The organism is Pedobacter ghigonis, assembly GCF_903166585.1.
Lineage (GTDB): Bacteria > Bacteroidota > Bacteroidia > Sphingobacteriales > Sphingobacteriaceae > Pedobacter > Pedobacter ghigonis.
This window is the reverse complement of record NZ_CAESCM010000012.1, coordinates 115343-173013: the sequence shown is the minus strand read 5'-3', so window position 1 is coordinate 173013 and position 57671 is coordinate 115343. Positions and strand designations below refer to the sequence as shown.

46 protein-coding genes (2 of these 46 running past the window's edge) are annotated in these 57671 nt (G+C 40.2%); 11 read left to right on the top strand and 35 right to left on the bottom strand.

The window, feature by feature from the left end:
* The 8 genes from HWV58_RS17680 to HWV58_RS17645 all read left to right on the top strand — a co-directional run.
* Positions 1 to 1082: the end of a ribonucleoside-diphosphate reductase subunit alpha gene (locus HWV58_RS17680; RefSeq protein WP_175635358.1), read on the top strand. 1303 nt of this gene lie to the left of the window's left edge; the window shows 1082 of its 2385 coding nt (coding positions 1304–2385); its start codon lies beyond the left edge, outside the window; its stop codon occupies positions 1080 to 1082.
* Between the two features lie 261 nt (positions 1083 to 1343).
* On the top strand, positions 1344 to 1565 hold the full coding sequence (locus HWV58_RS17675) for a cysteine-rich CWC family protein (protein ID WP_175635357.1): 222 nt from the start codon (positions 1344 to 1346) through the stop codon (positions 1563 to 1565).
* Between the two features lie 387 nt (positions 1566 to 1952).
* Positions 1953 to 3917 (top strand): SPFH domain-containing protein, encoded by a 1965-nt coding sequence (locus tag HWV58_RS17670; RefSeq protein ID WP_166207114.1) that lies wholly within the window; start codon positions 1953 to 1955, stop codon positions 3915 to 3917.
* Between the two features lie 394 nt (positions 3918 to 4311).
* Entirely contained in the window at positions 4312 to 5187 is an 876-nt protein-coding gene (locus HWV58_RS17665; RefSeq protein ID WP_175635356.1) for a carbon-nitrogen hydrolase, read from the top strand.
* A 123-nt stretch (positions 5188 to 5310) separates the two neighbouring features.
* Positions 5311 to 6387 (top strand): agmatine deiminase family protein, encoded by a 1077-nt coding sequence (locus HWV58_RS17660; RefSeq protein WP_175635355.1) that lies wholly within the window; start codon positions 5311 to 5313, stop codon positions 6385 to 6387.
* 223 nt (positions 6388 to 6610) lie between these two features.
* The gene (locus HWV58_RS24305) at positions 6611 to 6826 is read left to right on the top strand and encodes a GIY-YIG nuclease family protein (protein WP_394354256.1); all 216 of its coding nucleotides are present in this window, start codon (positions 6611 to 6613) and stop codon (positions 6824 to 6826) included.
* 47 nt (positions 6827 to 6873) lie between these two features.
* On the top strand, positions 6874 to 7617 hold the full coding sequence (fabG, locus tag HWV58_RS17650; protein WP_175635354.1) for a 3-oxoacyl-[acyl-carrier-protein] reductase: 744 nt from the start codon (positions 6874 to 6876) through the stop codon (positions 7615 to 7617).
* A gap of 47 nt (positions 7618 to 7664) precedes the next feature.
* Positions 7665 to 7970 (top strand): hypothetical protein, encoded by a 306-nt coding sequence (locus tag HWV58_RS17645; protein ID WP_175635353.1) that lies wholly within the window; start codon positions 7665 to 7667, stop codon positions 7968 to 7970.
* 117 nt (positions 7971 to 8087) lie between these two features.
* On the opposite strand, the gene HWV58_RS17640 is transcribed toward HWV58_RS17645, so the two are convergent.
* Positions 8088 to 8774: a L,D-transpeptidase family protein gene (locus tag HWV58_RS17640; protein ID WP_235972758.1), complete on the bottom strand. Its 687-nt coding sequence runs from the start codon at positions 8772 to 8774 to the stop codon at positions 8088 to 8090.
* 262 nt (positions 8775 to 9036) lie between these two features.
* Between HWV58_RS17640 and HWV58_RS17635 the strand changes: the two genes are divergently transcribed.
* On the top strand, positions 9037 to 11121 hold the full coding sequence (locus HWV58_RS17635) for an ABC transporter permease (protein ID WP_175635351.1): 2085 nt from the start codon (positions 9037 to 9039) through the stop codon (positions 11119 to 11121).
* Between the two features lie 198 nt (positions 11122 to 11319).
* On the opposite strand, the gene HWV58_RS17630 is transcribed toward HWV58_RS17635, so the two are convergent.
* The 23 genes from HWV58_RS17630 to HWV58_RS17520 form a co-directional block, all read right to left on the bottom strand.
* Entirely contained in the window at positions 11320 to 11934 is a 615-nt protein-coding gene (locus tag HWV58_RS17630; RefSeq protein WP_175635350.1) for a trimeric intracellular cation channel family protein, read from the bottom strand.
* 112 nt (positions 11935 to 12046) lie between these two features.
* On the bottom strand, positions 12047 to 12346 hold the full coding sequence (locus HWV58_RS17625) for an FtsB family cell division protein (protein WP_025145767.1): 300 nt from the start codon (positions 12344 to 12346) through the stop codon (positions 12047 to 12049).
* Positions 12347 to 12536: 190 nt separating this feature from the next.
* Positions 12537 to 13832 carry a phosphopyruvate hydratase gene (gene eno / locus HWV58_RS17620; RefSeq protein WP_175635349.1) on the bottom strand — a complete coding sequence of 432 codons (1296 nt, stop codon included), beginning with the start codon at positions 13830 to 13832 and terminating at the stop codon, positions 12537 to 12539.
* Positions 13833 to 14099: 267 nt separating this feature from the next.
* The gene (locus tag HWV58_RS17615) at positions 14100 to 14948 is read right to left on the bottom strand and encodes a DUF2911 domain-containing protein (RefSeq protein WP_175635348.1); all 849 of its coding nucleotides are present in this window, start codon (positions 14946 to 14948) and stop codon (positions 14100 to 14102) included.
* A gap of 61 nt (positions 14949 to 15009) precedes the next feature.
* On the bottom strand, positions 15010 to 15531 hold the full coding sequence (locus tag HWV58_RS17610) for a GNAT family N-acetyltransferase (protein ID WP_175635347.1): 522 nt from the start codon (positions 15529 to 15531) through the stop codon (positions 15010 to 15012).
* Between the two features lie 100 nt (positions 15532 to 15631).
* Positions 15632 to 17041, bottom strand: a complete 1410-nt coding sequence (dacB, locus tag HWV58_RS17605; RefSeq protein WP_175635346.1) for a D-alanyl-D-alanine carboxypeptidase/D-alanyl-D-alanine endopeptidase — start codon at positions 17039 to 17041, stop codon at positions 15632 to 15634.
* An 81-nt stretch (positions 17042 to 17122) separates the two neighbouring features.
* On the bottom strand, positions 17123 to 17740 hold the full coding sequence (locus HWV58_RS17600; protein ID WP_235972757.1) for a CDP-alcohol phosphatidyltransferase family protein: 618 nt from the start codon (positions 17738 to 17740) through the stop codon (positions 17123 to 17125).
* A gap of 39 nt (positions 17741 to 17779) precedes the next feature.
* On the bottom strand, positions 17780 to 18769 hold the full coding sequence (locus HWV58_RS17595) for an aspartate-semialdehyde dehydrogenase (RefSeq protein ID WP_175635345.1): 990 nt from the start codon (positions 18767 to 18769) through the stop codon (positions 17780 to 17782).
* Between the two features lie 233 nt (positions 18770 to 19002).
* Positions 19003 to 19872, bottom strand: coding sequence for a sugar phosphate isomerase/epimerase family protein (locus HWV58_RS17590; RefSeq protein WP_175635344.1), 870 nt, complete (start codon positions 19870 to 19872; stop codon positions 19003 to 19005).
* Between the two features lie 10 nt (positions 19873 to 19882).
* On the bottom strand, positions 19883 to 20722 hold the full coding sequence (locus HWV58_RS17585) for a sugar phosphate isomerase/epimerase family protein (RefSeq protein ID WP_235972756.1): 840 nt from the start codon (positions 20720 to 20722) through the stop codon (positions 19883 to 19885).
* Between the two features lie 45 nt (positions 20723 to 20767).
* On the bottom strand, positions 20768 to 21658 hold the full coding sequence (locus tag HWV58_RS17580; protein ID WP_175635342.1) for a hydroxypyruvate isomerase family protein: 891 nt from the start codon (positions 21656 to 21658) through the stop codon (positions 20768 to 20770).
* Position 21659: 1 nt separating this feature from the next.
* Positions 21660 to 22901: a nucleoside permease gene (locus HWV58_RS17575; protein WP_175635341.1), complete on the bottom strand. Its 1242-nt coding sequence runs from the start codon at positions 22899 to 22901 to the stop codon at positions 21660 to 21662.
* Between the two features lie 153 nt (positions 22902 to 23054).
* Positions 23055 to 23735, bottom strand: a complete 681-nt coding sequence (locus HWV58_RS17570; RefSeq protein WP_175635340.1) for a 3-keto-disaccharide hydrolase — start codon at positions 23733 to 23735, stop codon at positions 23055 to 23057.
* A 53-nt stretch (positions 23736 to 23788) separates the two neighbouring features.
* Positions 23789 to 25246, bottom strand: a complete 1458-nt coding sequence (locus HWV58_RS17565) for a Gfo/Idh/MocA family protein (protein WP_175635339.1) — start codon at positions 25244 to 25246, stop codon at positions 23789 to 23791.
* 32 nt (positions 25247 to 25278) lie between these two features.
* Complete coding sequence (locus HWV58_RS17560) at positions 25279 to 25662, bottom strand: c-type cytochrome (protein ID WP_090771714.1); 384 nt, start codon at positions 25660 to 25662, stop codon at positions 25279 to 25281.
* 91 nt (positions 25663 to 25753) lie between these two features.
* Positions 25754 to 26806 (bottom strand): sugar phosphate isomerase/epimerase family protein, encoded by a 1053-nt coding sequence (locus HWV58_RS17555; RefSeq protein ID WP_175635338.1) that lies wholly within the window; start codon positions 26804 to 26806, stop codon positions 25754 to 25756.
* A 9-nt stretch (positions 26807 to 26815) separates the two neighbouring features.
* Positions 26816 to 27973, bottom strand: coding sequence for a Gfo/Idh/MocA family protein (locus tag HWV58_RS17550; RefSeq protein WP_175635337.1), 1158 nt, complete (start codon positions 27971 to 27973; stop codon positions 26816 to 26818).
* 81 nt (positions 27974 to 28054) lie between these two features.
* On the bottom strand, positions 28055 to 29755 hold the full coding sequence (locus HWV58_RS17545; protein ID WP_175635336.1) for a GMC oxidoreductase: 1701 nt from the start codon (positions 29753 to 29755) through the stop codon (positions 28055 to 28057).
* A 23-nt stretch (positions 29756 to 29778) separates the two neighbouring features.
* The gene (locus HWV58_RS17540; RefSeq protein ID WP_175635335.1) at positions 29779 to 30363 is read right to left on the bottom strand and encodes a gluconate 2-dehydrogenase subunit 3 family protein; all 585 of its coding nucleotides are present in this window, start codon (positions 30361 to 30363) and stop codon (positions 29779 to 29781) included.
* 281 nt (positions 30364 to 30644) lie between these two features.
* The gene (locus HWV58_RS17535) at positions 30645 to 31550 is read right to left on the bottom strand and encodes a sugar phosphate isomerase/epimerase family protein (protein WP_175635334.1); all 906 of its coding nucleotides are present in this window, start codon (positions 31548 to 31550) and stop codon (positions 30645 to 30647) included.
* Positions 31551 to 31598: 48 nt separating this feature from the next.
* Positions 31599 to 34529, bottom strand: a complete 2931-nt coding sequence (locus tag HWV58_RS17530) for a TonB-dependent receptor (protein WP_175635333.1) — start codon at positions 34527 to 34529, stop codon at positions 31599 to 31601.
* A gap of 194 nt (positions 34530 to 34723) precedes the next feature.
* A complete protein-coding gene (locus HWV58_RS17525) occupies positions 34724 to 35746 on the bottom strand; it encodes a FecR family protein (RefSeq protein WP_175635332.1) in 1023 nt (340 codons plus the stop codon).
* Between the two features lie 105 nt (positions 35747 to 35851).
* Positions 35852 to 36412, bottom strand: a complete 561-nt coding sequence (locus HWV58_RS17520) for a sigma-70 family RNA polymerase sigma factor (protein WP_175635331.1) — start codon at positions 36410 to 36412, stop codon at positions 35852 to 35854.
* A 252-nt stretch (positions 36413 to 36664) separates the two neighbouring features.
* On the opposite strand from HWV58_RS17520, the gene HWV58_RS17515 reads away from it, so the two are divergent.
* Both HWV58_RS17515 and HWV58_RS17510 read left to right on the top strand, forming a co-directional pair.
* Positions 36665 to 37609 (top strand): NAD-dependent epimerase/dehydratase family protein, encoded by a 945-nt coding sequence (locus HWV58_RS17515; protein ID WP_175635330.1) that lies wholly within the window; start codon positions 36665 to 36667, stop codon positions 37607 to 37609.
* A 101-nt stretch (positions 37610 to 37710) separates the two neighbouring features.
* Positions 37711 to 38439 carry a YebC/PmpR family DNA-binding transcriptional regulator gene (locus tag HWV58_RS17510; RefSeq protein ID WP_124559498.1) on the top strand — a complete coding sequence of 243 codons (729 nt, stop codon included), beginning with the start codon at positions 37711 to 37713 and terminating at the stop codon, positions 38437 to 38439.
* A gap of 97 nt (positions 38440 to 38536) precedes the next feature.
* Here the strand turns inward: HWV58_RS17510 and HWV58_RS17505 are convergent, their stop codons facing one another.
* From HWV58_RS17505 to HWV58_RS17455, 11 genes are all read right to left on the bottom strand, one after another.
* Complete coding sequence (locus tag HWV58_RS17505; RefSeq protein WP_175635329.1) at positions 38537 to 39316, bottom strand: carboxylesterase family protein; 780 nt, start codon at positions 39314 to 39316, stop codon at positions 38537 to 38539.
* Positions 39317 to 39514: 198 nt separating this feature from the next.
* Positions 39515 to 41812 carry a beta-glucosidase BglX gene (gene bglX / locus HWV58_RS17500; protein ID WP_175635328.1) on the bottom strand — a complete coding sequence of 766 codons (2298 nt, stop codon included), beginning with the start codon at positions 41810 to 41812 and terminating at the stop codon, positions 39515 to 39517.
* 154 nt (positions 41813 to 41966) lie between these two features.
* On the bottom strand, positions 41967 to 43706 hold the full coding sequence (locus HWV58_RS17495; protein WP_175635327.1) for a family 43 glycosylhydrolase: 1740 nt from the start codon (positions 43704 to 43706) through the stop codon (positions 41967 to 41969).
* Positions 43707 to 43734: 28 nt separating this feature from the next.
* Positions 43735 to 45099: a glucoamylase family protein gene (locus HWV58_RS17490; protein WP_175635326.1), complete on the bottom strand. Its 1365-nt coding sequence runs from the start codon at positions 45097 to 45099 to the stop codon at positions 43735 to 43737.
* Positions 45100 to 45111: 12 nt separating this feature from the next.
* The gene (locus HWV58_RS17485; protein WP_175635325.1) at positions 45112 to 46779 is read right to left on the bottom strand and encodes a glucoamylase family protein; all 1668 of its coding nucleotides are present in this window, start codon (positions 46777 to 46779) and stop codon (positions 45112 to 45114) included.
* Positions 46780 to 46849: 70 nt separating this feature from the next.
* Positions 46850 to 47674, bottom strand: coding sequence for a LamG domain-containing protein (locus HWV58_RS17480; protein ID WP_175635324.1), 825 nt, complete (start codon positions 47672 to 47674; stop codon positions 46850 to 46852).
* A 20-nt stretch (positions 47675 to 47694) separates the two neighbouring features.
* Positions 47695 to 49185 (bottom strand): RagB/SusD family nutrient uptake outer membrane protein, encoded by a 1491-nt coding sequence (locus tag HWV58_RS17475; protein WP_175635323.1) that lies wholly within the window; start codon positions 49183 to 49185, stop codon positions 47695 to 47697.
* An 11-nt stretch (positions 49186 to 49196) separates the two neighbouring features.
* Positions 49197 to 52223 (bottom strand): SusC/RagA family TonB-linked outer membrane protein, encoded by a 3027-nt coding sequence (locus HWV58_RS17470; RefSeq protein WP_175635322.1) that lies wholly within the window; start codon positions 52221 to 52223, stop codon positions 49197 to 49199.
* Positions 52224 to 52595: 372 nt separating this feature from the next.
* Complete coding sequence (locus HWV58_RS17465) at positions 52596 to 55478, bottom strand: ligand-binding sensor domain-containing protein (protein WP_175635321.1); 2883 nt, start codon at positions 55476 to 55478, stop codon at positions 52596 to 52598.
* Positions 55479 to 55625: 147 nt separating this feature from the next.
* Positions 55626 to 56567, bottom strand: a complete 942-nt coding sequence (gene trhO, locus HWV58_RS17460) for an oxygen-dependent tRNA uridine(34) hydroxylase TrhO (protein ID WP_175635320.1) — start codon at positions 56565 to 56567, stop codon at positions 55626 to 55628.
* Positions 56568 to 56735: 168 nt separating this feature from the next.
* A protein-coding gene (locus tag HWV58_RS17455; protein WP_175635319.1) for a DUF5686 and carboxypeptidase regulatory-like domain-containing protein crosses the window boundary here: on the bottom strand, positions 56736 to 57671 show its final stretch. 1512 nt of this gene lie beyond the right edge of the window; the window shows 936 of its 2448 coding nt (coding positions 1513–2448); its start codon lies beyond the right edge, outside the window; its stop codon occupies positions 56736 to 56738.

The window sequence follows — 57671 nt, the reverse complement described above, 5'->3', positions numbered from 1 at the left end:
ATACGTCTAAAGATGAAGTTGCAGTTTGTAACCTAGCTTCACTGGCATTGCCTCGTTTCGTAATCAACGGTGCTTTCGATCACCAAAAATTATACGATGTAACTTATCAGGCTACTTTAAACCTGAACAAGATCATCGATCATAACTATTACCCTGTTCAGGAAGCTGAAAACTCTAACATGCGCCATCGTCCCGTTGGTTTAGGTGTACAAGGGTTAGCTGATGCCTTTATCTTATTGCGTTTACCTTTCGAAAGTGATGAGGCTAAACGTTTGAATAAAGATATCTTCGAAACGATTTATTTTGCTTCGATGTCGGCTTCGCACGATTTAGCTGTGAAACACGGTCCTTACCAAACATTTAAAGGTTCGCCATTATCAAAAGGTAAATTCCAGTTCGATTTGTGGAATGTAACACCAGATAGCGGCCGTTGGGATTGGGATGCATTGCGCAAAAAAGTAGTTAAAGATGGTGTGTACAACTCTTTATTGGTTGCTCCAATGCCAACTGCATCTACTTCGCAGATTTTAGGTAACAACGAGTGTTTTGAACCATATACTTCAAACATTTACACCCGTCGTGTATTGAGTGGAGAGTTCGTGGTAGTAAACAAACACTTATTGAAGGATTTAGTAGCATTAGGTTTGTGGAATAATGATATGAAAAATCAGATCATTTTGGCCAACGGTTCAATCCAGGCAATTCCATCAATTCCTGATTACATTAAAGAACTATACAAAACTGTTTGGGAAATTAAGATGCGTAACATCATCGATATGGCTGCCGACCGTGGTGCCTATATCTGCCAGTCGCAATCGTTAAACCTGTTCGTAAATGCACCGAACACTTCAAAATTAACTTCAATGCACTTCTATGCATGGGAGAAAGGTTTGAAAACCGGTATGTACTATCTACGTACTCAGGCTGCTTCTCAAGCTGTTAAGTTCACGGTAGAGAATCAGGGTGGTAAAGCTATCGAAGCGGTTATCCCTGCTGAAATGACACAAGATCAGGTTGCAGAAGAAATCATCGACGGACCAGTTTGTTCGATGGAAGAAGGTTGCATTAGCTGTTCAGGTTAAGCCTCTCTCAGTCGTCATGCTGAATTTATTTCAGCATCTCTACAATGATGTAGATCCTGAAACAAGTTCAGTATGACGAATCTAATAATATCGTAAGGTTTTGGGCAAATGCTCAAAACCTTATTTTTTGTCCTTACTTTTGCTTTTAGTTCAAGAGTACATTTGGGCCTTGGTTCATTGGTTTTGCAAAATGCCTATAGCGATTTCACTAATGACTAATGACCAGTGAACAATGAACTAACAACCAATGAACCCTTAAAAATGTCTGCACACATCCATAACGCCAAACACGAAATCATTCCCTGCGAAAGATGCGGATCGGCTATTGAGTGTAAGGCCAATGCTTACACCAAATGTCAGTGTAGCGTAGTACAACTCAGCATAAACGAAGTGCAGCATATCTCTGAGCTGTATGATGGTTGTTTATGTGCCAAATGCCTGTTTGAATTACAACAGGAATACCGTGAAGAAATAGGCGCTTAATCTATTGCTTTCCTGCCCTTCGTACAGAAATAAACAAATCTGATATGGGTATACTCCAATCTGGTCAATTCAGATAGGTCAAAAAAAGGACGGCTGTGTTTCATTAATTGTAAGTAGTACAATTAAAATTTTCGCGAATATTCAGTCAAACAAAAATACCTGTTTTTAACCGTTTATAAACATTCAGGTGCAAGAATCCTAAAAATGTCATCTGCAGTTTGTGCTTCTGAGATCGTGTTCCTGAAGGCTTCTTTGAGGCCTTAAAAGCAATTAAAAATTTCTTAAAAATAAGTGTTAAATCTGGTAACAATGCACATGATTTGTTGTCAATAGCATGCTTAATAAATGGTTTATTAGGCATAAAAAACAATAAAAATCATATAAATTATGGAATCGCTCATTTCAAATTACTGGTGGGTTTTAGTGGCACTGTTGTGCTTAGTTTTATACAAATATATTTTACGTTTCCTATTCGGGATGGTCATCGTACCCGAAGACAGAATCGGGTTAATTACCAAAAAATTCGTGCTCTTTGGATCGGATCGGGAGCTGCCCGATGGGCGCATTATCGCCATTAAAGGCGAAGCTGGTTTTCAGGGAAAAACCCTGGCACCGGGATTATATTTCGGGATGTGGTTTTGGCAATACAGCGTAACCATGGAGCAGTTTACCGTTATCCCCGAAGGTAAAATCGGACTTATTATGGCCAAAGATGGGGCTGAGATCCCAACAGGGAATATCCTGGGGCAGAAAGTAGAGTCTGATAATTTTCAGGATGCGGTTAAGTTTCTCGAAAATGGCGGTCAGCGAGGCCGGCAAACATCCTATATCACTTCTGGTTCGTACCGTATCAATACCATGTTGTTTCAGGTTTCGGTTACTGATATGATTCGCATTCAGGAAAGTATGGTAGGCATTGTAACTACACTGGATGGTTTACCGATCGAAGCCAACCAGATTGCGGGTAAACTGGTAGAAGGACACAATAATTTCCAGGATTTTGATGCCTTTATTAAACAGGGCGGTAATCGTGGTTTGCAGCCGCAGGTAATTTTAGCAGGTTCTTATAACCTCAATCCCTGGGCTATTCAGCTGGAAGAAATCCCAATGACCGAAATTGCCATAGGTTATGTTGGCGTAGTTATTTCGTTTATTGGTACCGATGGGAACGATTTAACCGGAGCAGACTTTAAACACGGTAATATTGTGGGCAAGGGATCGAAAGGAGTTTGGTTAGAACCGCTTGGCCCGGGAAAATACCCGATTAACAAATACATTATGAAGGTAGAACTGGTGCCAACTACCAATTTGGTGTTAAACTGGGCATCGGCACGCAGTGAGGCGCATAACCTTGATAAAAATCTGTCAACCATTACTGTGCGTTCGAGAGATGGTTTCCCTTTTAACCTGGATGTGGCGCAGATTATCCACGTACCAACAACAGAAGCCCCAAAAGTAATTGCCCGTTTTGGTAATATGGTTAACCTGGTTTCGCAGGTATTGGAACCTACTATTGGTAACTATTTCCGCAACTCGGCGCAGGGAAGTGATGTAATTGCTTTCCTAAGTACGCGTAAGGAACGTCAGGAATCGGCCAAAGAACATATCCGCAAGGTGCTTGATGAGTACAATGTAAACGCGGTTGATACTTTGATTGGTGACATTGTGCCACCAGAGTCGTTAATGAAAACCTTAACCGACCGTAAAATTGCAGAAGAGCAAAAAGTGACTTACGAAACGCAAAAGCAGGCACAGGAAACACGTCAGGGGATGGAAAAAGAAACCGCTATTGCCGATATGCAGAAGGATATTGTAAAAGCACAGCAAAGTGTTGAAATTGCCGAGCGTACTGCAAGTGCTACGGTTAAAAAATCGGAAGGTGATGCAGCAGGGGTAAAACTGGCAGTAGGCGCCGAGGCTGAGGCGACCAAAATGCGCGCACATGCTGAAGCCGAAGCCACGAAAGCAAGGGCTCAGGCCGATTCGGAAGCGATTAAGTTGCGTGCATCGGCAGAAGCAGAACAAATTTCGTTAACCGGTAGTGCCGAAGCAGGTAAAATTTTAGCCGTGGGTAAATCAACAGCGGAGGCTTATGAGCTTGCGGTTAAGGCTTTGGGCGGAGAAAACTTCACCCGTTACAAAATTACCGAAGAGCTATCAAAAGGTAATGTAAAACTGATCCCTGATGTATTAATTGGTGGAAATGCAAATGCCGGAGGTTCGGCCATGGATGGTCTATTAGGGCTTAAACTGATGGAGTTAATGGACCCAGAAAAACGCAAGGAAGTGGTTGCGGTTGCCGAAATTGTGGAAACCAAGACGAAACCTAAAAGGGATAATATTAATCCTTAAGTGGTTGTAAATTAGAATGGAAGGCCTCAGCGTAAGTTGGGGCTTTTTTATTTTGTTGTTGGTTATTCTTATCCTGTATTATCGCCATTTCGAGCGAAGTGCAACGCAGCCGAGAACCATGAAGTGCTCAGCGAAGCTAAATCCATCTCGAGGCACATCTCTCTGCTCTACTGCGTTTCGGTCGAGACGGATTTCTTTTGATAGTTAACTAACGATCATTCGAAATACAACCTTTGCTTTTCTCGTAATTTTATACAAACCTTACATGCGCTACCTGTATACCTTAAACCTTTTTAGTAACTTTGCAGCCGATTTAGAATGATAGAATTTTGAATGACTGAATGAGACTGCGAAGTATTCATTCAATCATTCTCTCATCCAATAATTTTAAAAAATGAAGAAGGTAAAAGTTGGTCTGGTGCAGATGACCTGTACTAAAGATAAGCAGGAAAATTTAGATAAAGCAATTACGAAAGTAAGGGAAGCCGCTGCAAAAGGTGCACAAATTGTGTGTTTGCAAGAGCTTTTCACTTCGTTGTATTTCTGCGATGTTGAAGACTATGATAATTTTGATCTGGCAGAAACCATTCCGGGTCCATCAACAGATGCCTTACAGGTAGTTGCAAAAGAACTGGGTGTAGTAATTATTGCTTCCCTGTTCGAAAAACGTGCTGAAGGCTTGTATCATAACACTACTGCAGTTTTAGATGCCGACGGTTCGTATTTAGGTAAATACCGTAAAATGCACATTCCTGATGATCCGGCTTATTACGAGAAATTTTACTTTACCCCTGGTGATTTAGGTTACAAGGTTTTCCAAACCAAATTTGCTAAAATCGGAATTTTAATCTGTTGGGATCAGTGGTATCCGGAAGCATCGCGTATCACAGCATTAATGGGAGCCGATATCATGTTTTATCCAACTGCAATTGGTTGGGCTACTGATCAGGATGAAGAAACCAACAAGGACCAATACAATGCATGGCAAACTATTCAGCGCTCTCATGCGGTGGCCAATGGTGTTCCGGTAGTGAGTGTAAACCGTGTAGGTTTTGAGCAGGATGGTGCCATGAAATTCTGGGGTGGTAGTTTTGCTACTAATGCACAAGGTCGTTTACTTTATCTAGCTTCTCACGATCAGGAAGAAACCGAGGTCGTGGAACTGGATTTAACGCAATCAGACTTTTTCCGTAAACACTGGCCTTTTTTAAGAGACAGAAGAATCGATTCGTATCAACCGATTACGAAGAGATATCTTGATGGGGATTAAGCTGAAAGCTTAAAGACCAAAGCATAAAGCCAGGAAATCTATTAAAGATCTCTCCATTCCGCTATGCTTCAGTCGAGATGACGACCATCTAATGCAATACCTTTAAATTATAAGACTACACGAATGTCAAACTTTCCGCCAAGAAAAGAACTAAATATTAATCAATTCGATTATTCACCAAAGCAGCAAGGTTATTCATTCCCTGCCGAATGGGCTAAACATGAGGCTACCTGGTTAAGCTGGCCGCATAAAGAGGCTTCATGGCCCGGAAAAATCGAAACCATTTATGCACCTTATTGCCAGTTTATTAAAGCTGTTGCCGAAGGCGAAAAGGTTCGGATCAATGTAAAAGATGAAGAAATGAAAGCTTTTGCGACCGCTGAACTTAAAAAAGTGGATGCCGATTTAACACAGATAGAATTTTATTTTAACGAAACTAACGATGCCTGGTGCCGTGATCATGGCCCTGCATTTGTGTTGAAAGGAAATGAAAAGGCTGTGGTAGATTGGGGCTACAATGCCTGGGGTGGTAAATACCCACCATTTGATATGGATGATGTAGTACCTACTAAAATTGCCAAACATTTCGAGTTACCCTTATTTCTTCCGGATATTGTAATGGAAGGTGGTTCGGTAGAATTTAATGGCGCAGGTACGGTTTTAACCACTACAGCCTGCCTGCTCAACGAAAACCGCAATCCACACCTAACTATGGAGCAGATAGAACAATATTTGCTGGAATATTATGGTCAGGAGCAGGTTTTATGGTTAGGAGATGGCATTGTAGGCGATGATACCGATGGCCACATTGACGACATAACCCGTTTCGTAAACGAGGATACGGTTTTAACCGTTGTGGAAAGTAATCCTTTGGATGAAAACTACGTGCTTTTACAGGAAAACCTGGAGGCTTTAAAAGCAATGAAACTGAAAGATGGTCGCGCATTAAACATTGTTGAACTGCCAATGCCGTCACCGGTGATTTATGACGATACCCGCTTACCGGCATCTTATGCAAACTTTTACATTGCCAATGCAGCGGTAGTTGTTCCGGTTTTTGACGATGTGAATGACCAAAAAGCTTTGGATATTATTCAGGGTTGTTTTCCTGACCGCAAGGTGATTGGTATCAACTCGGTAGATATTATTTGGGGTTTGGGTAGTTTCCATTGCCTCAGCCAGCAGGAACCGGCTGTTTAAGCCTGGAGTTGGTAGTTCGGAGTTTTTATTCTTGCGATTGTCATCCTGAGCCTGTCGAAGGATTTCGCTATGTTTGACTAAACTCAAAATGACAACTTTAGTGAGGAATATTTTAGTAACTTTATTTTGTAAAGTTCTTTTATGGCGACAGTACGCAATTATTTTGTCTACATTTTGGAATGCGCAGATAAAAGTTATTATGTTGGCGTAACAAAATTTAGAGATTAGACTGGCACAGCATAACGATGGCGAAAATGTGCTTGCCTATATCTTTTCAAGAACACCGGTAGTTTTAAAATATTACCACAGGTTTGATCGGATTGAAGATGCTATAGATTTTGAAAAGCAGGTGAAAGGATGGAGTAGAAAGAAAAAAGAAGCCTTGTTTAGCGAAAACTGGGAAGAGATTGTTAGGCTGTCAAACAACAAAAATAAATAACAGATTGAGTCTTCGACAGGCTCAGACTGACAAACTATAAATAATAAATGAAATTACTAGAAGGAAAAACAGCATTAATTACCGGCGCATCAAAAGGAATTGGCCGTAAAATAGCGGAAAAATTTGCAGGGCAAGGTGCTAATGTAGCATTCACCTATTTATCATCAGTAGAAAAGGGTCAGGCTTTAGAGCAGGAATTGCAAAGCTTTGGCACCAAAGTTAAAGGTTACCGCTCTGATGCTTCTAAATTTAATGAGGCTGAGCAGTTGATCAATGATATCGTGGCTGAATTTGGTACAATCGATATTGTAGTAAACAATGCTGGTATTACCAAAGATGGCTTGTTAATGCGCATGAGTGAAGAGAACTGGGATGATGTAATCAACATCAACTTAAAATCGATCTTCAACGTAACTAAAGCGGCTTCTAAAGTGATGATGAAAGCGCGTAAAGGTGTTTTCATTAATATGAGTTCGGTTGTTGGTGTAACAGGTAATGCTGGTCAGGCCAATTATGCGGCTTCTAAAGCTGGTATTATTGGTTTTACCAAATCAGTAGCTAAAGAATTGGGCTCAAGAAATATCCGCGCCAATGTAGTAGCTCCGGGTTTTATCCGTACCGAAATGACTGAGGTTTTAGACCCTAAAGTAGTCGAAGGCTGGGAAAAAGATATTCCTTTGAAACGTGCCGGCGAAACTGAAGATATTGCCAATGTTTGCGTATTCCTGGCTTCTGATATGAGTGCTTACGTAACCGGACAAACTCTATCGGTTTGCGGAGGGATGTTGTAATTAAGCTGAAAGCATAAAGATAAAAGTAAAAATCTGCCAGCGACTGAATGTTCTGGCAGATTTTTTTATTTAAAATGGTGATGATGTTTAGGAAAATAATTGTACTCAGTACCTGTGTTTTGATCTTAGTACTTGGCATTACAGCATCATTCAACAGTGCAGCCGATGGAAATATTGTGATTGGTTTTCCTTTTGCTTTTTATCAGTATTTAGGTGGAAAGCGATTTCCTGAGCCAGCAACTCGTCATAGCTTCAATTTTTTTAGCTGTGTTATCGACATCATAATTCTTTTTGCTGTTCCTCTCGCAGGCTTGCTTTTTTATCAAAGAAAACAGTCTGCTAAAAAGAAATAACATTCAAATTTTTAGTGGCAGAATGAGTAAGGGGGTAGCTAAGGGGGCTTTCGAGTGCCATAACATTAAAGAAGTCAGGTTTTATAGCACACTAGCAATTAAACTTGACTTCTTTTGTTATTTTAAGAGATATTCACCTTTAACCTCATTAACATTTGGCTGGGTTTTATTTTGTTCGAAAGCTAGAAAAACCGGTTGTAATGATTTCCAGAAGGTAACCTGCGTCGGAAATTCGGCTGAATATTTTTTCATGTTTTGGTCTGTCATTTTGAAAGGATAGATATTAACTGGAACCTTTTTGCTTTTTAAATCCGATGAGAACATGGCCAATAGGTAAACTTCTTTGATCTTTTCATCGGTTAAGGGTATGCAGCCAACCGTTACACAACTGCCGTGGATGTAAATATCGCCACCTGTTTTCCTGTCTTTCCCGGTTCTGAAATTATCTACACTGTTGGGGTAATTTATGCCCAAAGACAAATGAAAATTGCTCATTGGGTTGAAAACATTGATGTAATAAAAACCTTCAGGGGTTTGCCCGTCACCCTCAATTACTTTTGGTCCAAGCGTTCCCGAATGTTCACAGAAGTCGTAAGTTTTAAACAATTGATAAACTTTATCGCTACCATTTTTTAACCAGATTTCCAGCTTACCTTCAGCTTTGTAGGCGTTAATAATCATAAATGGACTATGACCAATTTTTTTGGCTACAAGGTCTGTTCTTAAGCCAGTCCATTTTTCATTGTAGGCTTTTTTTACACGTTCGAAAGTTAACTGCTTACTAGCCAGGGTTTGTGCTTGCATATTTGTAACTATAAACAAGAGAAGGGTAAAATAGATTAATCTCATAAATTTTGATTGCTGGATAAAGCTAATGAATTAACTAAAGGATACATAGAAAAATACGAGATGGATGTAAAGGCAATGAATTAACTTTGTTTGCTTAGTGTCTTAGTGGTTTTATTGTTGTTAAGCTAATAAGCTTTGCTGTTATAGCGTAATTTCTTCGTTGGCTTTGCAGTTAAAACACTTGAAAATTTCATCAAATTTACCATCTTTATGCAATATGAATAGCTTTTTTTCCGGTACTTCTGTTTTATCCTTTCTCGGTTGTTTGGCATTAGGCATCTTGTATGCCTGGTTACTGTATAGAAACAATAAAAACCTGGATAAAAAGCTTCAATACCTGCTATCAGTATTAAGGATTTTGGTGGTTACGGCTATTGCCTGGCTTTTGTTTGCTCCATTAATTAAAACCTTGAATTATACGCTCGATAAACCCGTAATCATCATCGGACAAGATAATTCGCTATCGGTAGGGCAGGTTAAAGCTGCCGGTTTTGATGAAAAACAGTATGAGCAAAACCTGAAAGCATTGCAGGATAAACTATCGGATAAGTATGAAGTAAAAAGCTATCACTTTTCAGATCAGGCTGCCGATGGTTTAGATTTCAAAAATCAGGGCAAATTAACCGATGCTGCAGCGTTTTTTCGTAAGGTGCAAGACGAGTATACCAACCGTAACATAGGTGCTGTTATTTTGGCTACAGATGGTATTTTTAACCATGGTGGCAATCCACTGTATAGCATTAACCAAATCAATGCGCCGGTTTATACGGTTGCACTGGGCGATAGCGTTCCGAAACGCGATGTGTTGATCTCAAATGTGAATTACAACAATATTGTTTATCTGGATGATGATTTTACGGTCGAAGTTCAGGTGCAGGCTTTTCAGAGCAATGGCGAAAACACCAGCTTAACGGTAGCTCAGAATGGAAGCAAAATAGAGCAGCAAAACCTCGCGATCAGCGGAAATTCCTTTGTGAAAACGATTCCGGTTAAATTACATGCGGGTAAAATCGGGGTGCAAAAATATACTGTGCAGCTGGCAAGCTTGCCTAACGAAATGACTACCCGGAATAACAGTCAGAGTTTTTATGTGGAGGTGATTGATGGCAGGCAAAAAGTATTGCTGGCAGCCGCTGCCCCACATCCCGACCTGGGTGTTTTAAAGGAGGCTATTTCGCTCAATAAACACTATGAGGCTAAACTGGCGCTTGCCGACGATTTAAGTGCCACAGACCCTTCTAAATTCGATTTAATCGTACTGTATCAGTTGCCCGATGTACAGAACCTGTCAACAGGCTTTTTACAAAAGCTCAAACTGGTAAAGAAACCCATTTGGTATATCTTAGGCGGGCAAAGTAATATCACTGCGTTTAACCAGCTTCAAAGTCAGGTTAACCTGGGCTCGGCCAATGGTTCGGTGCAGGAAGTTTATCCCGATTTTGCCAATGGTTTTACAAGTTTTAACCTAACAGCAGCCGATCAGAAACAATTCTCTACTTTCGATCCATTGCTTAGTCCATTTGGCCGGCTAACTGTTAATGCAGGTGCCACATCCGTATTTAACCAGCGAATTGGTAAAGTAAGTACGCAGCAGCCTTTGTTGTTTTTTACAAACGAGAACGGATTAAAAGCTGGTTATTTGATGGGAGAGGGGCTATGGCGCTGGAAACTTTCGGAAGCCGAAAATGAAGCCCCGCAGTCGGTTTTAAATGACTTGATCTCCAAAACCGTTCAATACCTTTCGGTTAAAGATGATAAACGCAGGTTTAAAGTGTTCACCTCTAAAGCCGCTTATGATGAGAACGAAAGTATCCAGTTTAATGCCACACTTTATAACGACAGTTACCAGGCCGTGAACGAGCCTGAAGTGAATTTGCAGGTTAAGAACGAAACAGGTAAAGTTTTCAATTATGCCTTTTCTAAAACTGAAAATGCATATCAGCTCGATGCTGGTACCATGCCCGCCGGAAACTATTCGTATGTGGCCAATACAACACTAGGCGGAAAGAAATTCAATGCTACAGGTAGTTTTTATGTCAATGCGTTAATAGCCGAATATCAGCAAACTACGGCCAACCACCAGCTATTGAATACCATAGCTAAGCAAAGTAACGGGAAACTATTTATGCCTGCCAATCTGCTGAAAATAGCTGATGAAATTCTTAAAAATGAAAATATCAAAACCATTAGTTACGAAGACCGTAAGTACAACGAACTGATTAACATGAAATGGTTGTTCGGCCTGGTTTTAATCTTACTGGGCACCGAGTGGTTTTTGAGAAAACGTAATGGGGAGCTGTGAGGTAAACTTGTAAAATGGATGATGTAAGGATGTAAAATGGAAGATGTGGGTTTTCTCGTGAAGTCAGATGTTACCATCTGACTGATAGTTTATTTTAATGAATCACTGAAGCATTAGGATATAGTGGAAGGTGCTGGGGTAACCCATCCGACTCAACCGATGTCCATCTTCCATAATACCTCGTCCATTTTCCATTACCTAGTGCCACTCATCGCGGTAAACGAATTTAGGCATGTGCCATTCGTAGCGAATTGATAGCAGCCTCAACGTTAAACCAACAAGTGCAGCTAAAATGGTAGCCAGCATTTCAGAACCATGAAAATGTTCAACACCGATATACACGGCACCGGTAACAATGGCTGCGCTAGCGTAAATCTCTTTACGGAAAAGGAAAGGAACTTCATTACAAAGCACATCGCGGAGCACGCCACCTGCGCAACCGGTTATCATACCGCTAAATAATACAATTAAATAAGGTAGGTGAATTTCTTGTGCTACCTGACAGCCTATGATGGTAAATACCACCAATCCCAAAGCATCGAGATAGAGGAATAACTTTTTAAGTTTAGTCATGATCGAAGCGATAAAAGCTGCCAGTAAAGCTGCGGCTGCAGTAATCACTAAATATTCGGGATGCTCAACCCAGCTCATTGGGTAATGGCCAAATAATACATTTCTAACGGTACCGCCACCTAAAGCAGTAACCCAGGCAATAATACAAACACCAACCCAATCCATATCGCGTCTGCCGGCAGAAAGTGCCGCTGTCATGGCTTCGGCTGTAATGGCAATGATGTAGAGGATGTGGAGCATGACCTAAGTTGAAACGTTACCAGTTGTAATTTGGAAGATTGGTTATTGAGGAATTGTTTTATGGCTATATTGCTGAACTGTTAACTGTGAATTGACAACTGTCAACTGCAAACTAATCCTTCTTTTCTTCCTGGATAATCACAAAAACATCTTCATTGTCTTTTTTCATGAAGTATTTTTCGCGGGCAAATTTTTCGGCGGTATTTAAATTGGTGTTCAGCTCGTTTAAATCCTTTTTAACCTGGGCGGTTTCTTTCTCGAAATATTCTTTTTCTTCCTGTAATTTATTGGCCTGGCTGCGGTATTCGTATTGAGACATCATGTCGTTCTTGTCGAAAAACAGCATCCACATCGCAAAGGCAACCGTTGCAAGGAAATATTTATTGCGGAAAAGGTCTATTAAACGTTTCATAATTTTCTCGAAAACCGTTATTTAAACCTTGCAGGTTTCAAAAACCTGTAAGGTTTGCAAAGCAAATATAGTATTAAAATAAAAACATCCGAAGATTTAAAATCTCCGGATGTTTCACAAATAAGTTTTTCAACTTATTAACATCGTTACATCCTTGCGGCGGGTTTAAACCTGCCGCAAGGATAATGGATTATTTTTTAGCGTATTTGAATTTTGAACCGATGAAACGTGCGTTTTCACCTAATTCTTCTTCAATACGTAATAATTGATTGTATTTTGCAATCCTGTCCGAACGTGAAGCCGAACCGGTTTTAATCTGTCCGCAGTTTAATGCAACAGCTAAATCAGCAATTGTAACATCTTCAGTTTCGCCAGAACGGTGACTCATTACCGAAGTATAACCACTGTTTTGTGCTAAAGTTACTGCGTTGATGGTTTCAGTTAAAGAACCAATTTGGTTAACTTTTACTAAGATAGAGTTAGCAGTAGCTTCGTCGATACCACGTTGTAAACGGGTTACGTTAGTTACAAATAAATCATCACCAACCAATTGAACGCGGTCGCCAACTTTATCAGTTAAGCTTTTCCAGCCAGTCCAGTCGTTTTCGTCCATACCATCTTCGATAGAGATAATTGGATATTTAGCCGATAAATCTGCTAAGTATTGTGCCTGCTCTTCGCTGGTACGAATCACACCGGTAGCACCTTCAAATTTAGTATAGTCGTATTTACCATCTTTGTAAAACTCAGATGAAGCACAATCTAAAGCTAAACAAATTTGTGAACCTGGTTTGTAACCTGCAGTTTCGATTGCTTTTAATACTGTTTCAATTGCATCTTCAGTACCATCGAAAGTTGGTGCAAAACCACCTTCATCACCTACAGCAGTAGATAAACCTCTATCGTGAAGAATTTTTTTCAAGCTATGGAAAACTTCAGTTCCCCAACGTAATGCTTCAGAGAAAGATGGAGCACCAACAGGCATAATCATAAACTCCTGGAATGCGATAGGCGCATCAGAGTGAGAACCGCCATTGATGATGTTCATCATCGGGATAGGTAAAGTGTTTGCATTTACACCGCCAATATAACGGTATAAAGGTTGGCCAATTTCATCAGCAGCAGCTTTGGCTACAGCTAAAGAAACACCTAAAATAGCATTAGCACCTAAGTTACCTTTGTTTTCGGTACCATCAAGGTCTAACATAAGTTTGTCAATTGCGTTTTGTTCAAAAACATCAACACCTCTTAATGCATCAGCAATTTTAGTATTTACATTTTCAACTGCTTTTAAAACGCCTTTACCTAAATATGTAGATTTATCTCCATCGCGTAATTCAACAGCTTCATATTGTCCGGTTGATGCACCACTTGGTACTGCAGCACGGCCAAATGCACCTGCTTCCGTTGCAACTTCTACTTCTACTGTTGGATTTCCCCTTGAATCGAGGATTTGTCTCGCATGGACATTAACAATTATGCTCATTTTATTTTAATTTTTTGTTGATTTCTTAACCTGCTTAGTGTACAAAGTACAATTACTAAGCGCAACATCAAAGTTAGTATAATTTTTAAATAAATAAAGCGTTTTGAGCGTTAATGTTAGGGGAGTTGTTCAAATTAATGAACGGTTAATTTTAAGTTAATATGGGTTATTAAAAGCAACGTCATCTCGACTGAAACGCAGTGGAATGGAGAGATCTATAAAGTGATCTTACATAGATTTCTCCACTGCGGTCGAAATGACGACTTATTATTTTTTTGCCTGACCCAACAATTCTGTGTTTAAACGAATATATTCATCAATTTTTTGTGCTTTTGCAGCCTCAATACCTTGCTGTGCAGATGCAGTTGCGCCGGCTTTATCGCCCATTTTTAACTGGATACGGCCTTTCCATAGCTTAAACCATGGTGCTTTAGGGTCAGATTTTTCTGCTTCTGTCATCCATTCTAAAGCTGTTTTTAGATCTTTACCATTTTGGTAGTAGTATTGTGCGGCAGCAAAATAAGGTTTCTTTTCACCTTTCATGGCTTCGGCAATATTGGACATTACTTTTTCATCAATAGCAGTTGTCATATTAACCGTAAAGGCACTTTTCTCCCACATTAAGTTTAATTTGGCAGCAGTTTCGGTAACATCGCTAAATTGCATGGTAAGTGTTTCAACCTTTTCTTTTAAAGCTTTGGTTGGTACGGTAACACGCAATACATCGTCACTTTCTTTATACTCATAAGCTCCCCACTGGTTACCTGTTTTATTGAAAATAATGGTCCACTCTTTTTCACCAGGGACACTGAACAGGCCATATTCACCGGCTGCTAAATCTTTGCCTTCAATTTTAACATCTTCGGTAAATTTAATCCGCGTAGCTGCATTGGCACCTGTACGCCAAACTACACCCAAAGGTTCCATACCGCCAAAAATTTTGCGGCCTTTAACATTTGGACGAGAATAGGTTAAGGTTATTTTGCCTAATCCAAAATCCTGCGTAATGGTTTGGCCGCTGCTTGGTTGTGGTATTTTTAAGCCCTGGGCATTTGTTAAACTGGCAAGGCCCAATAGCACAATCAGCAGTGCTACAGATTTGTTAAATAATTTCATGGTTTTGTTGTTTTTGGTTTTTACTAATTTACGGATAAAGCTTCGGTTTTAGCAAAATCTTTTAACAGTTTAGTGCTGCAAGCTGGTGTTTGCGAAAGCCAAAAATGCGTTCATCGAAATACTCACCGTATTTAAAAATGGTTGATTTTAGTTCTGCTTCAAAAATAAAACCTGCTTTTTGCAGTACCTGTTGGGAGGCCAGATTGGTGTGGGAAGTACGGGCAAAAATCCGGTCGATATCAAAGGTTGCAAAACCATAGTTTAGCATTTCTTTTACGGCCAGGAGCATAATCCCTTTTCCCCAATAAGGTTCTGCAATCCAGTAACCCATTTCTGCGTTTTTGCTATAAATATCGGCCAGCTGGTGCACACCTATTGATCCGATTACCTCTCCGTTAACAACAATGGCTTTAATTTGTAAAGGATTATGGCTTAATGCCAGTTGAATAAAAGCTTCTCCATCCTTTTTTTCGTAAGGAAAGGGGAATTTATTGGTTAAGTATTTCGAAATGTTAAGGTTATTAGCATGTTTAACCAGGCTTTCAACATCAGTGGGTTGGTAAGGACGGAGTGTGATTTGCATAATTAAAGCGTAGCCTTTCCTAATTTTGATTAGGATCTGGACTGTTTTTATTTGATTCAGATTCCGGATAATCAAAATACATAATGGTAAGTTAAATAAACTATTTCAATTCATCTAACACCCTGAATAACTTTTTATTAATGCCGCTTCCGCTATAATTATTGATATTGATTACAATAATGTACTTATTTCCGGCTACATCAGTATGGTAACCTGCAAATGCCGAAACATCGTTTATGGTACCGCTTTTAATTTTCATGGCATTATATTCTGGAAAAGCTTTGTAATAATCGGCAAACCAACTTTCTTTTTGTGCCTGGAATAAAACATTTGCCATGGCTGCTGTGGTAATCCTGTCGCCTGGCGAAAGTCCGCTGCCATCAATAATGTTAAGCGCCGACTTTTCGATGCCTTTATTTACCCAAAAAGCTATTTCGGTTTCGGCACCTTTTGCAGTACTGGCTTCTTTTCCAGATTTTAAGGCAATGGTTTTTAATAAACTTTCGCCATAGAGGTTAATGCTTTTCTTTAAAAACCAATAAGTAATTTCGCTCAGGGTAGGAGAAGTTACTGTGCTTATTTTTTGTGTTACTGATGGAATGGGTTGATTGTTTAAGGCCATTAAGCGGGTAGTGGTTGCTTGCTGACTGGCGTTTACACCGAGCCTTTTAAGCGTGTCTTGCAAACGGTAAGCGCAATCGAAAGCCGGATCGGGGAGTGCAACAGAAATCCCCGTTTTGCCAATGCTCATTCCCCAGCTGCCGCGAAGGTAAGCTACATTGCTGAACGGAGGGAGGAAAGCGTAACTCCTGTCGCCTGTACCCGAGGCTCCGGTTTTCAGCTCGTTTACAATTTGAACATGAGGAGTGGCCGGAACAGTTTTTACAATTTTTACTGCTTCGGTGGTACTGCTGCCGGGTTTAAGGTGGATATCGAATTGATTTTCGCGCCAGGCCAGACCAGAAGTGCCTGCACCGTAATAGTTGCCTATATCTTGCCAAACCCAGCCCTCGGGTGTAGTTTGTGTGCCAAAAATACGATCGTCGCCAATTACGGCACCTTCAATTTTTTTAATGCCAGCCGATTTAATGGCCGAAACCCATTGGCTTAATACCGCGTTTTCTTTGTTTTGGTAGCGCCAGGAGCCCAAAGTTGGGTCGCCACTTCCGATAATGATCAGGTTTCCTTTCAATGTCCCGTCAGCAGTAATGGTGCCGGTGTAGGCCAATGCAGTTTGAAACTGAAAATCTTTTCCTAATACACTGAAAGCTGTGGCTGCAGTAATGGTTTTTAGTGTTGAGGCAGTGGCCAAACCGATCTGCTCATTTTTAGCGTATAGTGTCTTGCCCGTATTGGCATCCAAAACACAAAGTGATGTTATGGCATGTTTAGCCTGCTCATCGCTTAGTAAGTTGTTGAAAGCCTTTTCGAGGTTTTGAATCCTGTTTTGGGCAATGACAAGATTTGTGGTAAAAAGTATAAGGAGTAGAGAATATATTTTTAATCGCATAGATATTTTATCTGTTGGAGATTGCCAAAGATAAAACTAATTAAAAGTTGAGTGTTGTTATGATAACATCTTTACAGAATATTATCCGTTAAATAACTTGTTGCGTCTAATTTCCTTCCCCTGTCTGAGTTTTACCGCATGGTAAATAGAGGGTACATCATTGGTCCATTTTTTAAGCGTAAACACAATTGCCAGTATCTCTAATCTGGTAGCCAGCCCAATCCATAGGCAGAGTTCAAACAGCACAACAGATTCGCAGTGAACTATAATTTCGACCAATGTAGCAAACAGGATTAAGGTCCAGATTTTAGCCCCGATAGAGTGTGTAGCAATTTCTTTTTTGAACTTGATGTAGCTTAATACATAGGTTGAAAGCTCAAAAGCACCCAGAACAATTAGTTTTGCCAGGTTGGATTTAAAAAAATCGGGGCATTGGATGTAGGTGGCTACGGCAACCGAAATAAAAAATACCTGATCGATGCTCGAATCCAGTCGCCTTAATTTTTCGCTTGATATATTCAGTTTGCGGGCAATAATTCCATCAAAAACATCGGTAAGCAAACCAACAGATAATAATACAATGGCCAGAACAACGTAATGAGTTACCTGAAAAATACTGAGCAAAACAATTGCAAAACCAATTAACAGCCGCGAGTAAATTAAGGCAATGGGAATATTTTTCATGAATGGAGCGTGCATAAAAAAGCCCCGACTTTTGATCGGGGCCTGAAATATTGATTAAACTAATTCTTTTTGAATCAGGTATTCGGCAATTTGAACGGCATTGGTTGCAGCACCTTTGCGTAAGTTATCGGCAACAATCCAAAGGTTTAACGCTTTAGGAGCCGATTCATCCCTGCGGATACGGCCTACAAAAACCTCGTCTTTTTCGTGTGCATCTTTTGGCATTGGGTATTTTAAATTCGCCACGTCATCTACAACGATTACGCCTGGCGCTTTTTCTAAAATACTGCGTACTTCAGCTAAATCGAAATCATTTTCGAACTCGATGTTTACTGATTCTGAGTGACCACCCATTACCGGGATACGAACTGTAGTTGCTGTAACTTTAATGCTGTCGTCGCTCATGATTTTGTTCGTTTCCTTCACCATTTTCATTTCTTCTTTGGTGTATCCGTTTTCGGTGAAAACATCAATATGAGGAAGTACGTTTAAATCGATTTCGTAGGGATAAGCTTTAGGGCCATCAACGCCTTTACGTTCGTTCATTAACTGCTCTACAGCTTTTACGCCAGTTCCGGTAACTGATTGGTAGGTTGAAACCACTACACGTTTGATTTTATATTTATCGTGCAAAGGTTTTAAAACCACCACCATTTGAATGGTAGAACAGTTCGGGTTGGCAATAATTTTATTATCGATAGAAAGCTCGTGGGCATTAACCTCTGGCACTACCAGTTTAATGGCAGGGTCCATCCTCCATGCAGAAGAGTTATCGATTACTGTAGTTCCGGCTTCTTTAAAGCGTGGTGCATGCTCTAAAGAGGTGCTTCCACCAGCAGAAAATAAAGCGATATCTGGTTTCATGCTGATAGCGGTATCCATGCTAACAATTGGGAACTTCTTACCCTTAAAAGTAATTTCCTTACCAACACTCTTCTCAGATGCTACGGGAATTAACTCTGTTAAAGGGAAATTTCTTTCCTCCAATACTTTTAACATGACAGTGCCTACCAAACCGGTGGCACCTACTACTGCTACTTTCATTTTAAATTTTAATTATATTTTATTAAACATTTGATGTAAGCCCAAATATGCTAAAAATTAAGCTTATATCCCTATTGTTACCAATTTAATTTGCTTTTAATGGCAGAAATATTATTTTTTCAATAAGGAATATGATTTTTTGAAGAAAATATAATTAGATGTAGAAAGGTAAGCCTAAAGCTGAAAGGAGAAAAGAAAACCCCGAAGGTTTAAATCTTCGGGGTTTTTATAAACTAGATCAAGTTCGCTTTAATGTAATCGCAACTTGTTTTGATAGAACCGATTGGATCGGGTTTGTAATTGGTTTCGTGCTCAACAAAGAAATGCTGCATACCCGAAAGTTTAGCCTGGGCAAAAATGGTTTTAAAATCAATTGATCCATTTCCAACTTCGGTATTCCACTCTCGTTTGGTTTTGTCCATATCCTTTACATGCCACATCGGGAAACGGCCAGGATACTTTTTAAACAAAGCCAACGGATCGTTACCCGAACGTACTACCCAGTATAAGTCCAATTCAAAATTAACCAGGTTTTTGTCTGTTTCGCTTAGATAAACGTCGTAACCGGTTATATCATCTATTTTCTTGAATTCGAAATCGTGGTTGTGGTAGGCAAATTTTAAGCCCGATGCTTTAGCAATTTCGGCAACCTTGTTAAAGTTTTCGGCAGTTTTTTTGAAACCATCTGCGCCTTTGCTGGTATCAACATGTGCTCCTGCAATGGTAAAATATTTACCGCCAATAGCTGCAGATGATTCGATATCAGCTTTTAATTTATCGGTTCTTCCGGTTTTCACAAAATCGTCCATACCGTAGTGGCCGCTTGGAGCTTTTAAGCCGTTTGCATCCAACAGGGCTTTAAATTCTTTTGGCGTTAAACCCCAGAATTTACCGTTTGAGAAACCATAGGTTTCTACTTCTTTGTATCCGGCTTGTGCTACCTTTTCGATAACGCCTTTTACATCTTTCGGTAATTCATCGCGCAAGGTATAAAGTTGTAAACCAATATTTTTCTTCGGTTTATCGAATGCGAAAGAGGGGATCAGTAAGGCTGCTCCGGCAGCTAATCCTGCTTGTTTTAAGAATGTTCTTCTTGAATTCATCTCTTAAAAATTAAATAATTTCCTTTTTAATATAAGCGCAGCTCGCGGCAACCGAAGCCATTGGGTTTGGTTTGTAGTTGGTTTCGTGCTCTACAAAGAAATGTTTCATTCCCGAAAGTTTTGCCTGGGCAAAAATCGGTTTGAAATTAATGGCACCAGTACCTACTTCAGCATTTAGAGCCGGGTTGGCTTTGTCCATATCTTTAACATGCCACATGGTAAAACGACCCGGATTTTCTTTAAACAGTTTTATAGGATCGTTTCCAGAGCGTACCACCCAATACAAATCAAGTTCGAAATCGACTAATTTTTTATCGGTACCTTTTAATAAAATTTCGTAACCCGTGGTATTACCAATTTTTTCGAATTCGAAATTGTGGTTGTGATAAGCCAAACGGATTCCAGCTGCTTTACACATTTTGCCTGCTTCGTTTATTCTTGCCGCAATTTTCTTGTAATCTTCAGCATTTTTTCTGATGCCTGAATCTAACCAGGGAATGGTTACATACTCGCTTTTAAGAACTTTGGCTGCTGCAATTGCTGCTTTTAACTCGGTGGTATTGCCATCGTTTAGGTAACTGCCCAAGCCATAATGACCACTTGGAGCTTTTAATCCATTATCATCAAGCAGTTTTTTAAATTGTGCAGGTGTTAAACCCCAAAACTGATCTTTGATAGAAAAACCATAGGTTTCTACTTCTTTGAAACCGGCTTTGGCAATTTTTGCAATTGTTCCTTTTACATCTTTTGGTAATTCATCCCTCAAAGAGTAAAGCTGCAGGCCCACTGCTCTTTTATCGGCAGCTGCAAAAACGAATGATGGAACCAAAAGTGCTGCGGCTGCAGCCATACTGCTGTTTATTATAAAATTTCTTCTTGATATCATAACGTAATATTAAATATCGCAGATTGCAACGGCTTTTTTCAATGAAGCTATTTTATCTGCTTGTTTAGGTATAAATTCTTGTGCAACGTAACCTTTAAAGCCGGTTTCGGCAATGGCTTTCATAATGGCAGGGTAGTAAAGTTCCTGGGTATCGTCTATTTCATTACGGCCTGGTACACCAGCGGTGTGGTAGTGTGCAATGTACTGGTGATAATCCCTGATGTTTCTGATTACATCACCTTCATCAATCTGCATGTGATAAATATCGTACAGCAATTTGAAATTTTCTGAACCTAAACGTTTGCAAAGCTCGGCACCCCACGAGGTTCTGTCGCATTGGTAATCTTTATGGTTTAGCTTGCTGTTTAAGAGTTCCATTACCAGTACAACATTGTGTTTTTCTGCCAAAGGGATTAACTGTTTAAGTCCTTTTACACAATTGTTCCATCCGGTTTCATCGTCTTTTCCACGGCGGTTACCGCTAAAGCAGATCAGGTTTTTATAACCGGCTGCCGCTACAAGCGGGATCATTTCAGTATAGTTTTTGATGAGCTTTTCGTGAAATTTTTCATCGTTAAAACCATCAACCAGGTTAATTTCCGCACCATTGCACATGGTGGATTCTAAACCGTGCTTTTTTAAGGTAGGCCAGTCTTTCGGACCAACCAGATCAATCCCTTTAATGCCAATTTTTTTTGCTTCAACGCAAAGCGCTTCTACATCGAAACTACTAAAACACCAGCGACATACCGCATGGTTAATATTTCCTTTTAGCCTTAGCGGCTCGTTTGATTCTGATTTATCCATTGCAAGGGCTGATAGTCCTGAAGAAACACCTACTGCAGCAGTACCTGCAACGATGTTCTTTAATGCATTTCTCCTATTGATGTTTGAGGCCATATTAAACAGTTTTAGCTTCTACTTCTGATTTGGTTTTATCGTTAAATATCAATGCGAAAAGCAAAAATACCACCAACGCAATACCTGCAGGAATGATCCAGATCATTTTCCAGTCCATAGTACCATCTACTGCTTTATAGGCATCAGATATTTTTCCTGCAACTGCGAAACCGATTAACATACCCACACCGTAAGTAGCCAAAGTGATTAAGCCCTGTGCTGAACTTTTAAATCTTTCGCCAGCTTTAGAGTTGGTATAAATCTGACCAGACACAAAGAAGAAATCGTAACATACCCCGTGTAAAGCGATACCTAAAATTAACATGAAGCTTAATTCTCCAGCATTTCCGTAAGCAAACAGGGCATAACGTACTGCCCAGGCCAACATACCCACCAAAATGGTCATTTTAAAGCCGAAACGTTTAAAAAATACAGGTATAAATAATAGGAAGAGCACTTCTGAAGCCTGACCAATAGTCATTTTACCCGTTGGATTATCAACCCCAATATTAGAAAGGAATGGATTTGCATTCTGGTAGTAGAATGCCAGTGGAATACAAATTAAGATAGACGAGATAAAGAAAATCAGGAAGTTTCTGTCTTTTAATAGTTTTAAGGCATCAAGGCCCAATACGTCAGAAATGGTGACTTTCTCGTCAGATGAAACTTTTGGTGGCGTTTTAGGCAAAGTGAAACTGAATAATCCTAGTACTAAAGAAACAATTCCTGCCATGAGGAAAGTGTTTTTCAATAAACCAGCTTCGGTACCTTCTTTCGAATCCCAGTGGAAAAAGTAACTGATTAATAAGCCAGCGGCAATCCAGCCAATGGTTCCCCAGATACGGATAGAAGAAAATTCTTTCTCCGGATCGTTCATTTGATTAAATGAAACAGAGTTTACCAGGGCCAGGGTAGGCATGAAAAGAATCATGTAACCCAAAACGTAAGGATAGAATACACTCACATCGGTTGCGTTGTACATCTGGTACATTAATATAGCACCGACAATGTGTAAAACGCCTAAAATACGCTCAGCGTTAAAATATCTGTCGGCAATTAAACCAACAATAAAAGGGGCAATGATAGCACCCCATGATTGAGTAGAAAATACAGCTCCGGTTTCGGCACCAGTAGCCTTTAAATTATTTCCTAAGAAAGTACCCAGGGTAACAAACCAGGCGCCCCAGATAAAAAATTCCAGGAACATCATGGCAGAGAGTTTAAAGCGAGTAGTGTTATTCATTTGGTCAGTAATTGTGTAAAATGGTTGAGGTAAGACGGATAATGGAAAGGTTTCCTAAAACACATCTTACTGTTTATAATATTTTAACTGGATTTGTTAAGAGGGAAAATGTATAATTCACATCATACATTTTCCCTCCTACATTTTCCTTATTTAAAGCTCTTTTATAGAGATGTTTTTGTACCAAACTTCATCGCCGTGATCTTGCAAAGCAATTTTACCGGTTTTAAAAGTACCCCAGTTTTCCCAGGTAGCAAATTTACTGCCTGCTACAAGGTTTTTCCAGTTATCATCCCAAAGGGTGGTTTTAACCACTTCAACACCGTTTAATATTAAGGTTAATTTACCCTTTTTGCTAATAATTTCAGCTTTATTCCATTCTCCAACTGCTTTTACAGGCTCTGAAGAACTTTTAACAAGATCGTACAAATCGCCTGCACGGTGTTTGGTAATTTTGCCATCAGGGTGGCCATCGTTATCAATTACCTGCATTTCTAAACCTGTTGAATAAGTTGCATGGTATTTAGGCTCTTCGTGTACATAAAAGATAAGTCCGCTGTTAGCTTTTGGTGCAACTTTCCACTCATATTTTAAATGGTAATCGCCATATTCTTTGTCGGTAACTAAGTCGCCGCCACCATCTTTTCCTTTGGTCGCTAAATCTAAATGCAGTGCACCGTCTTGTACCTGCCATGCGCTACCTACAGTTGTTTTGTTATAGGTGTGCCAGCCAGTGGTAGTTTTACCATCAAACAATGGTTTAAAGCCTTTTTGAGCTTTTGATATTTGTGTAACTGCTAATAAGATGCAAGCAGAAAGAAAGATTTTTTTCATGTTATTTTTAATTAAACCTCACAGGTTTTAAAAACCTATGGGGTTTGTGATTATTAAAGTGTTAAATTATTCCAGCCTTTGCGGTATTCGCGTTTTACAAACTGGTTTGCTTCATCAAAGTTGGTTACTTTCATGTTGTTGTTATCCCAAAGCATTTTCGTGTATCTGCCCGGGTAAGTAACTTTACCATTTACGGTTTTCTGAATATCGAAACTTCTGATTGCCAGGTTGGCCATCAACAGTGCTTCGGTTAACGGACCGGCAATTTCGAAAGGAGAACTTACTTCCTGCTTGCCGTAGCCTGCAATAGCTGCCTCTACCCATTGTTTATAGTGGCCGTTAGCACCGTTAGGTACACGTGCATACTTAGGTGCGACTTTAATATCCTTATTTCTGCTTAAAGGCAATAATTTCGGATTAGCACTATAGGTTTCGGACATCATTTTACCTTTGGTACCGATAAATAAAGTACCATTACCACCATCGCCAAAAGTTTCGTTTGCTTCTAATTCTTCAGGGCGTTCGGGTTGTATACCGCCGTCCATCCAATGCAAGGTTACATCGCCTATTGTTTTGTCGGTTTTAGGGAATTTTAAGGTAACATGGCTTGATGGCGGGCAACTTTCAGGGAAATAGCCGCGTTTAAACTCATCAACATATACAGAGCCTACACTAGCCTCAACTTCTTTGGCGTATTTTAAATTCAGTACGCTAAAAGGAGCTTCGATTAAGTGACAACCCATATCGCCCAATGCACCTGTTCCGTAATCCCACCAGCCACGCCAGTTGAAAGGAACCAGTTTATCAACAAAATCTTTTTCAGGGGCAGTGCCCAACCATAAATTCCAGTCTAATTCTTTCGGAATTTCTGCCTTTTGGCTTGGCCATGGAATACCCTGAGGCCACACCGGACGGTTGGTCCAGGCATAAACGGTATGTACATCGCCAATTAAACCGGCTTCGTACCATTCTTTCATTTGGCGCGGACCATCGTTTGATGCTCCCTGATTACCCATTTGCGTAACTACCTTATACTTTTTCGAAGCTGCAGTTAAAATGCGGGCCTCGTAAATATCGTGTGTTAATGGTTTCTGAACATACACATGTTTACCCAGTTGCATGGCTGCCAATGCCTGAATTGCATGGTTATGGTCGGGAGTGGAAACAGAGACAGCATCGAAGTTTTTATGCTCCTTATCCAGCATTTCGCGCCAGTCTTTATAGTATTTGGCTTTTGGGAAAGCCTTAACACTGTTGGCAGCGCGGCGATCGTCTACATCACAAAGAAAAGCGATATCTGCTTTTCCGCTTTTGTAGAACATATCTAAATCGCTTTGGCCTTTTCCGCCAACACCGATACCGGCAACCAGTAAGCGGTCGCTTGGTGCCAAATACCCCGGACCGCCCAAAACGTGGCGCGGAACGATCATAAATGCAGCAGCAGCGATAGCTGTTGTTTTAATAAAATCACGACGGTTACTCGTGGTTTTATTTTCTTGCTCTGTTTTCATATGAGGTAAATCGATTTGCTAATGAGGTTAAATTATTTCTTTTTCAGAGACAAAATATATTTTACCATTAATTTTGCATCGTCTTTTTTAAGCGTAGCATGAGCAGTCATCGGCATGTTGCCCCAAACTCCGGTACCACCTTTAATAATTTTGTCGGCTAACATGTTAATGTTTTTCTCGGTAGCCGGATATTTTTTTGCAATATCTACATAAGCAGGGCCAATAATTTTATTGGTTTTGTTGTGGCAGCCTAAACAATCGTTTTTGTTGATCAGTTTTTCACCTGGGTTTGATTGAAAGGCATGGTTTGCCATTGTTGCTGTTGCAACTGCACTTTTCTCTTTCGCTAAATCTGCTTTCGTGAAAGACGCCATAAAAATGACTACAGCGCCTAAAATTAAAAATGTTTTTTTCATTGTGTGTTTATTGTTTTTATTCTTATTTGAACCTGCACAAGCGGTAATTGTCTTGTTTTGCTTATGCTGGTTCTATGGTATATTGCTAATCTTATAGTCCTAATATTTTTTTATTGAAAGCACTGTCACTTCCCGATGCAGCAAAATCGTCGAATGCTTTATCGGTTACGTTGATAATGTTCTTTTTAATAAAATCGGCACCTTCGCGTGCACCATCCTGCTGATTTTTAATGCAGCATTCCCACTCCATAACGGCCCAACCTTTAAAATCGTATTGAGCCAGTTTACTGAAGATGGTTTTAAAATCTACCTGTCCATCGCCAGGAGAACGGTAACGGCCGGCACGATTTGCCCAGCTTTGGTAACCGCCAAAAGTACCTTGTTTACCCGTTGGATTAAATTCTGCATCCTTAACATGAAAGGCTTTAATTCTCTCGTGGTAAAAATCAATGTACTGGATGTAATCTAACTGCTGTAACACAAAGTGTGATGGATCATACAATAAGCATGCCCTTGGGTGATTGTTTACCGCCGCAAGGAACATTTCGTAAGTTTCTCCATCGAATAAATCTTCGCCAGGGTGTATTTCGTAGCATACATCTACACCGCACTGGTCAAATTCGTTCAAAATTGGTGTCCAGCGTTTGGCCAGTTCGGCAAAACCTTCTTCTACCAAACCTGCCGGGCGTTGTGGCCAGGGGTGAAAATATTGCCATAACAACGAACCGCTAAAGGTAGCATGGGCATTTAAGCCCAGGTTCTGCGATGCTTTGGCCGCATATTTCATCTGTTGCACCGCCCACTCAGTCCGTGCTTTTGGGTTTTTGTGTACTTCTTTTGGTGCAAAGGCATCAAACAGGTCATCGTAAGCAGGGTGAACTGCAACCAGCTGACCTTGTAAGTGTGTTGATAGCTCTGTTATCTCTAAACCGTGAGCTGCAATTTTACCTTTTAACTCATCAGCATAGGTTTTGCTCTCAGCTGCTTGTTTAAGATCAATAAAGCGTGCATCCAGTGTTGGCATCTGAATACCTTTAAAGCCTAAGTCAGCAGCCCATTTGCAAATGTTATCAAGTGTGTTAAATGGTGCTTCATCGCTTATAAACTGCGCTAAAAATACAGCGGGTCCTTTTATCGTTGTCATGCCGGATTGTTATAGTTTATAGTCTAACCATTTTTGATCTGATTGGCTTGAAGCCACCACATTTTCGATAAATGCCATTCCTCTTATACCATCTTGGGTACCTGGAAAATCAAGCATTTCTGCGGTAGGTTGCTCATTATTTAATTTTGCATCTACGGTAAGCGCAAAGTTTCTATAAATGTTAGCAAATGCTTCTAAATAGCCTTCAGGGTGACCGCCTGGTGTACGGGTATTGTGTTTTGCAAAACTACCCATATAGCCGTTACCCGTTCTGTAAATCTGAGCAGGTGCGTTTAACCATCTTACAATTAAGGTGTTTGGTTCCATTTGGTGCCATTCTAAACCACCTTTTTCGCCATATACCCTAATTTTTAATGCATTTTCTTCACCTGCGGCAATTTGCGAAGCCACCAATACGCCGTTAGCTCCGTTATCAAATTTCAACAATACGTTACCATCATCATCAATAGCCCTTCCAGTTACAACAATGTTTAAATCGGCACAAATTTTAGCGATTTTTAATCCTGAAATGTATTCAGCAAGGTGTGCTGCGTGTGTACCAATATCGCCCATTGAACCGCTTTTTCCGGTTTTAGATGGATCGGTACGCCAGGCTGCCTGTGCATTGCCTTCGCGCTCTGAAAGTGTACTTAACCAACCTTGCGGATATTCTACCACAATTTTACGGATAGCACCCAGTTCGCCTTCGCTTACCATTTGCTTGGCCTGCTTAACCATTGGGTAGCCCGAGTAAGTGTGGGTTAAACAAAGGGTTAGGCCGGTTTCTTCTACTTTAGCCTGTAGCTGTTTAGCTTCGTCTAAAGTTAAAGTCATTGGTTTTTCTATTACTACATTGAAACCTTTATCCAATGCCATCATTGCTGGTGCAAAGTGGGCAAAATTTGGCGTAACAATGGTTACAAAGTCAATTCTTTCATCTGCTGGCAATTCACTTTCTTTTGTCAGCATTTCTTCATAACTGGTGTAAATCCGGTTATCAGGAAGGAAAAGAAGCTTTCCTGATTCATAACCAACTTCGGGGTTAATACTTAAAGCTCCTGCAGATAATTCAATAAGGCCATCCATGTTAGCGGCCAAACGGTGTACGGCACCGATAAAGGCGTCTTTTCCACCGCCTATCATGCCCATTCTTAATTTTCTTTTCATGTTGAGTATGGGGAATAGGGTAAAAGGCTTAAGGCATAGGGATATTTACCTTATACCTTAAACCTTTCACCTTAAACCTTTCTAGATATTCTTTTTCTTTAATTCTTTTACTGCGTAATCTGCCGCACGCGCTGTTAGCGCCATAAATGTTAACGATGGGTTTTGGCAGGCGATAGATGGCATACATGATCCATCGGTTACGAAAACGTTATTCACCTCATGCATCTGGTTCCATTTGTTCAGTACCGACGTTTTTGGATCGTTACCCATTCTGGCAGTACCCATTTCGTGAATGGCCATACCCGGATAGCAACCATTATCGTAGGTTTTGATGTTTTTCATGCCTGCTTTTTCTAACATTTCAGCAGCATCATTCATCATATCCGTACGCATTTTTTTCTCGTTTTCTTTGTATTCGCAATCAATGGCCAATACCGGTTGTCCCCATTTATCTTTTTTGGTTTTATCAATGTAAACCTTGTTTTCGTAATATGGCAACATCTCTCCGAAACCACCCAAGCCCATGCTCCATTTGCCTGGTTTGGTCATTTTTTCTTTCAGATCTGCTCCGAATGATAACTCGGCCACATCATTTTGCCAGTTGCTTCTGCTTGCACCTCCCTGATAACCGAAACCACGTAAATAATCGCGTTTATCGTTTCCGATGTTTTGATACCTTGGAATGTAAATACCATTTGCACGACGGCCATAGGTGTATTTATCGTCGAAACCTTCAGCCTCGCCCGATGCACCACAACGGAAGTGGTGATCCATTAAGTTGTGCCCTAACTGACCGCTGCCATTACCCAAACCATTTGGATGAGCCTCGGAAGTAGAGTTTAACAAGATAAAAGTAGAACCTAAAGTAGAACCATTTACAAAAACAATTTTGGCATAAAACTCCATTGTTTTGTTGGTTTGCGCATCAATAACCATTACACCTTTAGCTTTTTTGGTGTCTTTATCGTAAATAATGTGGTTTACAATAGAGTATGGCCTTAACGTTAAACGTTTAGTAGCCATAGCAGCAGGCAGGGTAGAAGATTGCGTACTGAAATATGCACCAAACGGACAACCGCGGCTACATAAATTTCTGTACTGGCAATTGCCACGGCCTTTATGCGGAACGGTAAGGTTAGCCACACGGCCAATCATCATAATCCGTTCTCTTTTGTAATGTTCTTCTATACGTGCTTTTACCGATTTTTCAACAATGTTTAAATCCATTGGGGGTAAAAACTGTCCATCCGGACAGGTTGGCCAGTTTTCGTTAGAACCACTGATACCTGCAAAACGCTCGGCATAATCGTACCATGGCGAAAGCTCGGCATAACGAAGTGGCCAGTCGCTTCCGTGACCGTCTCTTGCGTTATCTTCGAAGTTATGATCGCTTAAACGGTAGCTCTGACGGCCCCACATTAGCGATTTACCACCCACATGGAAACCACGGTACCAATCGAAACGTTTATCTTCTGTATATGGGCATTCCAAATCGTTTACCCACCATTTTTCGTTCGCTTCCTGGTAAGGGTAATCTCTTTTTTGTACCGGGTGGGTACGTTTTTGCTCTTCAGTTAATTTACCTGCATGTTTAAAATCCCATGGATTTTTCATTGCGGTTTCATAACCCGTAATGTGTTCAATGTTCATCCCTCTTTCGAGCATCAAAACACGTAAACCCTTTTCGGTAAGTTCTTTTGCAGCCCAGCCGCCACTAATCCCCGATCCTATAACAATAGCATCGTAAGTATTTTCTGCTTTTAAATTTGTATTTAAATTCATGATGTTTTGTCGTTGTTTTGATGTTAGGTAGCCCATGATTTTTGGCCTGGCTTTAAGGTAGTATTGCCATCATAACGGCCTGGAACAAGAACATAGGCTCTTGCTTTGGTGCAACCAATTTCGGATGAGTAATAACCCAGCAAAGTTAAATCGCGTGCGGTAATGAAGAAATAAGCTAAATCTTTGTTGTCTTCTGATTTGGTTTCTTTCTGTGCAATCGCAATGGTTCTTAAATCAGCCATTAACTTTTTGCGGTCGGCAAGGGTTAAGGTGATGTAGCTTTTTCCGAAATCTTTCATCGATTTAGCCTGAAGGGCTTTAAATCCATTTGCAAAAGAAGTTTGCATGGCAGCAGGGTAACAATCTTTCATCATCATCGGTATAAACTTACCTAATCCGGCAGCTTTGGCACCAGCAGATGACTGGGTAGTTGGAACAATGATATCAGCAAATTCAGCAAAAATCTTCTCATCCTCAATAGAATACTGTACGAAGTTTTTTTCGTTTTCCGGGAGCGTAAAACTTTCAAATAAAACGCCCATTGTGCTTGCTGAGATTGCTCCTCCCAGCAAAAATGCAACGTTTTTGAGTGCTTCTCTTCTATGCATCGTATTTATGGTTTTATATATTGGTTATGTTATGTGTTGAATGAGTAATATTAGAAAAAATATAATGGAAACATTAAGGTTATACCGTTAAATTATTGATACGCAACGTAATTGTTACTCCGGATAATTATTCTAAATAATGCTGTTTTTGTGTGTTTAAACCGCGTTTGAGCCATTTTTTATGCTTAATTTACTTGGTGTAAAAAGTACATTTAGTGATGATGAAAGTATTATTTACCAGTGAATTTTTAGCGGGCTTAATTTTGGCAGAAATTGTGGATTTAAAGCAGGTTCTTTTTAATGTAATTGTAGCTTTCTGTTATACTTTCAAAAGGTGCTTTTTTAATCAGGTCTTGTTCGGTAAAAATATAATCTACACCGGCCAGTTTTGAAGCTGCAAAAACAGACCTGAAATCTATTCTGCCCGAGCCTACTTCGGTAAATACTGCTTTATCTGTTTTATCCATATCCTTAACATGAAACATTTTATAACGGCCGGGATTTTTCTTAAACAGATCAACAGGGTTTAAGCCTGCATTTACTGCCCAAAAAATATCGAGTTCAAAACCCACTAGCTTCGCCTCAGTTTCATTTAATAAAATATCATAGCCCGTAAGGTTATTTTCCTGTACTTTAAACTCGAAGTTGTGGTTATGGTAGGCTAATTTTAAACCCGATTTTTGGCAAAGTTCTGCAACCTGGTTAAATTTTGCAGCCATACGCTTGTAATCGTCTAATGTTCCATTGGTTCTGATATCGGTTGGTAGTGCGGGGATGACAAAGTATTTCTGGCTAACTGTAGCTGCGGTTTCGATGTGCGATTTTAATACTTTATCATCACCGGTAGAAAGAAATTCGGTTACATTGTAGTGTCCGCTGGGCGAAGTGAGCCCGTTAGCTTTTAATAGTGCATTAAAATCTCTGGCTTCCAGGCCCCAAAAGCCTTTTACTTCATATTTGCCGGGATAGCCATAATAAGTTTCTACCTGGTTATAGCCAATGCTGGCTACTTGTGCTATGGTTGCCTTAACATCGGCAGTTAACTGTTCACGCAAAGTAAACAAGCCGATGCCGATTTTCGAAAGTTTTGCGGGTTGGGCTAAAGCCGATGTAATAACTGATGGATTTAAAAAGGCTGCTGCACCAGCTAAGCTTACCTTTTGTAAAAATGATCTTCTTGTTGTCATGATGTTTTAGAATTAAAAAAACCGGAGCGTAAACTCCGGTTTTATTTGTTAGAATGAATAAGCCAATGATCCCCAGAAAGTACGTTGAAGTAATGTTCTGCCAATCATTAATGTGCCAGGGGTTACGGCCGAGAAATCTCTGAACTGATCTCCGCGAACATCGCCCTCTGTCAACACTTTTGCATTTAACAGGTTGTCTGCCCAAAATCTTATTGAAACTTTTTTAGTGAAATTGTACCCTGCACCCGCTTTCATTACTACGTACGCAGGTAGCCTGTAGCTATCGCTTGGCGAGGTGAAACGGCTGCCTACATAATTTGCAGCTACATATAAGTTAAAGTTTTTATAATCGTAATTGGCACCAAGCTCGGTGTTTAAAACCGGAACGCGTTCGGTTCTTTTACCGGTAAAGCTGTAAACGCGATCTCCAAATTCGGCAAGTACCGCTGCATTTCCTTTGGTTGATGCTTCGTAATCGGTGTATTTAGAATCCTGTAATGTTCCGGTTAAGCGTAAGCTCAATGGTTTGGCAATTTTATACGATACTTCATATTCGGCACTCCAGGTACGGGTAGAACCAAAAGCCACCAGGGCCTGCGTGCCTGCCGCTGTTGTTGGCACATTGATGGTTAACGATACATTTTTAATGGCCGAGTAACTTCCTGAAGCAAAAATAGCCAGGTTGTTTTTGGCATATTTAAAACCAATCTCACCTAAATAAACCGGACGTTTTTTAATGTTCGCCGCATTATAGGCTGCTGCATTATAATCGCCAATGTTAGGTGCGTTATAAGCTTTTGTAGCTCTTGCAAAAATGCTGGCAGTATTGTTTATTTTATAGTTTGCTCCCAAAGAGGCCGACCAGTTGGTTAAGGTTTCATCGTAGGCGGTATAACCTAATATTGTTGAGGTAGCGGCTGCAGTTGTGTTTACGGTGCCGTTTGCATTTAAAGCGTAATATGGTCTATCGCCTTTTACATTTTGGTTATCGATCCTTGCGCCAATATCTAAGCGCCATTGCTCCGAAATTTTAATCTCATCACTAGCATATGCAGATAATGTTCTGGTATCGCCAATAAAAGTGTTTTTAGTTTGGATTGTTCGCTCAGCAGCAGTTGGCGATTGCAATAAGATACTCGGATGCTCTTTAAACTCTGAGAATGAACGGAAAGCATAGCGTAAATCATCGCGGTTATACTGATGGATGCCAGCACCTATACCTAAACTATGGTTTTTAATGGTTTTCTTTAAATCCAGGTAATTTACAAGCTGCACATCACTATTGATTTGCCCATTGGCCGATGAAGTAATTACATAATCGCCGGTAACAAAAGGTGCTGCGGCACCACCCGGATAATAATAGGGGGTAGCTGCAGTTCTCGCTGCAATTCCGGCTGGAACAGTATAAGTAGAATTGGTATGGGTATTTTGATAACGGAAATTGTTAACAATCTGCCAACCTCCATCGGTTAGGTAGTTGAATTGAAAACCTGCTGATCCTAATTTGGTATGGATACCATCTGTTAAACTAAAGTTGTGGTTGCCGGTTGCCGGATCGTTGTAACTCCATTCGGTTTGTAGCGGAACGATAGATTGTGAAGCCATATCGTAATCGCGGTAAGTGGTTGGTTTGCCGGTACCATCGTAAGGATAGTAACTGGTTAACAAAAACTGAACTTTATCATTCAGGTATTTTCCGTAAAGGCGGATAAAACCTTTGTTGTTCTTGAAATTAAAAGTCATGTTGCCTTTAATTTGTCCACCCTGGTTGGCCGGATTAAAACCCTGATCTACTACGCCATTATCGGTACGGTAAAAACCTCCGATGTTGTATTTAATCTGGTCGTTTATTTTTCCACCCGTATTGCCATCAAAGCGGTATAAGCCTTGCGAAAAACCAGTAGTAAATTTAAACTGACCATATTGTTTATCGGCACCTACGTAGCTGAGGTTATTAACCACAGCTCCAGGGGTATTGGCCTGAATGATTGAGGCATTACCACCTCTAACGGCTTCGATATTCTGAATGGTTAAATCTGTTTTATAGTATTGATCTACAGATGGATTGGTGTTGAATCCTGTTGGCAAAAGCGGTAATCCATCTTCCTGAATTCCCAGGAAAATATAACCTCCCTGTTGCGGAAAGCCCCTTACCCAAACGTTACCCGGCCCGTCGCCACCTGTACTTTCAACCGTTAAACCCGGTATTGCTTTTAATAAATCGGTACTGTTTAAAGGAGCCCTGTTGGTAATATCCTTATTGCTTACCGAGGTAAGGGCCACGCTGCTTTCCAGTTTTTTCTTCGGGTTACCGCCAGTTACCATCACACTCTCTAATTGTAGGTTATCTTCTGATAAACTGATGTTCAGGTTTTCATCGGCATTGCCTGCAGATAGGTTTACTTCTTTAGAAATATAACCTACATATCTTACTACCAGTACGCGACTATCAACGGTGAGGCCTTTTAACGCGAAAGCACCATTCTCATCAGTTGTAGTACCAATGCTTTTCCCTTTTACTGTAACAGATACTCCCGGAATAGGGGTGCCCTTGCTGTCGGTAACTTTACCGGTAACTATACCTTCAAAAGCCTTTAATAATGCCAGGTTGTTATTGGCGGGAATAGAATAGAGCAGAATCTGATCTTTAACTATCCTATATCCCACGTCATAACGCTTTAGCGAATTCTCAAGAAAGTATTTAAGTTTTTGGTTGACTACGTTGACAGAAATTTTCCTGTCGGAGTTGATTAATTGAGGGCTGTACACAAACTTTACATTGGCAAGCAGCTCCGTTTTTTCAATAATGGTTTTAATATCGGTTTGATCGGCTTTGATCGAAATAGGTTTATTCAGGAATTCCTGGGCGCCTACATTTTTAGCGAATGCAGCACAGGTAAAAATAATTATTGCAAGTATTTGGTAAATCGAAACTCTCATTGCATATATCGCCAGCGAAATAAGTTGATTTTTTTTCATAAATTTGGTTATTGTTCATTAAATGATTGGATTTATTGGACATAGGAATACCATGAATACATTTCTTTGTATTTAGCTCGCCGGCAATGCCCCACATTGTCGGCTTTGTTTTTTAGAAAAATATTATGGAAAATCGGGCCGCGGTTACGGGCTGTTGGTGTTGTGGTTCTTGTTCATCGTTTTTATATATTTGGTTAGTTTTTATTCGAAACCACGATACTGGTTCCCTGGATATAATATTTGCTTGATATGGTTCCGCAAATAAGGTCGAGCTGCTCATAAAGCCCTTTTTTAGTTAAATCTCCTGTAAAGGTGTAATTGGAAATCTGTTCGTTATCAGATTTTATGTCAATTCCGTAAGCCTCAGATAAGGTTTTGAAAATATCTTTGATGCTTTCTTCTTTAAAGTTATAACTCAAACTTGTGGGCACGTTGTAAGCCTCGGCCAAAGGAATGGGTTTGCTTACTAAAGTTTTCTTTAAATTATGATCGGCAAAAATACCTTTCTGGTTGGGGGTAAGTAAAATGGGTTTAGCCAGTTTTTGTGCTGAGAAACCAAAAAGAGAACTTTTGGCATTTTCCTGAACCTGAACTTTTCCGGTTCTTACGGCAACCTGAGCAGGCATTTTGTCTGTAGATGATTTTACCCAAAAGCTGGTACCCAGCACACGCACAACCAGTTTTTGATTGTACACATAAAAAGGTTTGTTAGGGTTTTTGCTTACCGAAAAGAAAGCGGTTCCTTTTAAATAAACCGTTCTTTTACCGGCAGCAAAAACCTTTGGATAAAGAATATTAGCCTGCGGTTTAAGTGTTACTGTACTTGAATCGCTAAGCGATATAATGATGGGACGATCAGTATCATTGGTTTTGCTGATTAAGCTTAAGTCGCTGTTTTCGCTAATGAATGCTTGCTCAGCAGGATTGTAACGGACAAAATATAAACCTCCAATTAAAAAGGCAATGGTTATTGATGCTGCAATAGCCAGCTTTGGCCACAGCTTTTTAATTTTTAAGGCTGTTTTTGGTTGTTGTTCAATATTGTTGATGCTAATCCAGGTATTCGCCTGCATTTCATCGAGTGCAGCTGAAGACAAATCATTAAAATTCTTGTTATTGATGTTATGGTACCATTTATCAACCCAAAGCTTTTCGGCTTCGGTACAATTTCCGTTTTCATAACGGCTTAATAAATCGTAGAATGATTTCTGATCCATAAGAAAGAATATTTGGCTTTATATATACAAGTAACACAGCGGGGGGCAAACCCTAAAGCAACTGTGCAGAAAAATGAAATTATTTTATAAATAACTGATATTCAGCTATAAAAAGATGTAAAAATTTTTAATGTATTCTTTAATCCTTTTAATAGACTGGGTAATGTGGTATTCTACAGCTTTTTCAGAAATGTTTAATCCTGCCGAAATGTCTTTGGTAGATTGATGCTTGTAGCGGCTGAGCCTGAAAACTTCCTGTGTTTTTTCGGGGAGCGAATTGATGCCTTGTTCGATAATGGCTGAAAGGTCGTGAAGCGCGACTAAATTGGCGGTATCCTGATGATCTTCGGTGTAGGTAAGGCTTTGGTATTGCACATACTTATTTTCCATCACCAAACTTCTGATGTGGTTAATTACACTTAGTTTTAAAGCCCCGAACAAATATGCCTGCAGGTTATTGATTTTGGCTTCAGCACGTTTTTCCCAAAGTGAGATAAAAATATTCTGTACCAGCTCTTCGGCAATTACTTTATCGCCGGTTTTTTTATAGGCAGCCAGTAATAACTCTTTACTATAGGTGAAATAAACTTTTTCGTAAGCCTGCTTGTCGCCCAATTTTAGACGGTGAAGTAAATCATCAGAACTTTCAGGCTCAAAAGGAATCATTGGTTTATTTGATTGTAGGCTAAGTATCGTAAATGTATAAATTTTAAGTTTTAAAGTTGGAATGCTTTATTGTTGAAATGCTTTAAAGTTTATTAGTCCAGCTAAGCAGTTTGCAATTCACAGTTAACTAGTTTATACAATTTAAACAATTAACCTGATCCAGCTAAACAGTTAACCAACTTACCTACTAAGTATAAATAATTTATCACCTTTTATCTCATTTTTTTAACTTTGCTCAATCTCAAAAAAAATATGCAGGAAAAAATTGTTGTTTTAGGCTCTAACGGACAGATTGGTACCGAATTGGTAACCACTTTGCGTAAGATATACGGCGATGATAACGTGGTTGCATGCGATATTCGCAGGCCTGATTACGATATCAAAAATTCTGCGCCGTTCGAATTTGTAAATGTACTTGATAAGGAAATGATCAAAGGCATTTTTCACAAATACAGGCCAACGCAGGTTTACCTGCTGGCAGCATTATTATCGGCAACGGGCGAGCAGAACCCGAAATTAGCCTGGGATTTAAATATGAACGGTTTGCTAAATGTATTGGATTTAGCGCTTGAATATAAAACGGCAAAAGTATACTGGCCAAGCTCAATTGCTGTGTTTGGACCAAATTCGCCAAAAGATCATACTTTGCAATATTGTGTAATGGATCCGAATACGGTTTATGGTATCAGTAAACTGGCTGGTGAACGCTGGTGCGAGTATTATAACCAGAAATATGGATTGGATGTACGCAGTATCCGTTACCCGGGATTAATTAGCTGGAAAGCTGCACCGGGAGGTGGAACTACTGATTATGCCATTCACATTTTCCACGATGCGCTTAAAAAAGGCAGTTACCAGAGTTTCTTAAATGCCGAAACCGAATTGCCGATGATGTATATGGATGATGCCATCCGTGGTACAATCGAATTGATGGATGCTCCTGCCGATCAGATTTCGGTACGCAGCAGCTATAATTTTGCAGGGGTTAGCTTTACACCAGAGGTTTTAGCTGCCGAGATCAGAAAGCATATTCCTGATTTTACCTTAACTTACACCGATAAAGATCCGCGCCAGCAAATTGCCAACAGCTGGCCACGTTCTATTGATGATAACTATGCCGCTAAAGACTGGGGCTGGAAACCAGAGTTCGATTTATCGAAACTGACAATTGACATGTTAAAGAATTTAAAAAAATAAGATTTTGGTTAACTGTTTAAAATGGTTAATTGTTTAAATCGTTGCAAAATGCAATTAACCGGTTTGGACAATTAAACAGTTAACCAATCAGAACAAAAAAAATGGGAAGAGCATTCGAATTTAGAAAAGAAAGAAAATTTAAGCGTTGGGCCAAAATGGCGGTTCAGTTTACGCGTATTGGTAAAGATATTGTAATGGCAGTTAAGGAATCGGGACCTCATCCTGAAACCAACTCGCGTTTACGTACTGCAATGCAAAATGCTAAAGCAGTAAACATGCCTAAGGATAGGGTAGAAGCAGCTATCAAGCGTGCATCTGATAAATCGCTGGCCAATTACGAAGAAATTGTTTACGAAGGTTATGCACCTCACGGAGTAGCAGTTTTGATTGAAACGGCAACTGATAACACCAACCGTACTGTAGCCAATGTGCGCAGTTACTTTAATAAAACCAATGGAACTTTGGGTAAAACGGGTTCTTTAGACTTTGTTTTCAACCGCAAATCTATTTTCCGTTTTGTGCCTGCCGATGGTTTAGATCTTGAAGAACTGGAGTTCGAATTGATTGATGCAGGTTTGGAAGAACTATATGTAGAAGCCGATGAGGAAGGAAATGATATCGCTGTTGCACAGGGAGCATTCGAAAACTTTGGTTCTTTACAAAAAGCACTGGAAGAAAAAGGTATTGAATTAAAAAGTTCTAAATTGGAGCGCATTGCCTTATCGCACCACGAGGTTACAGAAGAGCAGGCAGCCGATGTTTTAAAACTGATTGATAAACTGGAAGAGGATGATGATGTGCAGGCGGTTTACCACAATATGGCTGAGTAATAGCATTTGATATGTTATAGAAAAGGTCCCGATGTTAAGTCGAGACCTTTTTTCATTTAGACCTTACAGGTTTTAAAAACCTGTAAGGTCTGATAAACTATTTCTTATGCGAAAATAACCAGGGCAATAATTCTGGCTCTGCAAATGCGCTGTCCCAGCTGTTGTGGTTAGCATTTGGATAAAGCGAAAACTTAACCTCGTCGCCAACGGTTTTTAAGCGTTCGGCAATGGCGATGGATAGTGCCGGATCTACAATATCGTCTTTTGCACCATGGAAAATCCATAGCGGCGTTTTTTTGTATTTTTCGATGTTATTGGTATTGTCGCCACCACAAATGGCAATTGCTGCAGCAAATTTGCGACGCTCTCTTCTCAGCAGCTCATAAGTTCCCATTCCACCCATTGAGAGGCCGCCAACATAAACCTGCTCGCGGTTTACATAAGGTTTTTTCAGGAAGTCTTTAATCATACCCTGCAAGGCGTGCATAATTTTGGTTGGTTTACCTCCTTCAACAAAGCTTAATTTCCGTTTGCCATTGGCATCTTTGTCTAAATTGATATTGGCCCAAAAATCATTTGCCGGGCATTGAGGAAATACCACAATAGCAGGAAAGTTTTTGCGGACATCGTTTTTCAAAAACAGTTTGCCACCGTGTACCAGCTGACTGGCATTATCGTTACCCCTTTCGCCACTGCCATGCAGGAAAACAACTAAGGGGTATTTTTCCTTCGGGTTAAAGTTTTCCGGAAAAAGTACTCGGTAGTAAATGGAATCTTTGCCTTTGATAAAGCTACCTTTATCGTATTTTTTTAAATCCTGAGCGTTTAAAAGCAGCGCAGAAAAAAGAAAGCAGATGGTGAGAGAAAAAGTTTTCATCAGGATATTTATGTTTTATAAGTAGTTTGCAAGCCTTAATGGTCTCCTACCTGCGGGGTAGTTTTTGACGATGAACCTGGCTGATTTATTTTTATTCTGGCCGGGAAGGTCATCAATCATTATGCTTTCCTATCACAAAAATAGAAAACCCTGGCTACTTTGCAATAGCACAGGGTTAACAACCAAACCTAATTGTCTTTATTTCAGTGCAAAAGATGCTTCTTTTACATCGCGTGAGTTAGTACCAATGAATACTTTAAAATCGCCGGGCTCTGCTACAAACTTTAAATCTGAGTTGTAGAATTTAAGGTCGTTTTCGGTAAGGGTAAAGGTGATGGTTTTGCTTTCGCCAGCCTTTAAACTTACTTTCTGGAAACCTTTTAATTCTTTCACCGGACGGGTAATGCTACCCACCAAATCGCGGATATACAACTGTACTACCTCCTGACCATCGTATTTGCCGGTATTGCTTAAGGTAACAGATGCGTTAATCGATTTGCCTTTGGTTAAAGTATTTGAACTTAATTTAATATCGCTGTAATTAAATGTGGTATAGCTTAAACCGAAACCAAATGGGTATAAGGGATCATTGCTCACATCTAAATAATTAGAACGGAACTTTTCGAACCATTTACCTTCGGCCAATGGGCGGCCAGTGTTTTTGTGTGCATAATAAAGTGGTACCTGACCAACATTTTGAGGAAAAGTAGCACTTAATTTACCCGAAGGGTTCACATCGCCAAAAAGTACATCGGCAATGGCACTACCTGCTTCGCTACCCGGAAACCAAACATTTAAAATGGCAGGTATATTTTCTTCCTCCCACTTTAATGCCAATGGGCGGCCCGTAAATAACACCAAAACCACAGGTTTACCGGTTTTAGCCAAAGCTTTTAACAGGTTTTTTTGTGTTTCAGGAATCTGGATATCGGTAACACTGCTGCTCTCTCCGCTAAACTCAGAACCTTCACCCATGGTCGCTACAATCACATCCGATTTTTTCGCAACCTCTAAAGCTTCCTGAATCATCTCTGCTTCTGTGCGCGAATCGTGCTTATAGGTAGGGTTGTGGATGTTTACATAACGGTGCTCTAAAGCAGAATCGGCAAGGAAATTCGATCCACGAGCTGTTAATATTTTGGCATTGTTGCCTAAAGCATTTTTTAAACCCTGCAATACGGTTACCGATTTATCAAATAAAGCAGCAACACTCCAGGTACCGTACATATTTGCGGTATTATCTGCCAATGGACCTACTAAGCCAATAGTGCCTGATTTTTTAAGTGGCAAAGTATTATTGTTGTTTTTTAGTAATACGAAGCTTTCTGCTGCGATCTGGCGCGCAACGCTCCGGTTTTCGGTACTGAAAACTTCTTTCTCTGCACGGTTTGCGTCGCAGAATTTATAAGGATCGGCAAATAAGCCCAGTTTATACTTAGCCTGAAGGATTAAGCGGCAGGCCCTGTTAATCTGATCAATACCAACTTTCTTTTCGGCAAGCGATTTTTTTAAGGTGCCTAAGAAACCTTCGCCAACCATATCCATATCTACTCCGGCATTTAAAGCCAAAGCAGAAACCGTTTGTAAATCGCCCATGCCGTGTGCAATCATTTCAGGTATGCCGGTGTAATCGGTTACTACGAAGCCTTTAAAGCCCCACTGGTTGCGCAAAACCTCGGTCATTAACCATTTACTGCCTGTAGCCGGAATGCCGTCAACCTCATTAAAAGAAGCCATAATACTGGCTGCACCTGCATCAACGGCTGCTTTGTAAGGTGGAAGATACTCATTGTACATTTTTACCTTACTCATATCAGTGGTATTGTAATCTCTGCCAGCTTCGGCTGCTCCGTAAAGCGCATAGTGTTTTACACAAGCTAGGATTTCATTATTGGCCTGCAATTTTCCCTGGTAACCTTTTACCATGGCTTTTGCAATTTGCGAACCCAGGTAAGGGTCTTCTCCATTACCTTCTGAGATCCTTCCCCAACGTGGGTCGCGCGAAATGTCGACCATAGGAGAGAAGGTCCAGTTGATGCCACTTGCACTAGCCTCAATGGCCGCCACACGTGCTGATTTTTGAACAGCATCCATGTTCCAGGTGGCACTCATGCCCAATGGAATCGGGAAAACCGTATTGTAACCATGGATTACATCCATACCAAACAACAAAGGAATTTTCATCCTGCTATTTTCTACAGCAACCTTTTGTACTGCCCTGATTTTCTCAACCCCCTTAATGTTGAATAAACCACCAACCTGACCATCTTTGATCTTTTTACCTATATCGCTGCTGTTGGCCTGCCCGGTGGTAATATCACCAGAACTTGGCAAATTTAGCTGACCAATTTTCTCCTCAACCGTCATTTTAGCCATCAGGTTATTGATAAAGGTATTCATCTTTGCTTCTTCGGCCGAAACCGGTTTTTTGGTCTGCGCAGATGCGTTCAGTACGAGGGCTGTAAAAAAAACAACCAGGATTTTCGCTCTTTTCATTGTATGTGTATTTTATTCTTTTTCCTTATTATGTTTAAGCCGGCGCTCGTTTCAAACGAGTGCCTAAATAGCTTTACGATTCTATCGTATTTTTAATCGTTATAAACGATTGTTTATTTCCATACCTGTTAGAAACGGGCCTTAGCATTTACTTTTAATCCACTTTTTTAACTGCAGTTTTCGCCGAAACACCATTTTCATTTATGGCTTCAATAGCGAAGTAATAAGCTTTTTGGCTATCCATTGCTTTAAACCAGTATTCGTTAAAATCGTGTATCATGATGCAGTTGTAAAGTTTATCGGGCGCTGTACCGTAATACAGGTTATAGGCAAAGGCGTTATCAACCGGTTGCCATTTGATGTAAGCACTGCGTTTATCTTTTTCGGTGCGCAACACAATCAGGTTTTTTACCTGCGATGGTTTTTCACCATTACCATTACCAAAAACACGCAGGCCGCTAATGGCAAATTTTCCGGTAGGCATGTGGATATTAACCATTTTAATGAACCTCGTTTTAATCGCTTTTGGTAGCTCGATATAATCATGCGGAACATCGGTTTTGTTCTGGCTTTTATCAACTAGAACACTCCATTTTTTGCCATCAACTGATGAAAGGATTTTGTACTGGTGGAAAATACCGGTCTGCTTACCTATAAACTCAGCATCCTGATCTGCATAATTGATTTGAATGGCATTTACCGTAGCTAAGCTGCCCAAATCTGTCTGTATCCATTCGCCGTTGTTTGCGGTTTTGGCACTCCAGTAGGTCTTAATGCTTTCATCAACTGCATTATTGGCCTGAAAAGCACCCAATGTTGATGAAACTGTAACTGGTTTTTTATAGTTGATGAGCATCCATCCCGGACCTGCCGGGCCATTTTCTTTCCTTTCGGAAGGCAGATAGAGCGGATAATCGCCAAATGCAGTATTGGTCCACATTACATCATCCTGATCAAAACCCGTAGGCCAAATGCCCATCCGGCGCTCCCAAGTATTTTTTACGCAAATAATGCTGGTAGAAATGTGCCAATAGTTTTTGTTGTTATCCTGAAAGGTTGCCCCATGACCTGCCCCGCGTGAAAAGCCTCCTCCCTTATAACTCAGCGGATCGGATTGAGGTGTAGCCTGAATACCATCAAAAAGTGGTTTACTGCCCACTACAACGCCATCAGAATAGCCGCTAAACTCAGTCCCGGGGGCACCATACTGAAAATAGTATTTGCCATTGTGTTTGGTCATCCAGGCACCTTCGGCAAATGGATCGAGAAAAGTATCGTCCATGTATTCTCCAAAGCGCTGCCAGCCATATCGCCAGCTTTGCAGCAGGTACATTGGGGTGCGGGTTCCTTTAGGCTTAAATGTTTTGCGGTCTAATTCTACCCCATACATTGGGTAGTTGTTGCTACTGCCGTTGTACATGTAAAATTTACCATCATCATCAGTAAAAAATGCCGGGTCCCAACCACCAATTTCTAACGAATCGACCAAAGGAAACCATTTGTTTCCTTTGGGATCGGTACTGCCCCACAGGGTGAAATTTTTGGTGTAAGTACTGCCAAAAACCACCATGGTATCGCCAACGATGCCAACTCCGGGTGCGCAGAGTTCATCTTTGGTTTTATTCCATGGGCGCAGAAACTTTCGTTCTTCGAACTTCCAGTTCAGCATATCAGGACTATGCCAGTAACCCCATTGGTTGGTGCTAAACAGGTAGAAATCGCCTTTATAGTTAACAATAACCGGATCGGCCGTGGCGCGATGCCGGCCCCATTCGGTAAAAGACTCGAAAGGGGTATAGCCATAGTCTACATTAATCGGGTTGCAATAGGTTTTTTGCTGTGCCTTGGACCCGATTGTGAGGCTGATTAATATGATGAATAGAATATGTTTCATTTATTATGCTAAAATTTTAGTTACCGGTTTATTTCTTCAATTCCGGACTTTCAAATCCCAGTTTGGTTAAACCTTTTTGTACATCGGCATTGCTCATGAATAACTTCCAAAGCAATCCCGACCTGTAATTTTCGATCATGACAATCATTGGCCCCTGATCTATTCCTAAATAGCGTTGTGGGTACCAGTTATCGGTTTCAGAAAAAGCGTCGTAAAAACCGTATTTACCCCAAACTTTGGTGCCCAAATCTTCGTAAAGATGTCTGATCACCTTCATCGACTCTTTTTGTGTGTAGGGAATAGATGAAATGGCGGCTGTAGGAGAAATTACCCCAAAATCTTCCTGTGGATTATGTGCAGCATAGCCTTTAACAGAATAGCTGGCCGTTAAACCCCAGTTGTTTTGGCCATAGCCTTTAAAACCTTTTGGATTAGCTACACAGTAATCGTGAATAGCCAGTGTATGGTTTACATTATTCTCCCAGTAATTGGCATAACGGTCTTTTAATCCTTTCGGGTTTAAACCTAGATAAGAATAATGTGCCCAGAATAAGGGACCAACCGAGTTTTTCTGGCCTTGATAATCAAGGGTAAAAGGATGGCCATAAACATCAAAATTCGTTTTAATTTCACCATTTCTGGCCCAACCCTGATGGTAAACTTCGGCAGGTACTGTGTGGGTAGGGGAGGAAGCCGCTAAAACGTACATAATTAAACATTCGTTATAGCCTTTTACCGGAAAGTTCATTTCCCATTGGTATTCGGGCGACCAATGCCAGTACAATACATTCTGGCCTCCTTTACGGTACCAGTTAAAATCAATCCCTTTCCAAAGTTCGTCGGCTTTTTTGGCTAAAGCTTTCTCTGCTGCCGTACCGTTTTTATAGTAAGCATCGATACAAATTAATGCTTGTGCAACAAAGGAAGTTTCTACCAGATCGCCACCATTATCTTTGCGGCCGAAAGGGCGTACTTTACCGGTTTCGCCATAAATCCAATGCGACCAGGCACCATGAAAACGATCGGCCTTAGCCAGGAAATCGAGTATTTGATTTAATCTGTTTAGCCCATCTTTTTTGGTTACATAGCCCCGGTCGATACCACTTAAAATAGCCATTAAACCAAAACCTGTAGCGCCGGTTGCAACTGTGCTTTTATCGTTTTCGGGATATACATTATCTACATGATAGCGTTCGCGGCCGGCACCCGATGTAGGTTCGGCACCATCCCAGAAATACTGGAAGGTTTGTTTCTGTACCAGATCAAGCAATTGCTCGTCGGTTAAGTTTTTTCGTATGGTAAGATCGGGATTGTAACCTTGCTTTTTGTCCTGAGCACAAGCCGAAAAGGTAAAAAGTGTAAGTATTAATAAATGTTGAAATTTGAGTTTCATTTGTGTGTGTTGTTAAAGGTTTGGACTGTTAAAACCAAGATTTTTCATTCCTGCTTTTACTTCCGGGGCACTCATAAATAAGTTCCAGATTAATTTTGTTCTGTAATTTTCGATCATGACTACAATCGGTCCCTGATCTATTGCCAGGGTAGAGGAGGCAAACCATTGGTCTTTTAATGAAAAAGCATCGTAAAAGCCATATTCGCCCCAGGTTTTATTGCCTAGCTTGTAATAAAAATATCTTAGTGCCTGCATCGATTCGGTAGGGGTGTAAGCCATAGAAGCCAGTGCTGCGGTTGGCGCTACGGTTCCAATATCGTTGGTTGGCGAACTTGCAGTATATCCACCTTGAATATCACTTGCTGTTAAACCCCAGCAGTTTTCGCTGTAACCATAATTACCCTGCGGATTGGCTTTACAATAATTGTAATTGATTAAAGCATGTGCTTTAGTTTGCGTTTCGTAATTGGCGTAGGCATCCGTTAAGCCAGTTGGATTAATGCCCATAAACGAGTAGTGCGCAAAAAATAGCGGCCCACCGTTTGCTGTTCCTAGGGGAAGCTGAACGCCATAGTAGCTGCTGCCGTTTTTTATGGCCCCGTTTTGTGCCCATCCGGTATCGTAAACAGTTTTAGGAATAGCAAAAGTAGGAGATGCTGCGGCCATCACATAAGTAATTAAACACTCGTTCCAGCCTTTTATGGGTAAATTCATATCCCAGTTGTAATTTGGGCTCCAATGCCAGTATAAGGTATTGCCATTATCTTTCCGGTACCAACTCCATTCTACACCGTTGTATATGGCGTTAATATCGGCTCTTAAAGTAGTTTCTGCTGCGTCAACTCCGTTAAAATATTGTCGGGCGGTAATTAAACCTGCCATTAAGAAAGAAGTTTCTACTAAATCGCCACCATTATCTTTAACGCTAAATGGAATTACTTTTCCGGTATTTCCGTCCAGCCAATGTGGATAGGCACCATGAAAACGGTCGGCTGTTTTTAAGAAAGATACCATTTTTTGTATTCTCGCCAACCCATCTGCTCTGCTAATAAAATTACGGCTAATCCCGGTAATCAGGGCCATAATACCAAAGCCAGAGCCACCTGAAGTAACGGTATTGCCAGAAGTATTACGCTCTCGGGCCAAGCCACTGGTTGGGTGGCCAAAGTCCCAGAAATATTTAAAGGTTTGTTTTTGAACCAGGGTAAGCAGTTCTTCGTCTGTAATCCGGGCGAATTTGTCAGTATCATCAACTGCAGTAATCAGGGTCACGGTAATTGCCGATTGCAGTTTGTTCCCGCTTTTTGACAACAAGCCAGTGTTAATGTTTAAAATATATTTTGTAATAGGTTGCAATGCCGAAGGGGTAATTACAACGGTATTATCGTTATTTTCTAAGGTTGGGGTAAATGCTGCGGTGTTTCCGGCTGCATCGGTTAAGGTAATGTTTCCACTAACAGAAGATAAATTGATAGCGGAAGAGAAGGTAATTTTAACAACAGGCGTATTGTTTAAGCCATAATAGGTAAAGCCGCTGTAAGTGCCGTTTACTTTTAAATCGGCAAAAGAATAAGTTGATGGAGGCGCAACCGGATCTACTACAGGATCGTTTGTGCCACCTTTTTTGCAGGCAAAGAAAAAAACAGAAAGAATTAGAATAAAGTAGTAGTTTTTTTTCATTTCGGGAGATTTTAAAAAGGGCTGCCATTTGGCAACCCCTTTTATTTGTGCCTATTTTAAGGTGGGGATTTTACTTTCCTCTGCCTTCAAGCTTAGCAAGAGCACTGATTTCCTCAGGTGCCAAAGCTTTGTTAAAAATGCGTACCTCGTCTAATTTGCCCGTTAAATAGCTGGCCCAGTCTTGCTTGCCGGTTGATGTGGTTAAGCTAGGGGTGGTTTGAAAATGAACTGTTCCAAAAACCATTTTGCCTGCATTCTGAAATGTTAATGCCCCCAGGTTTGCAACCGTTTTTTCGCCAAGTTTTGATCCGTTTACGTATACTTTAAATGTAGAGGTTGTCTGGTCATAACTGTAGGCAATTTGTGTCCATTTACCCCATGGAGAGGTGATTTTGATGAAGTTATCACCGCCGTTATTTACTACTCCGGAATAAGTACGTGCTACCAGTTTACCGGTAGTTGCATCGCCACCATTTTCAAAGAATAAGGTTAGATTTCCCCAAAAGTCTGATGATTTTGAGACATCAACAAGTCCAACAATACCCTTATCGTTTAAAGGCATGTTAACCCAGCAGGTAAGGGTAAAACTTTTTAAGTTTTGAACGGCAGCGGGTGTATTGGACACCACATAACCATTTAAAGCACCTTGTAAGCCTTGTCCTTTTACTCCCGTAGCAAATGAAGTTCCGGTGTTAACGCCAGCTGTGTTAGAAACACTATCAGTTAAACCACCATCAAATGCCCAATAGGCAACTAAATTGCTGGGTGCAACTTGTTTGGCACTTGTGTAACCACCAATATTCAAAGCGGGAGCATAGCTTGATGGATCAAATTTTTTCTGACAAGAAGATAAGCCTAAACCCACAACTGCCAATAATAAATATTTTGTTTTCATTTTTTAATCAATTGAAGAGGTTAGTATCCAGGATTTTGTGTCAAAACACCTACACTTATATCAATCTCAGTTGACGGAATAGGCCAAACTTCGTTTTTACCAGCTTTCCAGCCTTTGGCACCAAATACAGCAGTACCACGACCCTGGCGAATTACATCAAAGTAACGATCAGATTCCATCGCTAACTCAAGTTGTCTTTCTTTCCAGATGGCCTGACGCAGTGCATCTTTATCACTTGTTGTAACATCAGGAACAACACCAGCTACACCACCGCGTGCACGTGCACGAACCCTGTTTAATGAAGTTTTAGCTAAAGTTGGATTGTTTAGCTCGTTAGCGGCTTCTGCGTTCATCAAAAGAACATCGGCAAAGCGAAGTACACGTACGTTTTGGTCAGCTCCCTGTGTATAACCAGAGATAATGTTGGCAAATGGTACGTAAGATTTCTCATTATACATCGGATTATCTGCGCTGTTAGAGATTGCATCACCTTGTGGAGTAGTTTCCCCTCTGTAAAGAATTGTTGCGTTCCGACGAACATCGCCTGCTTCGAAAGCTGCGTCCAATGCTGGTGTTGGTACGTTGAAACCCCATCCAAGGTCTGGCGTGTTTGCTCTTGCACCTTGTACCTGGCTGTACTGCGAATTTGATGCATCTTTATTATTCAATAAAAGTGCGCATTGAATTTCAAATACAGACTCTACGTTGTTTTCATGGTTGGTTCTAAAGCCTTCCTGAAAATTAGGATATAAATCATAACCTAAAGTCATAACGGTATTGGTGTACGATAAAACCTGGTCCCATTTACCTAGATACATGGCAACTTTAGCGTGTAAACCCAAAGCAGCGCCTTTAGTTGCTCTGCCTAAATCGGCGGCCGGATAGGTTTGTGGCAACACTGCAGCAGCCTCATCTAAGTCTTTTTCGATTGCCGCATATACCTGGGCTTTAGGTGTTCTCGGAATATTAAACTCAGAAACATCTTTAGGCACCGTTAAACGTAAAGGTATATCACCAAATGCTCTTACTAACCTGAAATAGGAATAAGCGCGAACAAATTTGGCTTCTGCTAGGTAACGTGCTTTTAGACTGGCATCCATGTTAATTCCAGGAACGTTATCTAAAACCTGGTTACATAAATTAATGTTTTGGTACTGTGCCTGCCAGAAACCTCCAAATTGACCTTCTGTTGAAGATGCTGTGTAATTGTCAAAGTTATTTAAATAACTGGCATCGTTTGCCGTACTTCCTTTCTCGGCGTCATCGCCAGGAATACTTTCAACAGCTAAAGCAGGGAAGGCAGTGTTACCCCAGCTTCTTAAGTTACCATAAATAGCGATTACAGCTTTTGAAGCGTCGTCTGCTGTTTTCCAAAAGGTAGCCTCTGGTTGTTTTGCCTGTGGATCTACATTTAAAAATTCCTTTTTACATGCAGGCATTACCAAAGTGGTAGCTAGGATTGCAATTAAGCCCAGCTTTTGGATGTATGTATTTTTATGATTTAATTTCATTGTCTTAATTATTAGAATTGAACCTGAACACCTAATCTGTATGTAGCTGCAAGCGGATAAACATTTGCATCTATACCTCTTGAAATAGGGCCACTGTTGGCATCATATCCGATTTCAGGAGTAAATCCTTTGTATCCGAATAAGTTAACAGCATTTTGTGCGTCAAGAAATACTCTGATTTTTTTCATTGACCATTTGCCCATTAATGAAGCAGGAAGCGAGTAACCTAATTGTACTGTTCTTAAACGGATATAAGAACCATCTTCCACATAGAATGAGTTAGGTGCAGCATTTGACGTAGATCCAACGTTAGCTGATGGGTAAGTGTTAGATGTACCAGCACCATGCCATCTGTTATCGTAAAAATCTTTGCTGAAGTTTTCATTACCGAAACGGTAAGCAATGTTAGCATTGTAAACATCAACATCAGCAACACCTTGAATGTCTAAAGCTAAATCCCATCCTTTGTAAGCGAAAGTTGTATTGATACCATAACTGTATTTAGGATTTGGATTTCCTAATACTACACGGTCTTTCCCATCAATGGCGCCATCACCATTTTGGTCTACATAACGGAAGTCGCCCGGTTTTGCACCAGTTTGCGCTGACGCAGCAACTTCAGCAGGAGTTTGGAAAATTCCTGCAACCTGATAACCAAAGAATGATCCTATTGGGTCACCTTGTACGGTACGTGTTGCTAATGCACCGTTAGCAATGCCTTGTCCACCACTATAAATTGGGTTTGAACCCGTAATTACCGATAATACTTTGTTGTTATTAATTCCTATGTTTCCACTAATCGAATAACTTAAACCACTTTTAGTTTGATCTCTCCAGGTACCCAGGAATTCGACCCCTCGGTTACGTAAATCAGCCTGATTACCAATTAAGCTTGGAGTAGCTGTACCAATCGAAGTGAAGATTGGTATGCCAAATATAGCCTGCTCTGTTTTTTTATTATAAAAACTTGCTTCAATATTCAATCTGTTTTTTAGGAATGCTGCCTCAAATCCAATGTCAGTACCCGTTGTACGCTCCCAGTTTAAGAATGAAGGAACTAAAGATGCAACGCTGGCACCTGTATAGGCTACACCATTTAATACCGTAACATAGCCAGCTACTTGAGATACAGTTAAAGTTGTTGGATTTACTGGTACACCGGCATTACCCACCTTACCCCATGATCCCTTTAATTTCAAATTATTGAAGATGGTTTGATCTTTCATGAAGTCCTCGTTGGAAATTACCCAACCAGCACCTATTGCTGGAAAATACCCCCAAAGATCGCCACCCCCGAAAAATTGAGATGCCGCATCAGCACGCAATGTTACATTTAATAAATACTTGTCTTTATAAGAATAATTTGCCCTTCCGAAATAAGAAAGATAAGTAGATAAGCTTCCACCGTCTACTACTTCACGGGTGCTCGCTGTACCTAATGCCAGGTATAAATCTCCTTCACTGCTGTAAGGGACATTTAATGCACTGGAATTGAGATAATAATTTTTTCTTCTTTGCGCAGTTGTACCCGCTAAAACTGTTAAATTATGATTGCCGAAAGTGTTTTTATAGGTTAAAGTGTTCTCTAAAATCCAGTTTCTGTTTTCATCCCTGTTGATGGTTAAGCGGCTAATGTCATTTAGTTGACCCTGTGTTGCTTTATAAACAGGTGTATAGCCTCTTACTTCATTTTGTCCAAAATCACCACCAGCACTTGTTTTAAAAGTAAAGTTTTTAGCGAATGTTAACTCTGCATAAACATTTCCGTTTATGCGGTAGTTTTTAGATTTCTGGTTAAAATAGTCTAACGTTACCTGAGGGTTGAAGTTGTTACCACCTCCTAAACCGAAATCATTAGCATCGCCATAAGTCCCATCTGCATAATAAACAGGAACTACTGGACCCGCAGCGTATAGTTGACGGAAAATAGCTCCGTTGATATCGTTTGAATTTATAGACGTTCCGGAAACCGAATATCCTACTTTCAAAGATTTCAGAATTTGGAAATCGTTTGCTAATCTTGCGGTATAACGTTTCCAGTTTTGATTTTTAACAATACCATCCTCATTATCATAACCTAAAGAGAAGTTATAGGTCGATTTTTCAGAACCGCCATTAACAGAGATCTGGTGTGTAGTTTGTAATGCATTTCTTAATCCCTGATTGTACCAGTTGGTACCTTCTCCATAACTGGAAGGATTGGCAAATAATTGAGTGGCTCCATTTGATGCAGATAATTCATTGATAATTGTTGCATATTCGGTGGCATTTGCCATTTCGATCTGGTTGGTTACTTTTTTATAACCAACAGCTCCATTGTAATTAATAACTGGGCTATCATTCTTGCCTTTTTTAGTGGTAACTAAAATAACCCCGTTAGCTGCCCGAATACCATAAATAGATTGAGATGACGCATCTTTCAAAATACTCATATCAGCAATATCTGCAGGGTTTAAAAAGCTTATGTCATCGTACCAAACTCCGTCAACCACATATAGTACGCCCAGGCTACCATAAATAGTTCCTGTACCGCGGATTGTAATTTGTGGTGTCGAACCAGGAGTACCTGAATTGGTAATACTAACACCTGCAACTTTACCTTGTAATGCGCTTACTGCATTCACTGACGCTTGTTTAGAAATGTCCTCACCTTTAACCGAAGCTACTGATCCGGTAACATCAATTTTTCTCTGCGTACCATAACCTACAACCACAACCTGCTCTAATTGTTGTGTTGATGAAGCTAAGGATACATTAATAGTGGTTTGGTTATTTACAGCCTGCTCTTGCGCTGTATAGCCAACAAAGTTAAATACCAGCGTAGCGTTGCCCGGCACACTAATGGAGTAGTTGCCGTTTACATCTGTTTGTGTACCGTTTTGTGTGCCTTTAATTAAGATAGATACGCCCGGCAATGGAGTTTTATCGCCGCCATCAATTACCTTACCTTTCACAGTAATGTTTTGCGCAAATGCTACGTTAATTGCGAGTAAACAAAATACGGCCAGAACAGAAATTCTTGTAAAGATTCTTTTCATGCTTATTAAAATTTAGTTTAATTGTTAGTTAAATGTGAGGTTGTTTTTGTGGATGTGCAAGTGTTTTTACCTCTACATTAATACATCAACAGCAGCTTTAAGGTTTCACACCTAAATAAACCAAATGCGATTTTGGGTCAAAAACGCAGTTTTTTTGAATTTTAACAAAACATTAACACTTGCCTAAGTGTATAAATAACACCAAGTATTTTGTGGGGCTTGAAAAAGTGCTATGAGAGGTAATGATGTAGTGCGTGATGGGGACAAAACATCAAAAAAGTGATAAAAACCGTTTTTTACGCAAACGTTTCCGTAACAATAGTGTGCTGATTTTATAATGAATTTTACCTCCTAATATGGAAACACGGAAGCTTAAAGCTCCATTAAAAACTCGGTTAAATTTTTATCGTGCGGTACTTCCAGTTTTTTGCGCAGGCGGTATCTGCGGATTTCTACACCTCTTAAACTGATGTTCAGTAACGACGACATTTCTTTACTGCTCATGTTCATCCTTAAATAAGCACAAAGCTTTAAATCGTTAGGTACCAGATCAGGGTGTTGTGCCTTTAACTTTTTAAAGAAACTTTCGTGCGCTTCGTTAAAGCTGTTTTCGAACAGGTGCCAATCACGCTCGTCGTTCATACCGTCGTTAATAACCTTCTGTATTTTGCGGGTTTGCTCATCAGAGAGTTTTTTCCCGTTTTCATCTTTAAGCTTGGTAATGTCATCTGCCAGTTTTTGAAGCAGCTCATTTTTATACACCAGCGTCATAGCAGAATTAGCCAGTTCGCGGTTTTTCGAAGCCAGCTCGGCCTGAAGTTTTTCTGTTTGGAGTTTAATGATTTGCTTTTCGCTAATTTCAGCTTCCTGTCTTAATCTTTCCTGTTGCTCAGCTTTTAAACGGCTGGTAATTTTCTGACTATCGCGTTGCAGCTTTCTTTCGTATATCTTTTTGCCCATGATTAAAACCACCACAAACAAGATGGTGTAAAATAATATGGCCCAGTTATTCAGGTACCATGGGCGGAGGATGGTGAATGTATAAAGCGTTTCGGCACTTACCGTGCTGTCGTCAATTTTTGCCCTCACTTTAAAAGTATAGGTGCCTGCGCTTAAATTGGTGAAATCTTTCTGCGTGGCATAAGTCCAGTCAGACCAGGCTCTGGAATACCCTTCGAGGTAAAACTGATATTTCACTTTAGCCTGCCTGTAATAGGGGAGCGCATAAGAAATGCGAATGTTATTCCTGCTGTTCTGTATTTCAGTAGGCTCCTCAACATTACCGGTTTCACTAATTAGCGAAAATTTGTCGGTAATATCTTCAACCCGCCTAATCAGCACCTCCGGTAATTTTTGTTTCTGGTTGTTAAGTCCGGCAGTTGGGTTATAAATCACAAAGCCATCATCAACACTAATAAGGTAAATTGAATCGCTTATCCTGCTAATATTCTCGTAGTACTGCACCATCCGGCCATCCAAAATGCTAAATTGGTTCGAATCGATTTCAACTTTGCCCGGCTCGCTGAAATTAACCAATGCGGTTTTACCATGGTTAATGAACCAGTATTTTTTACTGCCCGCCGGAATAATTTTATTAGAGGTTTCGAAAGAACCCAGGTTTTTATTGAGTACCTCGTATTTGGTGAATTTATTGCTCAACTCATCGTAGGTATAAAAACCGGCATCGGATGAAAACACGATTTTATTCTCCAGATTGAAGATATTGATGTTGTAATTACCGGGCAAACCATTCTTTTCGTCGAAATATTTGGTGTTTGTTACCCTGGTATAATCGGGACTAAGGCTTAATTTAAATAAGCCCTTGTAAGCATGGCCCACCCAAATATCGCCTCTGTTATCTTGCTCAACATATCTGGAAGGTGCTCCAAAACCTGCTATTTTGGTTGCGAACTTCAATCCTGCACCTGGTGATTTGGTAAAGAGTGATAAACCTGTATAAGTGCCCTGAACCAGGTAATTGGGGTTAGAGTTTAGTTTTTTGATGGTCCAGCCACCCGATGACCTCGATATCCATTCTATTTTATCGCCCAAAACCTTAAAAGTGCCGCTGTTATGGCCGCAAATTAATTCATTATCGATAATGGCCAGCTCCCAAACCTGTCCCTGCGAATTCGGTATTAAACGAAAATTGAAGGGAAGGAGATTGTATGGTGACCACTCGCTGTAAAATAAGCCCTGATTGGTGCCGAGATAAATTTTATTGTTAAAAATGATACTGGAATATACGGTGCCGAACTGACCTGTTTTATCAAAGTAAAAATAGAGGGGAGAATTGAGTTCAATGCGGTCGATCCCGTTATCCAAACCTGTCCATAGGTTTTGCTCATTATCGGCGTATAAACTTAATACGGTATTGTTTTGCAATCCGCTCGATTTGTTAATGCGTTGTACAACCCTGCCATTTTCATCGATAATGATTAAACCATTTAAAATGGTGCCATAAGCATAATACTTGCCCAATAAATTTACACCATTATTTAACTGATAGGTTTTTAGATAACTGTTTGCAGGGGTGTTTAAGGGAGTGAAATTTTTGCCATCGTAAGTAAAAAGTCCGTTTTTGCTCGTGCCAATAATCAGTCCGTTGTTTTTATAGGGTAAAATGGAGAGGATTCCTTCTTTGCCCATTTGCTCACTCTGCGGCAGGTGTACCAGTTTATTGCCAATCAGCTCGAACAGGCCCTGCTCCAGCACCTCAATAAAATACCGTTGATTAACTTTATGCAGAAACAAAAAAGAAGACGGAGACTTTACCACTTCGATTTTATTGTTTTTGTAAATAAAGATTTTCGAAAAGGATTGGAAAATTACCCGGTCGCGATCTACGTAGATTTTCCAAACTTCATCATCTATTTTTATACCTTTCGGGAGCAGTTTGGTGAGTGAATTATAACCTAATTTGTTGTTTTTGATAGCCCAGTAGCCAAATTCTCCAAAGCTACCTGTATATATTCTACCCTGATTATCTGTTGCAACAGCTCTAACAATCTGGCGGTTTGGCATCCTGTATTTCTGCCAGTAACGACCATCAAAAGTTAATAAACCCTCGGCATTGCCAAAGTACATTACACCATTTTTGTCTTTTGTTATGCTCCAGTTCTGGTTTCCCGACGAATAAACTGATTTTGGATAGTTTTCTATATACGGTACCCCAATGCTTTTAATATCAGCAGCGCAAATATGGGTAGAAGTACAAACGACAAGCAATAAAAGAAAACCTAGAAGTTTTTGCATGTAATGCTAAATTAGGATGCTGATTAAAACACAAATTAAATAAAAAAATGATAATTGACTAACTTGTTGATCAACCGAAACAAAAAAGCAGACGCAGTATGAAGTTTCATATTGCATCTGCTTTATATAAATAAGTTAGGAGTAAGTTTAAGCTAAACTAAGTTTTCCAACCGGCTGCGGTACTTTTACATAATAACCAGTTCCATCATAAGGACGCTTACGAGGGTTCGTGGTACACGCTTCCGAGCAACAACCCTGAAGCTGTTCGCCACAGGCATCGCATTGGGTTACGTGTTCGTTGCACTCCGGATTGGCACAGTTAATCATTTTTGGGGTAGTAACACCGCAGTTATAGCAAACTGAAACCACCGTGGGGTTAACCTGGTTTACATCAACAGCAATCCTGTTATCGAAAACGTAACACTTGCCTTCGAAATCTTTCCCCCCAGCTTCTTTGCCGTATTTGATAATGCCACCATGCAATTGGTAAACATCGTTAAAACCATGGTGCAATAATAGGGCAGAGGCTTTTTCGCATTTAATGCCACCGGTGCAATAGGTTAAAATCTTCTTGTCTTTATATTGGGCAAGCTGGTTAATTTGTTCAGGGAAATCTCGGAAATTCTCAATATCAAGCGTTACAGCATTTTTAAATTTACCCAGATTGTGCTCATAATTAGAACGTACATCCAAAATCACTACGTCCTCGTCATCCTTCATTTTCATGAAATCAACTGGTTCTAAGTGTTTACCTGTTTTTTCATTTGGATTAATGATAGAGGTATCTCTTAAACCAGAATGCACAATTTCCGATTTGTAACGGCAATGCATTTTTAAAAACGAAAGCTCTTCTACATCGTCAATTTTGAATTCTGTTTTGGCAAATCTTTCATCCGTGTGAACGGCTTTCATGTAAGCCTCACAAGCTTCAGGAGTACCCGAAACTGTACCGTTTAAACCTTCGTCGGCAACGATGATACGGCCAACCAGGCCTAGCGATTTACAAAATTTAAGGTGATCGGCAGCAAATTGCTCTGCCTCTGCTATGTAACTATAGCAATAGTAAAGTAGTGTCTGATATTTTTTCATAACGCTGTTGATACCGTTGCATACGGCGTTTAAAGCGGTGCAAAGATAAGGTAATTATGTAAGATGTTAAAATGTAAGATGGAAAATGTACCATGTATGATGTAAGATGGGAAATGTAAGATGGAGGCTAAACTCCCATTATCCATCTTACGTCATACATTTTCCATATTAGAACCCGTAAGAAATCCTGAATCCTTGCGTCAGCTTGCGCCCTCCATCGTAGGCAAAGCCGTAGCTGGCCCTTAAAACCAAACGCTGTAAGCCAAAGTAAAACTCCTTGTAATTTCTTTTTTCTGGCGATGATAAGTAACCGCCTCCAATAAATTCTTCTAGTCTGGCTTTCCGTAACAAAGGAATTTTATTCATAAAGAAGCCAGCGAAATTATGCTCCAAATGCGCTTCAAAGTATTGTTGGTTGGTACTGAACTGATAGAAATCGAGGTATTGGAATTTCCTTAAATTGGGTGGGAAAATGGTAGAAATGTTACCTGAAAAGTGTTTAAAATCAGGATAGTACATTTTTTTGTTGTTGATAAATTTGCCCACTCCGGCTAAAAATGAGGTGTAGCCCAATAATCCTAAGCCAATTCGTTCCTGAAAAACCTCTGCCTTTACAAAATCGTAATCGATATCGCTGTTTAGCACATTGTTGAACCCCTTTTTGTACAAAACGGTAATTCTTGGGTATTTCGATTCGGTATAAAATTTACCATCCGGGCGCGTAATGTATTTTTGCCCGATGGTGTAAGTTAAACTTGCCGTGGCACTAAATGAGCTATATGTTGGGAAAAGGGGTACTTCTGCTTCAGGGTTAAACGGATTGTTCGAAGAGAATTCGCGATCCTTAGCATCGATAAATTTAAAATTCGTACTATTGGTTAGGCTCTTGTTTCTGCTGTAATCAACACCTAAACTACCTTGTAAGCCTGTAGCCAGTTCTCTGGTAGTGTTAATGTTGGCAAAGCTTTTCTCATAAAATTTAGGGAAATTCTTTTCGTAAAACAACGAGTTTATGGAATTACCCAAAGCAGTCATTGAGCCCAGGTTATTCAGGTCAAAAATACCATTCCCAAATGAAGCACCAATACTCGCACTTTTTAGCGG

Excerpts from the sequence above, each read along its gene's own strand:
- HWV58_RS17565 (WP_175635339.1), bottom strand. The coding sequence starts at position 25,246 with ATGAAAACAGAGCAAGAAAATAAAACCACGAGTAACCGTCGTGATTTT.
- HWV58_RS17465 (WP_175635321.1), bottom strand. The coding sequence starts at position 55,478 with ATGCAAAAACTTCTAGGTTTTCTTTTATTGCTTGTCGTTTGTACTTCT.
- HWV58_RS17625 (WP_025145767.1), bottom strand. The coding sequence starts at position 12,346 with ATGAAACGTTTAATAGACCTTTTCCGCAATAAATATTTCCTTGCAACG.
- HWV58_RS17525 (WP_175635332.1), bottom strand. The coding sequence starts at position 35,746 with ATGGATCAGAAATCATTCTACGATTTATTAAGCCGTTATGAAAACGGA.
- HWV58_RS17485 (WP_175635325.1), bottom strand. The coding sequence starts at position 46,779 with ATGAAAAAAAACTACTACTTTATTCTAATTCTTTCTGTTTTTTTCTTT.
- HWV58_RS17475 (WP_175635323.1), bottom strand. The coding sequence starts at position 49,185 with ATGAAATTAAATCATAAAAATACATACATCCAAAAGCTGGGCTTAATT.
- HWV58_RS17530 (WP_175635333.1), bottom strand. The coding sequence starts at position 34,529 with ATGAAAAAAAATCAACTTATTTCGCTGGCGATATATGCAATGAGAGTT.
- HWV58_RS17540 (WP_175635335.1), bottom strand. The coding sequence starts at position 30,363 with ATGCATAGAAGAGAAGCACTCAAAAACGTTGCATTTTTGCTGGGAGGA.
- trhO (WP_175635320.1), bottom strand. The coding sequence starts at position 56,567 with ATGAAAAAATATCAGACACTACTTTACTATTGCTATAGTTACATAGCA.
- HWV58_RS17470 (WP_175635322.1), bottom strand. The coding sequence starts at position 52,223 with ATGAAAAGAATCTTTACAAGAATTTCTGTTCTGGCCGTATTTTGTTTA.
- HWV58_RS17490 (WP_175635326.1), bottom strand. The coding sequence starts at position 45,099 with ATGAAACTCAAATTTCAACATTTATTAATACTTACACTTTTTACCTTT.
- HWV58_RS17555 (WP_175635338.1), bottom strand. The coding sequence starts at position 26,806 with ATGACAACGATAAAAGGACCCGCTGTATTTTTAGCGCAGTTTATAAGC.
- bglX (WP_175635328.1), bottom strand. The coding sequence starts at position 41,812 with ATGAAAAGAGCGAAAATCCTGGTTGTTTTTTTTACAGCCCTCGTACTG.
- HWV58_RS17550 (WP_175635337.1), bottom strand. The coding sequence starts at position 27,973 with ATGAAAAGAAAATTAAGAATGGGCATGATAGGCGGTGGAAAAGACGCC.
- HWV58_RS17610 (WP_175635347.1), bottom strand. The coding sequence starts at position 15,531 with ATGCAAATCACACTCCGTCCTTACCAACCCACTGATGTTGAAAGCCTG.
- HWV58_RS17585 (WP_235972756.1), bottom strand. The coding sequence starts at position 20,722 with ATGGCTGCAGCCGCAGCACTTTTGGTTCCATCATTCGTTTTTGCAGCT.
- fabG (WP_175635354.1), top strand. The coding sequence starts at position 6,874 with ATGAAATTACTAGAAGGAAAAACAGCATTAATTACCGGCGCATCAAAA.
- HWV58_RS17520 (WP_175635331.1), bottom strand. The coding sequence starts at position 36,412 with ATGATTCCTTTTGAGCCTGAAAGTTCTGATGATTTACTTCACCGTCTA.
- HWV58_RS17600 (WP_235972757.1), bottom strand. The coding sequence starts at position 17,740 with ATGCACGCTCCATTCATGAAAAATATTCCCATTGCCTTAATTTACTCG.
- HWV58_RS17645 (WP_175635353.1), top strand. The coding sequence starts at position 7,665 with ATGTTCTGGCAGATTTTTTTATTTAAAATGGTGATGATGTTTAGGAAA.
- HWV58_RS17635 (WP_175635351.1), top strand. The coding sequence starts at position 9,037 with ATGAATAGCTTTTTTTCCGGTACTTCTGTTTTATCCTTTCTCGGTTGT.
- HWV58_RS17510 (WP_124559498.1), top strand. The coding sequence starts at position 37,711 with ATGGGAAGAGCATTCGAATTTAGAAAAGAAAGAAAATTTAAGCGTTGG.
- eno (WP_175635349.1), bottom strand. The coding sequence starts at position 13,832 with ATGAGCATAATTGTTAATGTCCATGCGAGACAAATCCTCGATTCAAGG.
- HWV58_RS17535 (WP_175635334.1), bottom strand. The coding sequence starts at position 31,550 with ATGACAACAAGAAGATCATTTTTACAAAAGGTAAGCTTAGCTGGTGCA.
- HWV58_RS17495 (WP_175635327.1), bottom strand. The coding sequence starts at position 43,706 with ATGAAACATATTCTATTCATCATATTAATCAGCCTCACAATCGGGTCC.
- HWV58_RS17675 (WP_175635357.1), top strand. The coding sequence starts at position 1,344 with ATGTCTGCACACATCCATAACGCCAAACACGAAATCATTCCCTGCGAA.
- HWV58_RS17545 (WP_175635336.1), bottom strand. The coding sequence starts at position 29,755 with ATGAATTTAAATACAAATTTAAAAGCAGAAAATACTTACGATGCTATT.
- HWV58_RS17640 (WP_235972758.1), bottom strand. The coding sequence starts at position 8,774 with ATGCAAGCACAAACCCTGGCTAGTAAGCAGTTAACTTTCGAACGTGTA.
- HWV58_RS17595 (WP_175635345.1), bottom strand. The coding sequence starts at position 18,769 with ATGAAAGTAGCAGTAGTAGGTGCCACCGGTTTGGTAGGCACTGTCATG.
- HWV58_RS17515 (WP_175635330.1), top strand. The coding sequence starts at position 36,665 with ATGCAGGAAAAAATTGTTGTTTTAGGCTCTAACGGACAGATTGGTACC.
- HWV58_RS17560 (WP_090771714.1), bottom strand. The coding sequence starts at position 25,662 with ATGAAAAAAACATTTTTAATTTTAGGCGCTGTAGTCATTTTTATGGCG.
- HWV58_RS17580 (WP_175635342.1), bottom strand. The coding sequence starts at position 21,658 with ATGGCCTCAAACATCAATAGGAGAAATGCATTAAAGAACATCGTTGCA.
- HWV58_RS17505 (WP_175635329.1), bottom strand. The coding sequence starts at position 39,316 with ATGAAAACTTTTTCTCTCACCATCTGCTTTCTTTTTTCTGCGCTGCTT.
- HWV58_RS17660 (WP_175635355.1), top strand. The coding sequence starts at position 5,311 with ATGTCAAACTTTCCGCCAAGAAAAGAACTAAATATTAATCAATTCGAT.
- HWV58_RS17590 (WP_175635344.1), bottom strand. The coding sequence starts at position 19,872 with ATGAATTCAAGAAGAACATTCTTAAAACAAGCAGGATTAGCTGCCGGA.
- HWV58_RS17480 (WP_175635324.1), bottom strand. The coding sequence starts at position 47,674 with ATGAAAACAAAATATTTATTATTGGCAGTTGTGGGTTTAGGCTTATCT.
- dacB (WP_175635346.1), bottom strand. The coding sequence starts at position 17,041 with ATGCGATTAAAAATATATTCTCTACTCCTTATACTTTTTACCACAAAT.
- HWV58_RS17615 (WP_175635348.1), bottom strand. The coding sequence starts at position 14,948 with ATGAAATTATTTAACAAATCTGTAGCACTGCTGATTGTGCTATTGGGC.
- HWV58_RS17575 (WP_175635341.1), bottom strand. The coding sequence starts at position 22,901 with ATGAATAACACTACTCGCTTTAAACTCTCTGCCATGATGTTCCTGGAA.
- HWV58_RS17630 (WP_175635350.1), bottom strand. The coding sequence starts at position 11,934 with ATGCTCCACATCCTCTACATCATTGCCATTACAGCCGAAGCCATGACA.
- HWV58_RS17670 (WP_166207114.1), top strand. The coding sequence starts at position 1,953 with ATGGAATCGCTCATTTCAAATTACTGGTGGGTTTTAGTGGCACTGTTG.
- HWV58_RS17665 (WP_175635356.1), top strand. The coding sequence starts at position 4,312 with ATGAAGAAGGTAAAAGTTGGTCTGGTGCAGATGACCTGTACTAAAGAT.
- HWV58_RS17570 (WP_175635340.1), bottom strand. The coding sequence starts at position 23,735 with ATGAAAAAAATCTTTCTTTCTGCTTGCATCTTATTAGCAGTTACACAA.